Origin of the sequence: Streptomyces sp. NPDC088554, from assembly GCF_044752945.1 — a bacterium.
Lineage (GTDB): Bacteria > Actinomycetota > Actinomycetes > Streptomycetales > Streptomycetaceae > Streptomyces.
Map to the genome: position 1 here is coordinate 1 of NZ_JBIVMF010000036.1, position 53,334 is coordinate 53,334.

Here is a 53,334-nt window from a genome sequence, read left to right on the forward strand (position 1 = left end):
ACCCGGAAGCTAAGCCTCACAGCGCCGATGGTACTGCAGGGGGGACCCTGTGGGAGAGTAGGACGCCGCCGAACAATTATTGTGGGAATGCCCCGCACCAGGTATCTGGTGCGGGGCATTTCTGCGTTCAGGACCCCCCCACCCCCCCTGGCATCCCGTGGTCGGTGCTGAGGGTAAGGTCAGGAGGCATCGTTGGCACGTTCCACACAGGAGGCCCCCGGGTGGAGCTCCAGGAGACTCGCGTTCAGACGGACCGGGTGCTCACTATCCCCAACATCCTCAGCATGGCCCGCCTCGTCGGCGTTCCGCTCTTCCTGTGGTTGATCCTCCGCCCCGAGTTCGGCGGACCCAAGAGCGACGGCTGGGCATTGCTGGTTCTGATGCTGAGCGGTGTCAGTGACTATCTCGACGGCAAGCTGGCCCGTCGCTGGAATCAGATCAGCAGCCTGGGCCGGCTCCTCGATCCCGCGGCCGACCGGCTGTACATCCTCTCCACCCTGGTTGGGCTCACCTGGCGGGAGATCTTGCCACTGTGGCTCACAGCGGCCCTATTGGCCCGCGAGCTGATGCTGCTGGTGATGGTGGGAATCCTTCGCAGGCACGGCTATCCGCCGCCCCAGGTGAACTTTCTCGGGAAGGCGGCTACCTTCAACTTGATGTACGCCTTCCCGCTGCTGCTCCTCAGTGACGGAAGTGGATGGCTTGCGTCACTCGCCGAAGTTTTCGGATGGGCGTTCGCAGGATGGGGTACGAGTCTGTATTGGTGGGCAGGAGTCCTGTATGTGGTCCAGGTCCGTCGGTTGGTGAAGGCGGACACCATGGCCGATTGAGCTCGTCGATGTGGTGCCGCGCAGTGTCGCCCGGCCCGCGCCTGACCATCGAGGCCCGCTGTCCAGCAGGGTGCCCAGACGGGTGAAAGTCGGCGAGTCCGTCTCTTCAAGGAGGACGCTTCCGACATGAAGGCCGTTGTGATGGCCGGTGGCGAAGGAACTCGACTTCGCCCCATGACCTCAAGCATGCCCAAGCCGCTCCTGCCGGTGGTGAACCGGCCGATCATGGAGCATGTGCTGCGGTTGCTCAAGCGTCATGGGCTCAATGAGACCGTCGTGACTGTGCAATTCCTGGCCTCCCTCGTCAAGAACTACTTCGGTGATGGTGAAGAGCTCGGTATGGAGCTCACCTACGCCAACGAGGAGAAGCCGCTCGGCACCGCGGGGAGTGTGAAGAACGCCGAGGAGGCGCTGAAGGACGATGCCTTCCTCGTCATCTCCGGTGACGCGCTCACCGACTTCGATCTGACCGACCTCATCGCATTCCACAAGGAGAAGGGCGCACTGGTGACAGTGTGCCTGACCCGTGTGCCGAATCCTCTTGAGTTCGGTATCACCATTGTGGACGAAGAAGGACGGGTCGAGCGTTTCCTGGAGAAGCCCACCTGGGGTCAGGTCTTCTCGGACACGGTGAATACGGGCATCTATGTGATGGAGCCCGAGGTATTCGACTATGTCGAGGCCGACGTGTCGGTCGACTGGTCCGGCGATGTCTTCCCCCAGCTCATGAAGGAGGGCAAGCCCATCTACGGCTATATCGCCGAGGGCTACTGGGAAGACGTCGGCACACACGAGAGCTATGTCAAGGCGCAGGCCGATGTGCTCGAAGGCAAGGTCGATGTCGACATCGACGGTTTCGAGATCTCTCCCGGTGTCTGGGTGGCCGAGGGCGCCGAGGTCCATCCCGACGCCGTGCTGCGCGGGCCGCTCTACATCGGTGACTACGCCAAGGTCGAAGCCGATGTGGAGATTCGCGAGCACACCGTCGTCGGATCGAACGTGGTCGTCAAGACCGGCGCGTTCCTCCATAAAGCCGTGGTCCACGACAACGTCTACATCGGACAGCACAGCAATCTGCGCGGCTGCGTGATCGGCAAGAACACCGACATCATGCGGGCCGCCCGGATCGAGGACGGCGCGGTCATCGGTGACGAGTGTCTTGTCGGCGAAGAATCCATTATCCAGGGCAATGTGCGGGTCTACCCGTTCAAGACCATCGAGGCCGGCGCGTTCGTCAACACCTCGGTCATCTGGGAGTCCAGAGGCCAGGCGCACCTCTTCGGCGCCCGTGGTGTTTCGGGCATCCTGAACGTCGAGATCACGCCGGAAGTCGTGGTCCGGCTGGCCGGTGCGTACGCGACCACGCTGAAGAAGGGGTCGACCGTCACCACGGCGCGTGACCACTCGCGTGGTGCCCGCGCGCTGAAGCGGGCGGTGATCTCCTCGCTCCAGTCCAGCGCCATCGACGTACGGGACCTGGAGAACGTTCCGCTGCCGGTCGCCCGGCAGCAGACCGGCCGGGGCAGTGCGGGCGGCATCATGATCCGTACCTCGCCGGGGGTGCCCGACTCCGTCGACATCATGTTCTTCGACGAGCGGGGCGCCGATCTGTCGCAGGCGGGCCAGCGGAAGCTGGACCGGGTGTACGCGCGGCAGGAGTACCGCCGGGCGTTCCCGGGAGAGATCGGGGACCTGCACTTCCCGGCCAGCGTGTTCGACTCGTACACCGGCTCGTTGCTCCGCAATGTCGATACGACGGGGATCTCCGAGGCGGGGCTCAAGGTGGTCGTCGACGCGTCCAACGGCAGCGCGGGGCTCGTTCTGCCCAGTCTGCTCGGCCGGCTCGGGGTCGACGCGCTGACGATCAATCCGGGGCTCGATGAGGCCCGGCCCACGGAAACGGCCGAATCCCGCCGTTCCGGACTGGTCAGGCTCGGGGAGATCGTCGCTTCCGCGCGTGCCGCGTTCGGGGTGCGGTTCGACCCGGTCGGCGAGCGGCTGTCGCTGGTCGACGAGCGGGGCAGGATCATCGAGGACGACCGGGCGCTGCTGGTGCTGCTGGACCTGGTCGCCGCCGAGCGGCGCAGCGGGCGGGTGGCGCTGCCGGTGACCACGACCAGGATCGCCGAGCAGGTCGCCGCGTACCACGGGACCCAGGTGGAGTGGACGACGACGTCGCCCGACGATCTGACCCGGGTGGGCCGTGAGGAGACCACCATCTTCGGCGGTGACGGGCGTGGCGCCTTTATCGTGCCGGAGTTCAGCAGTGTCCTCGACGGCACGGCGGCCTTCGTACGGCTGCTCGGGCTGGTGGCGCGTACGCAGCTCACGCTGAGTCAGATCGACGCGCGGATACCGCGAGCCCATGTGCTGCGGCGGGATCTGGCCACTCCGTGGGCGGTCAAGGGGCTGGTGATGCGCAGCGTCGTGGAGGCGGCGGGGGACCGGCAGGTGGACACGACCGACGGTGTACGGGTGGTGGAGACGGACGGCCGTTGGGTGATGGTGCTGCCCGACCCCGCCGAGGCCGTCACCCATCTGTGGGCGGAGGGCCCGGACGACGCGTCCGCCCAGGCGCTGCTCGACGAGTGGTCGTCCGTCGTGGACGGCGCAGGTCACTAGGCCGGTTCACTACGGTGATCCCGGTGTGCCGGGTGGTCCCTCGGGGGGCCGCCCGGCACACCGGTGGGGCCATTCGGCGGTAATGGCTGTGGCGTGCGACGATGTGCGGCATGTCGCAGCACCCCCCTGATCGGAGCACTGTCTCTGCGCCCGCGCGTCCCGACGCGTCGATGTCGTTGCTGAACAATGTGATGGATCACAGCCTCGACGAGGGGTACGCGGAGGCGGCCGCCCGCAGGGACGCCGAGGAGGGCGGGCTGCCGCGCACACTCAAGGCGAAGCTTGGGCTCGCGGCGGGACTGGTGCTGGCCGCCCTGGTGGTCACGGTCGGTGCGGCCCAGGCGCGGATCTCGGCGCCGGTCGTGGCGAAGGAACGCGAAGAGCTGATCGACCGCATCCACAAGGAGACCTCCACGGCGGACACGCTGGAGCGGAACGTCGAGAAGCTCCGGGACGAGGTCGGTGAACGCCAGCGCGAGGCCCTGCGGTCACGCGGGGGAGGCCAGGGCGAGTTGGTCGGTCTGCTCGCCGGTGCGACGCCCGTGCGGGGTCCCGGGGTGAAGCTGGTGATCGACGACGCCAAGGAGGCCTCGTCGGGCAGCGGCGGCGGGCCGCGCGAGAGCAGCGGTTTCTCCGACACCGGGCGGGTGCGCGACCGGGACATGCAACGGGTCGTCAACGGCCTGTGGGAGTCGGGCGCCGAGGCCATCGCCATCAATGATCAACGCTTGACCTCCCTCTCGGCGATCAGGGCCGCGGGCGACGCCATACTGGTCGACAACAGGCCACTGGTGCCGCCGTACGCGGTGCTCGCGGTGGGGGACGGGAAGAAGCTGAGCGCCGCGTTCGAGGGCAGCGCCGATGGCCGGTACCTGGATTCGTTGCGGGAGAACTTCGCCATCCGCACCAGGATCTCCGACCAGGAAGAGGTGCGGCTGCCCGCCGCGCCCAGCCTGATCGTACGTACAGCACAACCGAAGGCCGCCGCCACCGACGCCGGGAAGGGCGACGGGCAGGGCGCGGCCGACACCGAGAAGGGCACATCGTGATCGCCGTACTGGGCCTCGTCGTGGGAGTCGTGGTCGGACTGTTGGTCCGGCCCGAGGTGCCGGCCGTGGTCGAGCCCTATCTGCCCATCGCCGTCGTCGCCGCCCTCGACGCGGTCTTCGGCGGTCTGCGGGCCATGCTCGACGGGATCTTCGTCGACAAGGTGTTCGTGGTCTCCTTCCTGTCGAACGTGGTCGTGGCCGCGCTCATCGTCTTCCTGGGCGACAAGCTGGGTGTGGGCGCGCAGCTCTCCACCGGTGTGGTCGTCGTACTGGGGATCCGGATCTTCTCCAACGCTGCCGCGATCCGCCGGCACATCTTCCGGGCTTGAGGCCGATGAGCGGCGAGGAGACCCCCGGCGGCGAAGAGGCCCCGGGCAAGAAGGAGACATCAGGCGGTGCTCAGGTGCCGGACACGGGGGACCGTACGGGCACCGAGGAGGACCGTACGGGCGGCGCGCCCGTGCCGGAGCCCCAACAGCTCACCGGCCGCCAGCGGTTGGTGGCGGGGCTGTGGCCGCCCCGGGTGACCCGGGCCCAGCTCATCGTGGCCGTCCTGCTGTTCGGGCTCGGTCTCGGGCTGGCCATCCAGGTCAGATCGAACAACGACGACAGCGCGCTGCGGGGCGCCCGCCAGGAGGACCTGGTGCGGATCCTCGACGAGCTGGACAACCGCACCCAGCGGCTGGAGGACGAGAAGCAGCGCCTCGACGACCAGCGGACCGAGCTGGAGACCAGCTCGGACCAGGCCGAGGAGGCGCGTAAGCAGACCAAGGAGAAGGCTCAGCAGCTGGGTGTCCTGGCGGGCACGGTCGCCGTACAGGGGCCCGGGATCACGCTGACCGTCGACGACCCGAGCGGCACGGTCGAGCCCGACATGCTGCTGGACGCCCTCCAGGAGCTGCGGGCGGCGGGCGCGGAGGCCATTCAGGTCAATGATGTCCGGGTGGTCGCCAACACCTACTTCTCCGGTACGGGAGGTGCCGTACGGGTGGACGGCAAGGCCGTCAAGGCGCCGTACAGCTTCAAGGTCATCGGCAAGCCGCAGGATCTGGAGCCCGCCCTCAACATTCCCGGCGGGGTGGTCCAGACACTGGAGAAGGAGCAGGCCACGGCCACGGTGAGACGCGTTGAGAAGATCATCGTCGACGCCTTGCGACCGGCGCAGCGACCTGACTACGCTCGGTCGTCATCGGGGTGAGGCCGGGGTGCATGGCGGCCATCGGGCGCGGGCATGAGGTTGCGGGGGGTCGGCGCACGATCAGCGTGACGAGTGGTGGAAACTGTCGAGTGCGTACGGACGTTGTCAAGATGTCCGGGTCGGCAGGTGTGTTCATTCAGGGTTCGTCCTGCCCCACGGGCGGGTCTGTTTCGGTCAAGGGGAATCGCCCGTGAAGTTGTTTGGGAAGTTGTTCGGCAAGAGCGCACGCGAGGACGCGGGTTCCAACCGCCATCGCGCATCGCGCGAGGAACCGAGCGGTGAGCGTCCGCTCTTCCGCGATCAGGTGGGTGGAGAGGCGACGCAGGTGCACGGCGCGTCGACTGTTGACCCCTCCGGGTCCGGCCGCATAGGTTTCGGGGAATCATCTGCCCCCGGAGGGCAGTCACGGCAGGAGGACCCCTCTATGTCGGCCTTGCCGGTCTGTACGAGGTGTGGGCACCGGAACGCCGAGGCGAGCAGTCGGTTCTGCTCCAACTGTGGCGCGCCGTTGCGTGGCGGGGTCCCTCCGGAGCGTGCCTCCGAGACGACCTCGACGATCTCCATCTCGGGTCTTGAGGCGTACGACTCGGAAGTGACCGGTCAGACGTCGCTCCCGTCGCTCACCCCCGAGGCGCAGGCCGCCGTCGACGCCCTGCCGCTCGGCTCGGCGCTGCTGGTGGTGCGCCGCGGACCGAACTCGGGCAGCCGCTTCCTGCTGGACGGCGAGCTGACCACGGCCGGCCGTCATCCGGAGAGCGACATCTTCCTGGACGACGTGACCGTCTCGCGCCGCCATGTGGATTTCCGCAGGGGCGCCGACGGCCGCTTCACCGTCTCGGACGTGGGCAGCCTGAACGGTACGTACGTCAATCGTGAGCGGATCGATTCGGTCCTGCTGGCGAACGGCGACGAGGTCCAGATCGGTAAGTACCGGCTGGTCTTCTACGCGAGCCAGCGGGGCGTGTGACCCTCAGGGAAGGTCCATGCTGCGAACACCGAAGGGCGGTGCCGGACACGGCACCGCCCCCACGGGTGACCCGCTGATCAGCATCGGCGCGGTGCTGGGGAAGCTGCGGGAGGAGTTTCCCGGGGTATCCATCTCCAAGATCCGTTTCCTGGAGGCGGAGGGGCTGGTGGAGCCGGGCAGAACGCCCTCCGGCTACCGGAAATTCAGTCCGGAGGATGTCGAGCGGCTGGCGTTGGTGCTGCGGATGCAGCGGGACCACTATCTGCCGCTGAAGGTCATCAAGGAGCATCTCGACTCCCCGGGTGCCGACGGGCCCGTACAGCCGTCAGGACCGCGGCGAGGGGCGCTGGAGAGGCATGCCGGGGCGGAGCCAGGGACCCCCACGGCGCCGCGGATCGGCCGGGACGAGCTGCTGGCCGCCGCGGAGGTCGCCGAGTGCCGGCTCGACGAGTGGGAGTCGTACGGGCTGATCACCCCGATGCCGGACGGCGGATACGACGCCGAGTCCGTCATCGTGGCGAGACTTGTCTCGGATCTCGGAAGATTCGGTCTGGAGCCCCGGCATCTGCGCGTGGTGAAAGCGGCCGCGGAACGTGAGGCCGGACTGGTCGATCAGCTGGTGGCACCGCTGCGCAAGCACCGTAATCCGCAGACCAGAGCCCATGCGGAGGCGACGGTGGAGGAGCTGGCGGCCCTCTCCGTGCAGCTGCATTCCGTGCTGTTCCGGACGGCTCTGCGGGGGCGTCCGTACTGATCATGGGGGAGCCCGACTACCCAAACCTGCCGGGCACGTCCTAGGGTTGCTGTGTGAACGAGCTCGACGTTGTGGGTGTCCGGGTGGAAATGCCCTCCAACCAACCGATCGTGCTCCTGCGTGAAGTGGGAGGCGACCGGTACCTCCCCATCTGGATCGGACCGGGGGAGGCTACCGCCATTGCCTTCGCCCAGCAGGGCATGGCCCCGGCCCGGCCGCTGACCCATGACCTCTTCAAGGACGTGCTGGAAGCGGTGGGCCAGGAGCTCACCGAGGTCCGGATCACGGACCTGCGTGAAGGGGTCTTCTACGCGGAGCTGGTCTTCGCGAGCGGGGTCGAGGTGAGCGCGAGGCCGTCGGACGCCATAGCGCTGGCATTGCGCACGGGTACGCCGATCTACGGCAGTGACGGGGTGCTGGACGATGCGGGTATCGCCATCCCGGACGAGCAGGAGGACGAGGTGGAGAAGTTCCGCGAGTTCCTCGACCAGATCTCTCCGGAGGACTTCGGAACCAACAGTCAGTGAGCGGCGTGTGAGCGCCGCGGCCGGGCTCTCTGTCAGCGCATTCGGTCAGCCTTTCCCCGGAAGGGGACACGCGAAACCACTCTCAGGGTGATTATCACTCGGCGTGGCGAGTGTGGCGATCGTTGACGCACCCCGGGTGACTGCCTACCTTCGACAAGGCAGGTCAAGGACGGAGGGTCGGCGTGAGAAGCAGCGGCGACGGTACGGCGGCAGGCGGTCCGTATCCGCTTCACGGCAGTGCGCCAGGACCCGGTGCGGAGACGGTCGGATACCGGGGCCCGACCGCGTGCGCGGCGGCGGGGATCACGTACCGCCAATTGGACTACTGGGCGCGGACGGGGCTGGTCGAGCCGAGTGTGCGGTCGGCCTACGGTTCGGGCACCCAGCGGCTCTACAGCTTCCGGGACGTGGTCGTCCTCAAGATCGTGAAGCGGTTCCTGGACACCGGGGTGGCGCTCCAGAATATCCGGGCGGCGGTCCAGCATCTGCGGGACCGGGGGTTCCGGGACCTGGACCGGATGACGCTGATGAGCGACGGCGCGACCGTGCACGAGTGCTCCTCGCCCGATGAGGTCGTGAGCCTGCTCCAAGGGGGCCAGGGTGTCTTCGGGATCGCCGTCGGGGTGGTGTGGCGGGACGTCGAGGCCGCGCTGTCACAGCTCCACGGGGAGCGCATCGACACGGGCGAGACGCTGATCGGGCACAACCCCACCGACGAGCTGGCGCGCCGGCGGCGTGACCGGGCGGTCTGACCCGCCCCGGGCGGTGTCCCGGGCCGATTGTCAGTGGCGTGAGGCAGCATCGATGGAGTGAGATCCACACCGACGGTCCTCCATCTGGACATGGACGCCTTCTTCGCCGCGGCCGAGCAGGCGGCGAAGCCGAGCCTGCGCGGGAAACCCGTGGTGGTGGGCGGCCTGGGGCCGCGCGGGGTGGTCTCCACGGCCTCGTACGAGGCGCGGCGGTTCGGGGTGCACTCGGCGATGCCGATGGGCCAGGCGAGACGCCTGGCGCCGAACGCGGCGTATCTCGTGCCGCGCTTCGCGCTGTACCGCGCGGTCAGCGAGCAGGTGATGGAGCTGCTGGGCAGGCTGTCGCCGCTGGTGGAGCCGCTGAGCCTGGACGAGGCATTCGTGGACCTGGAGGCGGGCGGCTCGGCCCATGACACGGCCTCGGCGCGGGCGGCGGGCGAGCGGCTGCGCCGGGACATCAGGGCGGTCACCGGACTCAGCGGCTCGGTGGGGCTCGCGGGCTCCAAGATGCTGGCGAAGATCGGCTCGGAGCTGGCCAAGCCCGACGGACTGGTCCTGATAGAGCCGGGCACGGAGCGCCAGCTGCTGGGACCGATGTCCGTGCGGACGCTGCCCGGGGTGGGGCCCGCGACCGGGGAGCATCTGCGCCGGGCCGGGATGACCACGGTCGCCGACCTGGCCGAGGCGGGCGAGGACGAGCTGGTGCGGCTGGTCGGGAGGGCGCACGGCGCCTCGCTGTACCGGATGGCGCGGGGGTACGACGACCGGCCGGTGGTCTCCGAGCGCGAGACGAAGTCGGTGTCGGTGGAGGACACCTTCGACACCGATCTGCACGACCGGGTGCGGGTGCGCGCGGAGGTCGACCGGCTCGCGGACCGGTGTGTGCGGCGGCTGCGGGCCGCCGGGCACTCGGGACGTACCGTCGTCCTCAAGGTGCGGCGGTACGACTTCTCCACGCTGACCCGTTCGGAGACCCTCAGAGGGCCCACCGACGACCCGGGAGTGGTGCGGGAGGCCGTGGGGCGGCTGCTGGAGTCGGTGGACACCACGGGCGGGGTACGGCTGCTGGGGGTCGGCGTGACGGGGCTCGCGGACTACACCCAGGAGGATCTGTTCGCGCAGGCCGCGGCCGAACGGGTTGCCGCCACGGACGCGCAGGAGCCGACGGACGTCGAGGAGGTGCTCGACGGGGCCGCAGAGGAGCCCGCGGACGTGTCCGCGGGGACGCTCGCCGAGCGGCGCTTCCCGGCCGGTCACGATGTGCGCCACAGCGCGTTCGGCGCGGGCTGGGTGCAGGGCAGCGGGCTGCGGAGGGTCACCGTGCGGTTCGAGGAGCCGGGGTCCGCGCCCGGACGGGTGCGGACCTTCTGGACCGACGATCCCGAGCTGGAGCTGTCCGAGCCGCTGCCCCTGGTGCCGGACGGGCCCGGGCGGGCCCTGCCCGGCACCAGGGGGCCTCAGTCCTCCTGGCCGGCCAGCCGCCCGAAGTCGCGGTCGGAGTCCCGCCGGTCCGCGCGGGACGTGGGGGGCTCCGGCGGCCCGGCATCGGGGAGGGCGAGGCCGTAGTGGTGGTAGAGCTGGAGCTCCTGGTCGGGGGAGAGATGGCGGCCGACCCCGAAGTCGGGGGCGTCCCTGATCAGTGCCCGTTCGAAAGGGACCCGCAGGCCGTCGGCGGCCAGGGTGCTGGGGGCGAGGGGGATGAACGCGTCCCGGCTGAACAGACCGGTACGGACGGCCGCCCACTCCGGGACGCCGGTGGCGTCGTCCAGATAGACCTCGTCCACCGTGCCGAGCTTGCGGCCGTCCCGGTCGAACGCCTTGCGCCCTATCAGGCCGCGCGGATCGATATCGGTCTCCACGTTCCCTCCAACTGGTCGCAACTGTTCGTAGGCACTACAAAAAGGCAGATTCTTAGTGGCGTCCACTCGAAAGTTCTCCCCAGAGCCTCGCTGGTAGGCTGGCGAACGGCTGCTGATCCCGTGCGGGAGAGTCCTCCGGTGAGACTGCCGGAGGCGCCGAAGGAGCAAATCCTCCCCGGAATCTCTCAGGCCCCCGTACCGCGCGGACGAGGTCACTCTGGAAAGCAGAGCGGTGCCGACGGCATCGCTCTCACCGACGGTGAAAGCCGGACCGCTCCTGGGCGGCCCGGTGAAACTCTCAGGTCAGATGACAGAGGGGGAGGCCGTCCGGGCACCCGCGTCCTGGTGCCCCTCGCAGGTCATGCTGACCAGGAGGCCTCCGTAATGAACGCCCACCGCACTCCGCTCTCCCAGCTGGAGCGAGGCATCCCCTTCGAGCGGCGCCACATCGGCCCCGACACCGGGGCGCAGGCGAAGATGCTGGCGCAGGTCGGCTACGGCTCGCTCGACGAGCTGACCGCCGCCGCCGTGCCCGATGTGATCAGGAGCGCCGAGGCGCTGCGGCTCCCCGAGGCCCGTACCGAGGCCGAGGTCCTGGCCGAGCTGCGCGCGCTCGCCGACCGCAACCAGGTGCTCGCGCCGATGATCGGGCTCGGGTACCACGGCACCTTCACACCGCCCGTGATCCTGCGCAACGTCATGGAGAACCCCGCCTGGTACACGGCCTACACGCCGTACCAGCCGGAGATCTCGCAGGGCCGGCTGGAGGCCCTGCTGAACTTCCAGACCATGGTGGCCGAGCTGTCCGGCCTGCCCACCTCCGGCGCCTCCCTGCTCGACGAGGGCACGGCGGCGGCCGAGGCGATGGCGCTGTCCCGCCGCGTCGGCAAGGTCAAGGGCGGTGTCTTCCTGATCGACGCGGACACGCTGCCGCAGACCATCGCCGTGATCGAGACCCGCGCCGAGCCGACCGGGGTCGAGGTCGTCGTCGCGGACCTGAGCGGGGGCATCCCGGACGAGGTCGCCGAGCGGGGCGTCTTCGGCGTGCTGCTCCAGTACCCGGGCGCCTCCGGGGCCGTACGGGACATCAGGGCCGTGGTCGAGCGGGCGCACGGCCTCGGTGCCGTCGTCACCGTCGCCGCCGATCTGCTCGCGCTGACGCTGCTCACCTCGCCCGGCGAGCTGGGCGCGGACATCGCGGTCGGCACCACCCAGCGCTTCGGCGTGCCGATGGGCTTCGGCGGACCGCACGCCGGATACATGGCCGTACGCGAGAAGTTCGCGCGCAGCCTGCCCGGCCGGCTGGTCGGGGTCTCCGTGGACGCCGACGGCAACAAGGCGTACCGGCTGGCGCTCCAGACCCGTGAGCAGCACATCCGCCGCGAGAAGGCCACCAGCAACATCTGCACCGCGCAGGTGCTGCTCGCCGTCATGGCCGGGATGTACGCGGTCTACCACGGCCCGCAGGGGCTGCGCTCCATCGCCCGGCGCACGCACCGGTACGCGGCGGTGCTCGCCGGCGGGCTGCGGGCGGGCGGGGTGGAGGTCGTCCACGGCTCGTACTTCGACACGTTGACCCTCCGGGTCCCCGGCAGGGCCGCCGAGGTGGTCGCCGCCGCCAGGGCGGGCGGGGTCAACCTCCGTCAGGTCGACGCCGATCTGGTCTCCCTCGCCTGCGACGAGACGACCGGGCGCGCCCAACTGGCGGCCGTGTGGAGCGCCTTCGGGGTCGAGGGCGATGTCGAGACACTGGACGGGACGACCGAGGACGCCCTGCCGACGGAGCTGCTGCGGACCGACGAGTATCTGACGCATCCGGTCTTCCACCAGCACCGCTCCGAGACGTCGATGCTGCGCTATCTGCGCCGGCTCGCCGACCGTGACTACGCGCTGGACCGGGGCATGATCCCGCTCGGCTCCTGCACCATGAAGCTGAACGCGACCACCGAGATGGAGCCGGTCACCTGGCCCGAGTTCGGCGCGCTGCACCCCTTCGCCCCGGCCGAGCAGGCGGGCGGCTATCTGACGCTGATCCGCGAGCTGGAGGAGCGGCTCGCCGAGGTCACCGGGTACGACGCGGTGTCCCTCCAGCCCAACGCCGGTTCGCAGGGCGAGCTGGCCGGACTGCTCGCCGTACGGGCGTACCACCGGGCCAACGGCGACACCGGGCGTACGGTCTGTCTCATCCCGTCCTCGGCGCACGGCACGAACGCGGCGAGCGCGGTGATGGCCGGGATGAAGGTCGTCGTCGTCAAGACGCGCGAGGACGGCGACGTCGATGTCGAGGACCTGCACGCCAAGATCGAGCAGTACGGCCCCGAGCTGGCCGTCCTGATGGTCACCTACCCGTCCACGCACGGGGTGTTCGAGGAGCACATCGGCGACATCTGCGCGGCCGTGCACGACGCGGGCGGCCAGGTGTACGTGGACGGCGCCAACCTCAACGCGCTGGTGGGGCTGGCCAGGCCGGGCCGGTTCGGCTCGGACGTGTCCCATCTGAACCTGCACAAGACGTTCTGCATCCCGCACGGCGGTGGCGGCCCCGGGGTCGGTCCGGTCGGGGTGCGGGCCCACCTCGCCCCGTACCTCCCCAACCACCCCCTGCAGTCGGCGGCCGGGCCCGCGACGGGGGTGGGGCCGATCTCGGCGGCGCCGTGGGGCTCCGCAGGCATCCTGCCGATCTCCTGGGCGTACGTACGGCTGATGGGCGGCGAGGGGCTCAAGCGGGCGACGCAGGTCGCCGTGCTCGCCGCCAACTACATCGCCAAGCGGCTGGAGCCGCACTACCCGGTGCTCTACACCGGTCCGAACGGGCTGGTCGCGCACGAGTGCATCGTCGATCTGCGCCCGCTGTCCAAGGCCACCGGCGTCAGCGTCGACGACATCGCGAAGCGGCTGATCGACTACGGCTTCCACGCGCCGACGATGTCGTTCCCCGTCGCGGGGACGCTGATGATCGAGCCCACGGAGAGCGAGGACCTGGCCGAGATCGACCGTTTCTGCGAGGCGATGATCGCGATTCGCGCGGAGATCGAGAAGGTCGGCTCGGGCGAGTGGCCCGCGGACGACAACCCGCTCTGTCACGCGCCGCACACGGCGGCCGCGCTGGGCGGCGCGTGGGAGCACGCGTACAGCCGCGCCGAGGCGGTCTTCCCCGCCGGTGTCACGGCCGCGGACAAGTACTGGCCGCCGGTCCGCCGTATCGACGGCGCGTTCGGCGACCGTAATCTGGTCTGCTCCTGCCCGCCGCTGGAGGCGTACGAGCACTGATCAGGGCAGGCCGATCCCGGCCGACGGGCCGGGGACATACGTGGGGGCCGGTGCGGAGGATGTTCTCCGGGCCGGCCCCTTTTTCGCGGGCGGTGTCAGGCCGCCGTCGCCACCTGCTCGGGCCGCAGCGGCCGGTGCGGGGCGATGATCTTTCCGTCGGGCAGCAGTTCGCCGGTGTCCTCGAAGAGGAGAACGCCGTTGCACAGCAGACTCCAGCCCTGCTCCGGGTGGTGCGCCATCAGTCGTGCGGCATCGCGGTCGGCGGAGTCGGCTGTCGGGCAGACTGGCTGGTGCTGGCACATGGGTGGGTTCTTTCGCTGTGTCGTAGTGAGTGTCCCGCGGCTCGATGTGGTCATGGCCGCCCCCCGTATCTCTCTGGTCCGGTCCTAGTGTTGCCCTACGGACGGTAATCCGCAGGTATTTCGCGGCAGAGCTTTCCTTTGCTTAAGGACGTGTCACCCGGCCGGACGGTTCAGCTCAACTTGGCTGTCTTTCCGGGTGGTTAGGGGTGGCCCGACCGGGCTAGTCCGGATGGTCAGAGGAGTGCCCCGCGGCTGTCGGGGCCGCGGGGCACGGAAGGACCGGTCAAGACGGTAGGGCGGGCGGGCGTACGGAGTGGTTCCGGCGGGTGTACGGAGCCGTTCAGGCCGGTGTACGGAGCAGTGGGGGCGGGGCGAGCCGCAGCCCGATCATCGGCAGCAGCTCGGCGACCCGGTGCGGACGGTGTGCGGCGATGCCCGGGGGAGCGGGAGCGAGGGGCACCAGGATGTCGGCGGCGGCGGGGGAGCCCGTGGACGCGTCGGCCCCCGTGTCCCCGTGCAGCCAGAGCGTGAGCATGTACAGCTCGGGCACCGACAGCAGCCGTGGCTGGTACGCCGTCGACAGGCTCTCGGCCTGGCGCAGCGCGCGCTCCGTGGCGGCGAGGTAGGGGCCCTCGAAGAAGCGCGAGAAGGTCCAGCCGTCTGCGGTGAGCATGGTGTCGGCGGCGGCCACGGCACGGTCGCCGCTGTGGATCAGGAAGCGCCAGCCGGCCAGCCGGGTCCGGGGGACGCGGCCGTCGGCCTCGGACGTACCGGCGGCCGGGGCGGCCGGGGCGAGCAGGTCGAGAACATGGACGGGAAGAGGGTTCTCCGGGCTCAGCGGTCCCTGGACGGACTGGAGAGCGGGGGTGCGTGGATCGCGCACGGCGGTAGGGGAACTGAGTGCCGCGAGAACGCTGCGCAGGGCGGGCGCTGGGGCCGGGGGTACATGCAGCGGCATGGTGGGTTGCCTCTCACTCAGGAGACAGGGTGACGCGTGAGGTGGTTCGTGTGCCGGTGACCGGTGCGAACATCGCAGTCGGTGTACGTGGTCAGAGGCGGGCCTCGGGGCGGTATGGCCGGACGCCTGCTCTCTGCCTCGCAGCCGAGTTTATACGACACGTGTTCACGCCATGTTTCTTCTAGCCGTCCCGGATATTGCGGGCAAGGCGGTATTGAGTCCATCTCTCGCGCGTCTTCTCCCGATGAACGGTGAACGCACGGTGCTGGCCTGGTGCGATTGGCCGAGTGGGGACGGCTGAAACTCATCGGCGTTTTCCGTTGCGGGTCGGGCAGTCGTCAGGGAACGCCACGCCATGCCGAAGGAATGTGCCGTACGGCCGTGGGTCGCCGCCCTACCGGGGGGAGTCGGCCAACGGGTCGGCGGAACGTTACGGATCACTCGGTGTGGGCATTATCGATCGTGACGCGAGCGGCCGCTGCCGCGGGCTGCCCACTCGAGGAGGGAAACTTCGATGGGGGAGAAGGTCGAAGCGGACGGTTGCGACCGGTCCGATCGGCAGAAATACCGCAGGAAGCTCCAGCAGTGCCTGACGGTGCTGGAGCGGCTCCTGGCGGACGAGAGGTTCGATCAGCCCAAGAATCTGATGGGCCTGGAGATCGAGTTGAATCTCGCGGGCTCCGACGGGATGCCCCGCATGATGAATGCGGAGGTCCTGAAGCGCATCGCGAGCGGTGATTTCCAGACCGAACTCGGAATGTTCAACATGGAAGTAAATGTGGCGCCGCATCGGCTGGGCGGCCGTGTTCTCGATCAACTCGCGGAGGAACTGCGAACCGGCCTCGGATATGCGCACCGTAAAGCGACCGAGGTCGACGCGGGCATCGTGATGATCGGAATTCTTCCGACGCTCACCCAGCAGGACGCGGTCACCGCCAATATCTCGGACGTCCACCGCTACACACTTCTCAACGAGCAGATGGTCGCGGCCAGGGGCGAGGATTTCACCCTGGACATCGAGGGGGTGGAACGGCTCACCTGTACATCGACGTCGATCACCCCCGAGGCCGCCTGTACCTCCGTACAACTGCACCTCCAGGTCACGCCCGACCGCTTCGCCGATGTGTGGAACGCGGCCCAGTGCGTGGCGTCCGTGCAGGTGGCACTCGGTGCCAATGCGCCGTTCCTGTTCGGCCACGAGCTGTGGCGGGAGTCCCGGCCGCCGCTCTTCGAACAGGCCACCGACACCCGGCCGCCGGAGCTGAAGGCACAGGGGGTGCGCCCCAGGACCTGGTTCGGGGAGCGCTGGATCAGCTCCGCGTACGAGCTGTTCGAGGAGAACCTGCGCTACTTCCCCCCGCTGCTGCCGATCTGCGACGACGAGGACCCGCTGCGGATCCTCGACAGCGGCGGGGTGCCCGACCTCCAGGAGCTGGCGCTGCACAACGGTACGGTCTACCGCTGGAACCGGCCGGTGTACGAGGTGGCGGGCGGCGTCCCGCATCTGCGCGTCGAGAACCGTGTCCTGCCCGCGGGCCCCACGGTCACCGATGTGATCGCCAACGCCGCCTTCTACTACGGGCTGGTACGGGCGCTGGCCGAGGACAGCCGGCCGGTATGGAGCCGGCTGTCCTTCGCCGAGGCCGAGGCGAACTTCGACACAGCCTGCCGCCATGGCATCGACGCCGAGCTGCGCTGGCCGCGCCCGGGGCGGGGCGGCGGGATCACCGCCGTTCCGGTCGTCAAGCTCGTACGTGACGAACTGCTGCCGCTCGCCGCGGCGGGGCTCGACGCGTGGCAGATCGAGCCCACGGACCGGGACTTCTACCTCGGGGTGATCGAGGAGCGGTGCAAGCGCCGGATGAACGGGGCCTCCTGGCAGGTGGAGACCTTCCACCGGGCGCTGGAGGCCGGGCTCGGGCGGGAGGCCGCGCTGGCCGCCACCACCCGCCGGTACTGCGAGCTGATGCACCGGGGCGAGCCGGTGCACACCTGGCCGGTGGGGTTCCCGGGGCGGTCCGACGGGGGCGCGCCATGAGCTGAGGAGGGGGCGGCGGTCAGCGGCTTCGGCTCTCTGGCCTCCGCCGGGTTCTTGGTGCCCAGCTCTCCGCCGGGTTCGTCGGGTCCTTCGCGTCAGCGTACGGACGGCCCGGTGGAGAGTGTGAGCGCGCGCAGGAGTACGGACGGGATGCCGCCGGGTCGGCCGGCGCTCGCAGCCGTGTGCGGTGGGTGACACCGCCCTGCACGGGGTCGCCCGGCCGGGCCGTCCGCTCCAGCCCGCGGCAGTCCTCGGCGCCGTCGAGCCGGGTGCTGAACTCCCACCGGCCGATGGGCGGTGACCCGGATGTCGCGACAGTGGCCGTCCGAGGTCACCCGGGAGAGCCGGGCCCGGCCGGCGATCTCGTCCAGCGTGGGGGCGATGTCCGAGGACGCGACGAGACGTGACTGCCTGGGGCCCTGCTGTACGACGAGGAGAAGGACAGCAGACCGCCGCGCGCGGCGAATGGGACCTGCCCGCGCGCCTCGCCCGTGCGTCGGGCAAGCTGTGACGTCCCATGACAGTGGTGCCCCTCCTTCTTCGTGAAGGGTGGGCAAAAGGCGGTGCGCCGGCACCGGGCTCCCGGCTCCCGGTGCTCTCGCGATCTCCGTACTCGCATGCGAGACCCTGACGGCACGGTGAAAGCCATGAGGCGGGATTGCTCAAGCGGGACGTGTGGGATCGCTCAACGGATGACTCAACTGGAGGCGGGTGTGCAGGCGGAGGCGGGGCGGGTGGACGGTTTCGGTTCACAGGAGGCCATCTCGCGCAGGACCTTGCGGTCCGAGACATTGCTCGTACTGGCGCTCTCGCTGGGCGCGAGCGGTGTGGGGGCGCTGATCAGATTCATCGGTTCGCTCACGGCGCCGCAGGCGCTGAACGAGCAGGCCGCCCGGCTCAACGCGTCGGCGGCGCCCGGCCGGCCGTGGCTCGATCTCGCGCTCCAGCTTTTCTACATCAGTACGGCCCTGGTGCCGGTCGCGCTCGTCGCGCATCTGCTGCTGAGGGAGGGCAGCGGGCTGCGGGACCTCGGCTTCGACCGCCGGTGGCCCGGGCGGGACCTGGGGCGCGGCACGCTGGTGGCGGCCGGTATCGGCAGTGCCGGGCTGGCGTTCTACCTGGTCATGCAGGCGGCGGGGTTCAATCTGACGGTGGAGCCGGAGTCCCTGCCGGACGTGTGGTGGAAGTTCCCGGTGCTGATCCTCTCCGCGGTGCAGAACTCCGTACTGGAAGAGGTCATCGTCGTCGGATATCTGCTGCGCAGGCTGGGGCAGCTGGGGTGGACGCCGATGGCCGCCCTGGTGGGCAGCTCGGTACTGCGTGGCTCGTACCACCTGTACCAGGGGATCGGCGGCTTCATCGGCAACATGGTGATGGGCGTGGTGTTCGTCTTCCTGTACCGGCGCTGGGGGCGGGTCGGTCCGCTGGTGGTGGCGCACGCGCTGCTCGATATCGGGGCGTTCGTCGGGTACGCGCTGCTGGCGGGGAAGGTGGACTGGCTGCCCACGCTGTAGCGGGCCCGCCGCGTCAGGGGGCGCTGAGCAGCTCGCCGTCGATGACCGTGACCGCCCGACCGGTGAGCAGGGTCCGCCCGCCGCGCAGTGCGGTGCGGACCAATCCGGTACGGGCGGAGCCCTGGCGGCCCGTCAGTTCCGTACGGCCGAACCGTGCCGACCAGTACGGGGCGAGCGCGGTGTGGGCGCTGCCGGTGACCGGGTCCTCGTCGATGCCGACCGCGGGGAAGAAACCGCGCGACACGAAGTCGTAGCCGAGAGCCGGGTCCTCGGCGGCGGCGGTGGCGATGACGCCGCGCCGGGAGAGCGCGGTCAGCGCGGGGAGATCGGGGGCAAGCGCGCGTACGGTCCGCTCGTCGGCCAGCTCCACCAGCAGGTCGCCGATGTGCTCCGAGGTGTCGTGCACCGCGGCGGGCTCGGCGCCCAGCGCAGCCGCCAGCCCCTCCGGGACCTCGACCGGCGTCAGGGACGAGGTCGGGAAGTCCAGGGTCAGGGAGGAATCCTCGTGCGCGACGGCGCCCAGGACCCCCGAACGGGTGGCGAAACGTATCGCGCCGGTGGCCTGCCCGGTGGAGTGCAGCACATGCGCGGTGGCCAGAGTGGCATGGCCGCACATGTCCACTTCGGTGGTCGGGGTGAGCCAGCGCAGCGCCCAGTCGGCGTCGCCACCGGGCGGCAGGGGGTGGGCGAAGGCGGTCTCCGAGAGATTCACCTCGGCGGCCACCCGCTGGAGCCAGCCGGTGTCGGGGAAGCTGTCGGTGTCGAGGAGCAGGACTCCGGCGGGGTTGCCGGTGAAGGGGCGGTCGGCGAAGGCGTCGACGATTCGGATGCGCATGGCCCGAGCGTAGGAGCCGGGCCGGCTACCCGGCCAAGGCCAATCGGGGAGCGGTGGCCTGATTGTGGATGGGTTCTGCTGTGGGCGGGGTACCCGCGCCGTCCGGACCTTCGGTGGTACGGGGTGGGGCGGCTCAGGAGCCGGTGGTGTGCGGCTCCTGAGCCGGTGCCCGGCAGGTGGCGGCTCCTCGGCCGCTACTTCCGCTGTTCGGATCCGGTCACACGCATCAGTGTCTGCTGGCCCGCTGCGACGAGCGTCCTCAAGTCGCCCTGGACGCCGAACACTTCCAGCCTGCACACGGTCAGGGTCCGGCCGGATTTCAGGACGGTCCCGATGGCCTCGATGTGATCGCCCACGGCGGGCGCCAGCAGATTCATCTTGTACTCCACGGTGAGCACCGCGGTGTTCTCGGGGAACAGTGTGAACGCCGCGTAGCCGCCCGCGCTGTCCGCGATGGCACTGGTCGCTCCCGCGTGGAAGTAGCCGTTCTGCTGGGTCACTTCGGGCCGGTGGGGGAGCGCGATGTGTACGCATCCGGGTGCGATGTGTGTCAGGCGGGCGCCGAGATGCTCCATCAGCCCCTGCCGTTCGAAACTGGTCCGGATACGCTCCCGTACCTCGGGACTCGCCTGTTCCTGTGGTGTCGGGTCTTCCATGTCTCTCTTCGTCTCTCCTTCGGGCGTCATCCGGCCAGGCGCTCGATGAGAAGAAACCCGCCGATGGCGATCATCATGGCGCCGCTGGCGCGGGTGACGGCACGTGCCGCCGCGGGCCTGGCCCGCAACACGGTACGGGCCAGCAGGCCCACGGTGAGATAGACGACGGCGCAGCTCGCCATGTGGAGGACGCCGAGCAGGCCGGTCTGGGCGGCGACGGGCCAGCCTGCCGTGGGGTCGATGAACTGGGGGAACAGGGAGAAGTACAGCAGCAGCGCCTTGGGGTTCAGGCCGCTGATCCCGGCGCCCTTCAGCATGACCCGCCAGCCGGAGGCGGCCATGGTCTCCGCGGCGGCGGTGGGGACGGCCGGACGCGCCAGTACGCCCCGGCCGAGCCACATCAGATAGCAGGCGCCGAGGACGGTCAGCGCGGTGAGCAGGTTCGGCGAACTCGCGACGACCACCACCAGACCGGCCACGGCGAGCAGGGTGTATCCGGCGTACCCGGCGACCAGTCCGGTGACCGCGGGGAGCACCGACCGGCTCCGCAGTCCTGCCGAGATGGCGTAGGCCCAGTCCGCGCCGGGTGTGAACACCAGCAGGAGGTCCACCGCCAGGAAAGCCGCCAGTGTGCTCATGTCCATGCTGGATTTATCCCTCTCACGTTCTCTGTCACAGAGGGAGATTAGATGCTTTTATGGCGAAAGTGTTTCTTTCTTTTTCTCGGATTCTGTGTTTTCCGGGGATAATCATCTCCATGGATGAGCTGGATCGAAAGATTCTTACCGAGGTACAGCAGGACGGTCGGCTGACGGTCACCGAGCTGGCCGCCCGGGTGAGCCTGAGCGTCTCGCCGTGTCACCGACGCCTGCGTGACCTGGAACGTACCGGCGCGATCCGTGGCTACCGCGCCGTCGTGGACCCTGTCGCCGTCGGTCTGGGCTTCGAGGCCCTGGTGTTCGTCACCCTGCGCTGGGAGGACCGTGACACCGTCGCCTCCTTCGAGCGGGCCGTGGCCGAGCTCCCGCATGTGGTACAGGCTCAGCGCCTGTTCGGCGAACCCGACTACCTGTTGCGTGTCGTGGCCGCCGATCTGGGGGGTTTCCAGCGGCTGTACGACCAGGAGCTGACCACTCTGCCGGGTGTCCAACGGCTGACCTCGACCATTGTCATGAAACATGTCGTCAGTGACCGTCCGCTGCCCGCGTAGCCGCGTCCAGGGTGTGGCCATGACGGGTCGCCCTTCGCGCGTCGCCGCCCTGACCGATGCCGCCGAAGCGATCCCGCCCGGAGCGATGCGCTGGCGCGGGACGCGCTGACGGCCATGCGGGCGGAGATACCCGACGCGTACGGGCTTGCGCTCCGCCGCGGCGCTCCTGGGCCGCGCCGTCGGCGAACCGGCCCGGCTGCTGACGGCCAGGGGCAACCGGCAGCTGTCCCGGGTGGAGCAGATCAAGCGGTTCAAGGTGATACCCGCGTACGGGGAGGGCGACGGCGACGAACTCACCGCCCCGCTGGAACCCGGACGGCGGAGGATCGCGGAGAAGTGCGCCACCGACATCGCCGCCCTGCCCGCCGACCCGCCCGCCGATGGCATCCGGCGGCCGGCCGCTTGACCTGTGACAGCGAACCTTGAGCGATTGCCAACGAAGATTGAGCGACGCTAGTTTGTGCCACTGAACTTTGAGTCGTCGGGCCTCGGTCATGGTTGGTGGCGGGTGGGAGAGTTAGCTCAGGCGCACGATTTGCGAGCGCTCTCGGCCTTTGAACTGGCCTTTCTTGATGGTGGCCGCCGTCGGCGTGAGTCGTTGAGGTCGAGTTGGGACGTGCGGTTCGAGGAGATCGAGCCGGTCCGCGAGTTCAGCTGGCGCAAGGAGGCCCGAGGGTTCGCGGGCTGGTACTACTCGACGACGCTTCGGGACCATGTCGGCTACGAGTCCTGGCTCGAGCGTGACCGGCTGGTGCTGCTGGACCGCGATCCGCAGGTCATCGGCATTGCCTCACAGCCGTTCTGGCTCCACTGGAGCGATCAGTCCGGTGGTCGTCGGCACGCTCCGGACTACTTCGTCCGTCTGGCCGATGGCCGGGCCCGCGTCGTCGACGTCCGCGCTGAGGACGACATGGACGACGTGACGAAGGATGCCTTCGCCGCGACTGAGGAAGCATGCAGGACGGTGGGATGGGAGTTCGACTGGGTGGGCCGGCCGGAGCCGGTGTTCATGGCCAACGTCCGCTGGCTGGCCCGTTTCCGGCGGGCTCGATGCGGTCATCCCGCCTGGATCGCGGAAGGGCTGCGAGAGGTGTTCCGCGAGCCGAAGCCGCTCTGGGACGGTGCGAAGGCGGTGGGTGACCGGTTGCAGGTCCTGCCGGTGCTGTTCCACCTGCTGTGGTCGGGCGTTCTGGTGACGGACCTGGTCACTGAGGTGATGGAGACTCACAGTCTTGTCTGGACGGAGGCGGTCACATGAGTGGACTGACTCGACCGCCGGGTCTCGCGGTGGGTCAGCGGATCCGGTTCGACGGCCAGGTCAGGGGGGTCCTCGAGATCACGGCCCAAGTGGTGATGCTGGAGGACGAGGAGTCCTCCCACCGGGTGGTCGCGCTGATCGACTTGTTCGAGGCAGCCGACTTCGAGGTCCTGTTCCAGTCCGAGCGTCGGCCTCTGCCCGCCGTGGGGCTGCTGGACGGGTTTCCCCCGGAGGCTGTGACGCTGGCCCTTTGGTGGGAGGGCCACATCCTGGAGGTGCTGCACGGGCTGGCGCCGGACGCGGAGCCCGGGGCCGAGCCGCGGCCCGGTTACGGGCCAGGGTCGTCGGTGACGTCTCGGGAGAAGGTGAAAGCGGCCGAGCTGACCGCGCTCGGGCACCAGGTCAGGCCCAGTACGGTCGCTTGGCGACGACGCCGCTACGTCGCGGACGGCCTGGTAGGGCTGGCCGATCACCGGCCGGTCCGCAAGCGCAAGGAGTTCGGGGAGGCGCCCGAGGAACTCGTGACCGCGATGCGGCAGGCCATCTCGGAAGGCGTCGACGCATCGACCCGCAACGGGGCCTACCTGATCTGGCGGACTTTGGAGATCCTGCGGAACACCGCAGATCAGGCGGCTGAAGAGGAGGTCGCGCTGCCGTCGCGGCGATCGCTCTACCGGCTGCTGGAGAAGCTCACGAAGGGCACCCACGCGACCGGTTCGGCCCGCACCCGCCGTTCGGTGGCACATGGGGCCAACGCTCCGTTCGGCCAGCTGACGGTGTCGGCGCCAGGCGAGGTCATGCAGATCGACTCCAGCCCGCTGGACGTGATGGTCCGCCTGGACAACGGGGTCGTCGGCAAGGTCGAGATCACAGGGATGATCGACGTCGCGACCAGGACGTTGTCGGCGGCGGTGCTGCGGCCGACGACGAAGTCGGTCGACGCGAGCATCCTGCTGGCCCGCACGGTCACCCCGGAATTGATGCGGCCTGGCTGGGTCGACGCACTGAAGATGTCCCGCTCGGTGCTGCCCCACCGCAGGCTGCTGGCCCTGGACGAACGGCTGGAGCACGCGGCTGCGAAGCCAGTGATCGTCCCAGAGAGCATCGTCTGCGACCACGGGAAGGTGTTCATCTCCCGCAACTTCCGCTCCTCCTGCCGCTTCCTGGAGATCGACTTCCAGCCCACCTTGAAGGGGGCGCCCTTCCAGAAGGGCCACATCGAGAAGATGCTGGACACCGTTTCCCTCCAGTTCGCCCAGTTCCTGCCGGGCTTCACCGGCCGTAACACCGACCGTCGCGGCCGCCGCCCCGAGGAAGAGAACCTGTGGTCCCTGCCCGAGCTGCAGGAACTGCTGGACGAGTGGATCGTCGCGCACTGGCAGAACCGTCCGCACGACGGCTTGCGTGACCCCGACCACCCCGGCCGGCTGTTCACGCCGAATCAGAAGTACGCCGCCCTAGTCGAAGCCAGCGGCTACGTTCCGGTCGCGCTCAGCGGCGACGACTATGTGGAGCTCCTGCCCGCGGCCTGGCGGGCTGTCAACTCCTACGGCATCAAGGTCAACAACCGCACCTACGACAGCCCCGAGCTCGGGCCGATGCGACGACGTGATTCCGGTGTCACGGCCAAGCGCGGGCTCTGGGAGGTTCACCGCGACCCCTACGACGCCTCCTACGTCTGGGTCCGCGACCACCGCGCGGGCGGCGGCTGGGTGAAGGCAACCTGGAAGCACTTGAACCGGGCCCCGGTCCCGTTCGGGGACCTGGCCTGGGACCACGTGAGCCATCAACTGCCCAAGGCCACCGAGGAAGAGCTCGCCCAGGCCGTCGCTGACCTGCTCGCCCGCGCACACGCCGGCCCCGCCCGGCCGCCTGAGAAGAAGCCCCGCAAGGCCAAAGCCGACAAGGCCGACCGCCGCGTCGCCGCCCGCACCAAGGCCGCAACCGCGGCAACGCCAGCGCCTCTCTTGGAGCCGCAGCACGAAGCCGCCCCGGAGGAGCCGGAAGAGGACGAGGACACGCTGGCCGAAGTGATCCCGCTCGGGCTCTTCGACCCGCTCGAGGACCCCTGGAAGCGCTTGTGACCACGATGACAGCCAACGCCGACAGCCCCGAGGACGACGGCTCCGGGGCCGACTTCGCCCAGCAGTTGACGCTGTTACCCGGGTGGCGCGCTTTCGTCGCGTCCTCGAAGAACGAACCTATGCCCCGGCTCACTCGGGACGAGTACGACACCTTGTCGAAGGAGGAACAGTACGACTACGACGAGGACCGGCTCGACCACCACGCCCGCCTCCAGGTCGTCGCGACCTCCACCGTCCGCAAGACGGTCACCTGCGGACAACGACTGACGATCCTGAACCGCGGGGCGATCAGCGCCCGCCGGGGCCTGATCGTCACCGGGCCGGCCAACACCGGCAAAACCATCGCGCTGACCCAGCTCGGTCTCACCCACGAACTCAAGGACCGTCGCCGACACCCCGGACAGGACGGACGGATCCCGGTCATCTACATCACCGTCCCACCCAAGGCGACACACCGGATGCTCGCGGCGGAACTCGCCCGCTTCCTCGGCCTGCCCGTCATGCGGAGCTCGAACGCCACTGACCTCACCGAGGCAGTGGTCGGCGTCTGCACCAAGGCCCGAAGCAGCCTGATCCTGGTCGACGAGATCCACAACATTTCGGGGCTGACCAGCAACGGCGCCGAGGTGTCAGACACACTAAAGTACTTCTCCGAGCGCATCCCCGCGACGTTCGCCTACGCGGGCATCGACGTCGAGAACTGCGGCCTGCTGGCCGGACTGCGGGGCGATCAGATCGCCGCCCGCTTCACCTCGGTCGACACCCACGCCTTCCCCTACAACCAGGAATGGAAGGCCCTGGTCGCACAGATGGAGGCCAACCTGCTGCTCCACCAGCACAAGCCTCGAACCCTCACCCGGCTCGACAGCTTCCTGCACACCCGCACCGGCGGCATGATCGGCACCCTCTCCCACCAGATCCGCGGAGCCGCCATCGACGCGATCCTTACCAGCAGCGAGAAGATCACCAGGGCTGGTCTGCTAGCCGTCGACCTGGACATCGCCTCCCGCCGCAAGCGGCCCGGCACCGACGGATGACGCCGCTGGCCTCGGACATCGGCGTCGCCCGTCTTCCGTTCAAGGTCCGCCCGCAACGCGGCGAAGGAGCCGCCTCGTTCATCACCCGCCTTGCCCAGGCGAACCATCTTCCTCCCGCCTACCTGCGGAAGTACCTCGCCGAACCGCCCCTGCACCAAGGCAGCCCTACTTGGCCCCGCCTCGCCGCGGCCGCCGGCCGAGATCCGGCCGAGCTTCAGCTGATCCTGAACACGGTCGAGTGCAAGGAATGCGGGGCCCCGATCCAGCGCAAGGCGAGCTTCGGCGCCAGGCCCCTTACCTGCTCACATGCCTGTCGGCAGAAGAGATACCGCAAGCGCTACCCCGCCAGCGAATGGCGCCGAGAACCCTGCCGGATCTGCGGAAAACTCATGAAGATGCAGATCGGACAGCGCCGCCCGCTCTGCTCATCGGCCTGCCGACGGACTGCCTACCTCGAACGACAGCAACGCAACCAGCAGACTGCCGAGGCGGCGCCTTCGAACCCGGAGGGTGACCCACCGACAGTCTGCCCGATCTGCGAGGGCCCTCTGGCACCAAGCACCACGAAACACCGCAGGCGCACGTGCTCGCAGCGCTGCCGCCAGCAGGCCTACCGCTGGAGAGTAAGACCACGTCGCCCACCCCACCAACCGACGCCGACGGCAAACCTTCCGGCTGCCTTCCCGTCCCCGGCATCAGTGCCCACGAGGTTCTGCGCGGAGTGCGGGCAACCTTTACCTCCCGGGCACGGACAGTCTCAGCGGCGCACCTGCTCTCAGCGCTGTCGCCAACGGCTCTATCGAAGGCGTGCAAGCCCGCCTCCCGAGCCACCATCGGCACCTGCGGCCGCACGCCCCACGGCTGGGGCGAGGGCTTACGCCCTCGCCCCAGCCCAAGGCCCGGACACGGCCCTGGACGCGAACTCGTACGTCACCCTGCCGCTTCAACTTTTCCCGACCACACGAACTTGCTCAGTCTGCGCAGGTCCACTACCCGCTGGACCGAACCAGGCTCAACGTCGCACCTGTTCACAGCGCTGCCGCCAGAAGGCCTACCGCAGGCGGACGACACAAATACTGATAGCGGGGCAAAGCCGCCAGTGATCACCCTCCACTGACACAACTTCGCACGCGGTCGTCCCTAACTGGCACAGAAGTGAGGCGATCACTCTTCGCCGGCAACCGCTCAACGTTCCCCGCCCCAGGCCACCGGATGACCTGGGGAGATCAATCTTCAGTGGCACAAACGGGTAAGCGCTCAATCTTCGCTGGCATAAACCAGCTCCCATCACTCTTCGCTGGCAATCACTCAACGTTCGCTGTCACGGATCACCGCTGACCGCGCCCGGCTCTTGCTCAACGAAACGTTCCGATATATCGTTGAGGCATCGCGACAGGTCAATGATGAAAGGAGCGTTGCGATGCGTCCACATGGATATGAGCAGGGGCCGGGGCCCGGCCATTGCGGGCCCGGTCAGCGTGGCCGGGGTGATTTCGAGGAGCGGCGAGGGGCCTTTGGGCCGTTCGGGCCGCCGTTTGGGGGGCCCTTCGGGGGGCGGGGCGGGGGGCGCGGTCGGGCGCGGCGTGGTGATGTGCGCGCGTCGATCCTCGCGCTGCTGAAGGACCGGCCCATGCACGGGTACGAGATGATCCAGGAGATCGGCGAGCGCAGCGGCGGGGCCTGGCGGCCCAGCCCCGGGTCGGTCTACCCGACGCTCCAGCTGCTGGAGGACGAGGGGCTGATCGCCAGTCGGAGCGAGGGCGGCAAGAAGCTGTTCACGCTCACCGAGGCCGGCGCCACCGAGGCCGAGTCGGGGCCGGAGGCCCCCTGGGAGGAGGCCGGACGGGGTGTCGACTGGGAGTCGATGAACGAGATACGGCAGGCCGGATTCGGGCTGATGGAGGCGTTCGGGCAGGTCTGGAAGACCGGTACGCCCGAGCAGCGCGCGAAGGCTCTCGCAGTGATCAACGACTCGCGCAAGAAGCTGTATCTGATCCTCGCCGACGAGGGGTGACCCGGTTCCGCCCCTCCGTCTCCTCCGTAAGGAGAGGCGGAACCCGGAAATACCACCTTCCGTCGGACCCGAAGACGCTCCGTACCGTGGATGCCCCGGACAGAGGGGGTGATGGGGCGGAGGGTGCGAACCCCCCGCCCCGGGTGCCCGGCAGCCCGTACCGAACAGTGTCGATGCCGTGCGGGCGCGTGCCGATGTGGAGGCGCGGCTCACCGCGGAGCCGGCCTCGGTCGTCGCGGGCGCCCGGAGAAGGGCGCACCGCGACGGGGACGCCCAGATCGCACGGCGGGTCTGCCGCACTCGCTGCTGGAGGCGGCCCCCGGGGTGGCGGACGCGTTCGAGGACGGTCGCCAGGTGGCCCGGGTGCTGGGCCATCTCGTGCAACGGAGCATTGGTCACGGGCTGCGCCGGCAGGGGAACGCGGATTCCGGAGCGGCGCCCATGGTGCGGGAGCCGGCCGTGACCGACTGGTCGCCTCCCGCCGTCACCGCGATGGCGGGCGCGCTGGACCGGGCGGTGCGGTGAGCCCCGGGCGGGCGGGCTCGGTCTGCCGGCCGCGCTCGCCTCCGACCGGGAGTGCCGGGCCGTCGAGGTGCTCGAACGGGCCGGTGTGGACACCCGGTCGCTGGCTGTACGGCTGTCCCGCGCCCAGGGGACGGGAGCGTGCCGTGAGCCCTCCGGGCCCGGCGGATACCGGTCGGTCTGATCGTCCCTCCGCCCACCCTCGATCCCCTTCGCCGTCTCGACAGGTGTCACCGGGATGGCGCTCCTGACGGCAGCTGTCATCATGGCGCCATGCACGCGTCTCGGGAGAAGAGTGTCGGTCTGGGCCTGGCCCTGTTGTCGGCGCTCGCGTTCGGTGGTTCGGGAGTGGCGGCCAAACCGCTGATCGAGGCGGGGCTCGATCCGCTCCAAGTGGTCTGGCTGCGGGTCGCGGGCGCGGCCGTGATCATGCTGCCGGTGGCCTGGCGCCACCGGACGCTGCTGTTGCGCAGGCCCGCGCTGCTCGCGGGGTTCGGTCTGTTCGCGGTGGCCGGTGTCCAGGCGTTCTACTTCGCCGCGATATCCCGAATACCCGTCGGGGTCGCGCTGCTCATCGAATATCTCGGTCCCGCGCTCGTCCTGCTGTGGGTGCGCTTCGTCCAGCGGCGGCATGTCACCCGCGCGGCCTGGGTCGGGGTCGTCCTGGCAGTGGGCGGGCTGGCCTGTGTGGTCGAGGTGTGGGCCGGGCTGAGCTTCGACCCCATCGGGGTGCTGCTCGGACTGGCCGCCGCAGGCTGCCAGGCGTGCTACTTCATCCTGGCCGACCAGGGCAGCGGGGGTAAGGACGCGGCCGATCCGCTGGGTGTGATCGCGTACGGACTGCTCGTCGGGGCCGCCGTACTGACGGTCGTCGCCCGTCCCTGGGGCATGGACTGGGCGCTGCTCGGCGGGAACGTCGGGATGGGCGGCTCGTCGGTGGCGGCCTGGCTGCTGCTGGGCTGGATCGTACTGATCGCGACCGTCCTCGCCTATACGACCGGGGTGATCTCCGTACGCAAGCTGTCCCCGCAGGTGGCGGGCGTGGTCGCCTGTCTGGAGGCGGTGGTGGCCACCGTACTGGCGTGGGTGCTGCTGCGGGAACACCTCTCGGCGCCGCAGATCACCGGGGGCGCGATGGTGCTCGTCGGCGCGTTCATCGCGCAGTCGTCGAAGCCGAAGGCGCCTTCCGGGCCGGTGGCGGGCAGTGCCACGGCCGTGGGTACGGGAGCGGGCGACCCGGCCCGGTTGCCCGTGGCGAACACCGCGCCGTAGCGCGCCGAGCACGCGGACCGTACTGCCGCCTCCCGCCGCCGGGCCGGGATCAGCAGGGTGGTGCGGGTGTCGCCGGGGCGATGACGATCGCGCCGTCGGACAGGAAGCGGACCGGTGCGTGGATGCCGTGGGCGGCCGCCTCGTCCGGACGGATCTCCTCCCCGGTCCGCCAGCGCGCCCCCAGGGCTCCGGGTCCACGGCGAACGTGCCCGGTTCCATGAGCGCCGGGAGCTGGATCCCGTTCCCGTACTTCTGATGGACGTGGGCCGACAGGGCGACCTGGGACAGCGGGGGCGGTCGGCTCGGTGCCGTACCCCGTACACGCGAAACGGATACATCTCCTCCGCCTGGGGAACAGAGGCATCGGCGCAGCCCGGCGGCTGTCGGCCCAGCGGTTTTCGGCGGGGCGTGGAGGGGCGGCGGGTGCTCGTCCTGGGACCTGGCCGGGCTCTGTACGGCGGGGTGGCCCGGGCGCGGGCGATCCTCCACCCGGGCCGCCGGGCCTACTCGCCGGGTGCCAGGACGCGGGCCAGGACGCGGGCCGTGTCGGCGATCAGCGCCTCGTCCACCGGTGCGTCCTGGGTGGCTTTCGTGGAGAGCACGGCCAGGACGACGGGTGTCTTCCGGGTCGTCCAGGCGACGCCGATGTCGTTGGCGGTGGCGTAGTCGCCGGTCCCCGTCTTGTCGCCGAGAACCCAACCACGCGGCAGTCCCGCTCCGAATCGCCCGGTGCTCGTGGTGTTCCCCTTCAGCCAGGTCAGGTACTGCTCGCGGGCGGTGTCGTCCAGGGCGCGGCCCAGCGTCAGCCGCTCGAAGCTCCGGCCGATGGCCTCGGGGGTCGTGGTGTCGCGCGGGTCGCCGGGGACGGCGGTGTTGAGGTCGGTCTCCCAGCGGTCGAGCCGGCTCACCCGGTCGCCGAGCGACCGGAAGAACCGGGTGAGGCCGGCCGGGCCGCCGAGCTGGCGCAACAGGAGGTTGCCCGCCGTGTTGTCGCTGTACTGGATCGTGGCCGCGCACAGGTCGCCCACCGACATGCCGGTGGCGAGGTGGTCCTGGGACTTCTGTGAGTTCGGCAGGATGTCGTGCGGAGGGTAGTGGATCACCTTGTCCAGCGGTGCGCAGTCGCCGTGGTCCCGCAGCACGGCCGCGGCGGCGAACGCCTTGAACGTCGAGCACATGGCGAACCGTTCCTCCGCGCGGTACGTCACGGTGAGGCCGGTCCGCGGATTGTGGCCGTACACACCGAGTCGCGCGCCGTACCGCTGCTCCAGGTCGCTCAACTCGGCCCCCATGTCCGCCCGCGTATCGGCCTGCGGATCCGCTGTTACGGCACCGGGCACCGCCGACGCGGCCGGTGCGCCTGTGGCGGCGGTGGCCACGGTGGCGATGGCGAGACCGGCCCGGATCAGGTGGCGGCGCGGCAGCGGGTTGGCACGGGTCATGTGCGGAGTTCTCCCAGGTCGTCCGTCGGCTTGCTCGATCTTCGACGGGACCAGCGAAGCAGGAGGGCTTCCCCCATGTCCAGGAGTGGAGCGGACATACGCACGTCTGTGACCGGCCGAAGGGAGAACGGGGGCGCCCCGCACGGTCTCCGGCAGTGCTGACGAGGGTCGACGCACACCCGGAGGCGTGCCCCGGACAGCCGTGCCCCGGACAGCCGTGGTGCGGGTCTGGCTGGCTACGGGGCACTGCCCGGGGCCGGGGTCAGAACGCGGGGTGGTCGTTCAGTTCGACGATCCGCAGGTCGCCGAGGCGGACGGTGTACCAGACCTCCTGGCTGCCGCTACCGGCCCAGAACTCGGTCAGCCGGACGGAGGCGTAGCCGTTCTCCGTCTTGACCTGCTGGGCCGACCAGCGCACCGGGACGTTCTGCGCGCGGAACACCGGGTCGGCGTCGTGCTCCTCGGCCCACCCGTCCAGCCGGAAGTTCAGATGCGGGGAGAGGAAACGGACGCGGACGGCCCGGGGGGTCTCGTCGCTCTGCCCGAGCACGGCGCGGCGGTACTCGTCGAGGAAGGTGGTCACCTGCCGGGTGGCCGGGGTGGCCGCCTCCTCCTCCGCCTGGGAGAGCGCGGGTGCGGCGACGGGCCCGGTGACGGCTTGGGCGGGGAGTGCGGACAGACCGCCCATCGCCAGCAGGACGACGGCTGCGGACAGGGCGGTGCGCAGGGCACGAGTACGAATCATGCAGGAATTGGATCATTTGTCACGGTGCAGGGGCTATCCACGAAATGGGTGTCTTTTCGTGGTCGGCGTCCGTGCTGCGCGGGCGCGTGGCACGGACGCCGCGCGCCCGCGGCCTCAGCCCGTGGTCGGTTCTCGGAGCGCGGCGAGACAGCCGGACAGGGGACGGACGGGTCGAGGTCGTCGGCCGGGACGGGGACGCCGTAGTGGTGGGTGACGGGTATGACGCCTGTCCAGTAGGGGAGTCCGAGGTCCTCGGGCTCGTCGTTCGGCCCGCCCGTACGGACCTTGGCGGAGACCTCGTCGAGGTCGAGGCGGATCACGGCGGTCGCCGCCGGCTCGCGGGCGTTGGCGGGGCGCGCGTCGTGGGAGCGGCCGGGGACGACCTGGTCGACGAGCGCGTCGAGGGCGGTACGCCGCTCGTCGGTGTCGGTCACCTGGCGGGCCACGCCGTGGACCACGACGGAGCGGTAGTTGATCGAGTGGTGGAAGGCGGAGCGCGCCGGCACCAGGGCGTCGACATGGGTCACCGTCACACAGACGGCCGGTCCGGGGTCGGTGGTGCCCGCCTCGCGCAGCGGGCGCGATCCGGTGGAACCGTGGAGGTAGAGGCGGTGGCCGACCCGGGCGCGACGGGGCGTCGTGGCGCACGGCCGCAGCGGGATGAATGTCTGGGTGCCGGTGTCGGACGAGACCAGCGTGGTGACCCGGCTGCTGCACGCGGGCCGGGCGGTCGCACCGGGGGCGCGGTTCCGGCCGGCCGCGCCCCAGGGCGTACGGCTGACGGTGTCGGAGCTGACGGACGACGACATCGGGCCGCTCGCCGACGCGATGGCCTCGGCGGCGGGCCCGGCGCGCGCGGGCGGCTACGGCTGAGCGGCCGTGGGCTTCTTCGCGCGGCTCTGGGTGAGGGCGGCCCCGGCGAGGATGATCAGCGCGCCGACCGGTGTGTTCCAGCTCAGCCGCTCGCCCAGCAGGGTGACTCCGGCCGCCGTGGCGATGACCGGGATGAAGTACGTGACCATCTGGCCGATCGTCGGGCCGACCTCGGCGACCACCCCGTACGGGAGCAGGACCGCCAGCCCGGTGCCGAGCACGATCACGGCCAGCAGCGGACCCACCGGGACCGAGGCCGGCAGTGTGGTGAACAGCGGTGTCACCAGGGCGAGTTGGAGCGTGCCGAGGAAGAGCTGGGCGCCGGTCGGCGAGAGCCGGGGACACGCTGTCGCCCGCCAGGTGCGGCGGATGTAGATCCAGCCGACCGGGTAGCTCAGCGAGGCCGGCAGGGCCAGCGCCGTACCGGTGAGATCCAGCCCGGAGAAGCCCTGCCAGGCGCCCAGCACGGTCAGTACCCCGAGGAAACCGACACCGAGCCCGGCGACGCGGCGGCGGGTGGGCCGCGGCTCGGGGTCTGAAGCCCGGGGCCGGACTCAGGCGAGGGTGATCGAGTCGTTCGCGACCTTGATCGAGGCGGCGGGCAGCGGTGTGGTCGCCGGGCCGGCCTTCACACTGCCGTCCGTCACACTGAACTGGCTGTTGTGACAGGGGCAGTGGATGACCCCGTCGGAGACCTTGTTCACGGCGCAGCCGCTGTGTGTGCACTTCGACGAGAACGCCTTGAACTCACCGGCCGCGGGCTGCGTGACCACGACGCCCTGGTCGGCGAAGACCTTGCCGCCGCCCTCCGGGATGTCGGAGGTCTTCGCGAGCACATCGCCCGTGGGGGCGGCGCCGTCCGCCGCGGAGGCCCCGGCCGCGGACGGTGTCGCGGCCGGGGCCTCCGCGGAATCGTCCGAGCCGCCGCATGCCACGAGCGTCGCTCCCAGACCGGCGGCGCCCGCCGCGGCCATCAGGGTCCGGCGGTTCACGATGCGCGCGGTCCCGTAGGTCTCCGTCATACCAAGCTCCCGTTCCACGGCCGGCTGTCGATCGGCCGGTTCGTAAAGAAGTACGAACAAGGCCGTCGAATCGTTCACGCGTCCGGGAAATTCCTGCCCCGGTCCCGCAGCCGCACCGGTACTGACCTGTGAGGCCGGGGGCGCGGCAGACGGCCGGCCCAGTGGCCCTTGAGCTGGTCGATGCGGACGGGGCCGCCGGTGGTGACGCCGCCGACCGCGACCCTGACGGACGCCATGGCGACGTCGGTGACCGTGCCGGGCAGCTGGTCGCGGAGGGACGGGCTCATGACGGAACGCCTCACGGGGAGAGCGCTGATGTGGCGCGCTATCGGTCCCGCCGCGGCCCACGGTGGTCGGGGTGGGCGGGATCGGCCGCCGCTCCCTCGCAGCCGCGACGGAGCGGGCGGGCGATGGCTCGCGGACCGTGAACGCGGCGTGGTCACGGAGCGTTCTCAGACGGGGTAGGCGTGGGTCTGCGCGGCCTTGACCGTCGCCCAGACGGCCGCGCCCGGGTGCAGATCGAGTTCGGCGGCGGCGACCGTGGTCAGATCCGCGGCGAGCGGCAGCTCTCCGGTGAGGTCCGCGCGGATCAGGTCGCCGTGGGTCTCCAGGCCGACGACCTCGCAGCGCCACAGATTGCGGGCGCTGGAGCCGGTCGGGCGGTCCCGGTGGAGGGTGACCGCGCTCGGCGGGAACGCCACGAAGACCGGGCCGGACAGGGCCTCCGTGGTGGTGACGGGCGCCCCGGCGGCGAGGCGCACGGCGTGGCCGTCGGCCTCGCCCCGGTAGAGGTTCAGGCCCACCAGCTGCGCGATGTAGTCCGTACGGGGATGGCGGGCGATGTCGGACGGGGCGCCCTCCTGGACGACCCGGCCGTCCTCGACGACGACCAGACGGTCGGCCAGCACCATCGCGTCCAGCGGATCATGGGTGACCAGGACGGCGACGGCCTCGAACTCGGCCAGATGGCGGCGGAGCTGGGCGCGGACCTCCAGGCGGGTGCGGGCGTCCAGCGCCGCCAGCGGCTCGTCGAGCAGCAGCAGGCGCGGGCGGGTGGCCAGCGCGCGGGCCAGGGCGACACGCTGGGCCTGGCCACCGGAGAGGCGGCGGGGCTTGGCGCCGGCGTGGTCCGCGAGGCCCAGGCGGTCGAGCCACTCGGCGGCCCGCGCGCGGGCCGCCGCCCTGCCGAAGCCGTGGCAGCGGGGGCCGAAGGCCACGTTGTCCAGGGCGGTCAGGTGCGGGAAGAGCAGATAGTCCTGGAAGACGACGCCGACCGGGCGGGACTCCGGTGGCGTACGTTCCAACGCCACGCCGTCCAGCCGCAGATGGCCGCCGGTGAGCGGGGTCAGACCGGCGAGGGCGCGCAGGGCGGTGGTCTTGCCGGCGCCGTTCGGGCCGAGCAGGGCGACCACCTCGCCCGGCGCTACGCGCAGCGCCACGTCGAGAAGGAAGGCGCCGCGGTCCACGACCAAGCGGGCGTCGAGCCCCTCCTCGGAGGCGGCGGCGCGGGCATCGGGGGCGGCGCGGAGGCCGGAAGCGTCGGCGCGGGCATCGCGGGCGGCAGGGGCGGTCTCGGGGGGCTCGGTCATCCCGCCGCCATCCAACGGTCGCGCAGGCCGGCCAGCACCGCGATGGACACGGCCAGCAGGACCAGACTGAGCGCTATGGCGGCCTCCGGGTCGCTCTGCAGGGCGAGGTACACGGCCAGCGGCATGGTCTGGGTGCGGCCGGGGAAGTTGCCCGCGAAGGTGATCGTCGCCCCGAACTCGCCCAGCGCCCGCGCCCACGCCAGTACGGCGCCCGCCGCGATGCCCGGCGCGATCAGCGGCAGCGTGACCCGGCGGAACGCGGTGAAGCGGGAGGCGCCCAGCGTGGCGGCGGCCTCCTCGAAACGCGGGTCGGCGGCGCGCAGGGTGCCCTCCACACTGATGACGAGGAACGGCATCGCCACGAACGCCTCGGCGATCACGACCCCGGCCGTGGTGAACGGCAGGGTGACCCCGAACCAGGAGTCCAGCCACTTCCCGACGATGCCGTTGCGGCCGAGCGCCATCAGCAGGGCCACACCGCCGACGACCGGCGGCAGGACGAGCGGCAGGGTGACGAGGGCCCGTACGACACCGCGTCCGGGGAACTCGACGCGCGCCAGCAGCCAGGCCAGCGGAACGCCGATCACCAGGCTCACGACGGTGGCCGCGGTGGCGCAGAGCAGCGACAGCCGGAGCGCCTGCCACACCTCGGCGCCGGTCAGCAACTCGGGCAGGCTGCGCCACGGAGCCCGTACGAGCAGGGCGAGCAGGGGGACGAGCAGGAACGCCAGCCCGATCAGCGCGGGCACCAGCAGCGGCAGCGGCACACCCCGGCCATGACCCGTCCGGACACGCCGGCGCCGCGGCCCACCCCGGAGGCCACCGGGGTGGGCCGCGGCGCCGGCCTTGCCGGGCGGGGTCACGGCTTGAGGAACCCGGCGGCGGTCAGGACCTGCTGGCCCTCGGCGGACCGCACCAGCGAGATGAACGCCGTGGCGGCATCGGTGTTCTTCGAGTCCTTGAGCCGGACGATCGGGTAGTCGTTGACGGCGTCGGCGGACTCGGGGAACTCCACGCCCTCCACCTTGTCACCCGCCGCGCGTACATCCGTCCGGTAGACGACGGCGGCGTCGGCCTCCTTGAGCTCGACCTTGGTCAGGGCGGCCTTGACGTCCTGTTCGTAGGAGACGGGGGTGAGCTTCAGCCTGCCGGTGTCGAGGGCCTTCTGGACGGCGGCGCCGCAGGGCACCTCCTTGTCGCAGAGCACGACCTTCAGCCCCGACCTGGTGAGGTCCTTCAAGGAGGAGATCTTGTCGGGGTTGCCCGGCAGGGTCACGATCTCCAGCTGGTTGCGGACGAAGGTGGCGGGCGTCCCGGAGGCGTCCCCCGCGTCCGTGACGATCTTCATCGTCTTGGGGCTGGCCGAGGCGAACACGTCCGCCGGGGCGCCGCCGGTGATGCTCGCGGCGAGGGAGTCGCTGCCGCCGAAGCTGAAGGTGACCTTCGTACCCGGGTGGGCCTGCTCGAACTCCTTGCCCAGCGTCGTGAAGCTCTCCTTCAGGGAGGCCGCGGCGAACACGGTCACCGTGCCGGACAGCTTGTCCGACGCGGCGGCGGACGCGGAGGGGTCCGCCTTCACCGGCGAGGAGCTGTCGGACGACGAACAGCCGCTCAGGGCCAGCAGGGCGGCGGCGCCCGCACCGGCCACTCCCAGGGTCCGACGGGTCCGGCGCGCGGTACGGGTCATCACGGGTCCACTCCCTCTGGTCCTGACGGACCATGTACGGTCTTTCGGCGACCACGTTGGTCGACTTGATCACGGCAATCGCCGGAACACCGGGTTCCGGCCTCAGTTTCTCGGCCGGCTCCCAATCGACCGGTGGCCACCGCCCGGAACGGTCCGGTCTGGATCTCCCTCCGCGCCGACATGTCTCCCAGGAGTACGTCGGCGACGATGGCGGAGAGCCGGTCGCGGGCCGAGGGGCCCGTGGACCTCGCTCCGCTCGGCGCATCTGCCGGGCGGAGGCCGCGGGGGCCGCCCCGGGGATGATCCGGCGGCCCGGCCCGGCCCGGCGCGTTCGGCGGTGCGTTTCCCGCCGTCGACCGCGCGCCTCACGGTGTCGGCGCTGACACCGAGCGGGGCGGCGGCATCCCCGATCCGGTAGGTGCGCACGCGCTGATGATAATGCCGCAGATGCGAGGAAAAAGTCTCCTGTTGCCTCGTACGAGCCGCAATGGTGATCTGCGGTGCCGGCATGTGCGTTTGTACGGGATGCGGAGCGCCGTCGAGAGCGCGGCGGCTGCTACGGAGAGCCACTCACCCCGGGCCGGTCCCTGACGCCGCGTCGCGCAGGGCGAGCCACACCCGGTCGCGGGTGAGGGAGCTCGGTGAAGCGGACGCCGCTCTCGTCCCGCAGGGTGTGGGCGAGGCGGGGGCGACCGGGTTGAAGGGGCTCTCATTCATCGACTTGGAGCCAAGGGGGCGGATCGTGGTGTCCGGACTCACGCCGCGCCGCCTGGCCGATGGAGGACTGCATACGCGCCAAGATAGGCGATCGGCGCCGAACCGCCCCGCACGCGTCCTGGCTCACCGCCGGTTCGGCCACCGGGAGGACCGGACACATGGCGTGGTGTGTTGACCGCCGGTGACGGCCGTGGTGTGTCCGATGGTGTGGTGGACGTGGAGTCCTCGGCTGTCGCCGCTCGGGAGGAGCATGTGCCTGTCCGCATCAGGTCGAGGCGATGGGCCGTCGCCTCGGCTGTACTCCTGGTCGCCTCGGCCGTGCTGCCGCACACCGCCGGTGCGGCTCCGCCCGGTCACCGCCCGGCCGGTGACGGTCTGTCCGCTGTCATCCGGTACACCGAGTACGGAATCCCGCACATCGTCGCCGAGGACTACGCGAGTCTCGGGTTCGGCAACGGCTGGGCGCAGGCCGAAGACGTGGTGTGCGCTCTCGCCGAGGCGTTCGTCACCGTACGGGGCGAGCGCTCCCGCCACTTCGGCGCGCGGGCCGCGCCCAACCCGTACGCCTCCACGGCCACCACCAACCTCGCCAGCGACCTCTACTACCGGGGGGTACGGGACGCCGGCACCGTCGAACGGCTCATGAAGGTCCCCGCACCCGCCGGACCGAGCCGGGAGGCGGCCGAACTCGGACGTGGCTGGGCCGCCGGGTACAACGCCTGGCTGCGCCAGCGACGGATCACCGATCCCGCGTGCGCGAACACCGACTGGGTGGGGCCGGTGACCGCCGTGGACGTCGCGGCTCTCGACTTCTCCTTCTCGGTGCTCGGCGGGCAGGGGCTCGGTATCGACGGCATCACGGCCGCCCGGCCGCCGCGTACCGGTGCTCCCTCCGCCGTGGCCGAGCCGGCTGTCGCCCCCGCCACGGCGGGCGGGGCAGGGGAGAGGGGTTCCAACGCCGTGGCCTTCAGCGGCTCCACTACGGAGAGCGGACGCGGACTGTTCCTCGGCAATCCGCACTTCCCCTGGCAGGGTGAGCAGCGTTTCTGGCAGTCCCAGCAGACCATTCCGGGCGAGCTGAACGTGGCGGGCGGCTCGCTGCTCGGCTCCACGACGGTATCCATCGGATACAACGCCCACATCGCCTGGAGTCACACCGTCGCCACCGGCGTCGCCAGGAACCTGTACCAGCTGGCCCTGGATCCGGCCGACCCGACCGCCTACTTCGTGGACGGCCGGCGGGAACGGATGACCCGGCGCACCGTCACCGTGCCGGTCAAGGACGGCTCCCCGGTGACCCGTGCACAGTGGTGGACCCGGTACGGACCGGTCCTCACCTCGCTCGGCGGCGAGTATGACACTGCCCTGGACCGGCACCACGGCGTACGCGCTCAACGACCCCAACGCGGTCAACCTCCGGGGCTCCGACACGGCGCTGGGTCTGTCCAGAGCCCGCAGCACGCACGAGATCCTGACCGCCCTGCACCGGACACAGGGACTCCCGTGGGCCAACACCATCGCGGCTGATTCGGGTGGTCACACGCTCTTCACCCAGTCCCAAGTACTGCCCCGGATCACCGACGACCTGGTACGGCGCTGCTCGACACCGCTCGGCAGGACCACCTATCCCGCGTCGGGACTGGCCGTCCTGGACGGCGCCCGAAGCACCTGCACACCCGGCACGGACGCGGACGCCGTACAGCCGGGGATCTTCGGCCCCGCCGCCCTGCCGGTGCTCAAGGACACCCCGTACGTGGAAAACTCCAACGACAGCGCCTGGCTCACCCACGCCGACCGCCCGATCACCGGCTACCCGCGGATCTTCGGCACGGTCGGCACACCGCGTTCGCTGCGCACCCGCGGGGCCATCGACGACATCTCCGCGATGGCCCGCAGAGGCGCACTGACGGTCGCGGACCTCCAGCGGCAGCAGTTCGCCAACCGCGTACCCGCAGGTGATCTCGCCGCCGCCGAAACGGCCCGCGCCTGCGCGGCACTGCCGGGCGGCAGCGCGGTGAGCAGTACGGGCAGGACGGTCGATGTCACCGGGGCCTGCCGGGTCCTGGCCCGCTGGGACCGCACCATGAAGACCCACAGCCGCGGGGCGCTGCTCTTCGACCGTTTCTGGCGCCGACTCCTCGCGACGGTTCCGGAGGCGGACTTGTGGACGGTGCCCTTCTCCCCCAGCGACCCGGTGCACACCCCGAACACACTGAACACCACCACACCCGGCTTCGCCCGTGCGCTGGCCGACGCCGTCGCCGAGCTGCGCGCCGCCGGGATCGCGCTGGACTCGGAACTGGGCGAGCACCAGTTCGTCACCCGGAACGGGCAGCGCATCCCCGTACCGGGGGGCACGCATCCCCTGGGAGTCTGGAACACCATCGAGGCGGACTGGCACCCGATGGCCGGCGGCTATACGGAGGTGCCGTTCGGCTCCAGCCATATCCAGGCGGTGGGCTGGGACGGCAGCGGCTGCCCCGTGGCCCGCACACTGCTGACCTACTCCCAGTCCCCCAATCCACGCTCCCCGCACTTCAGCGACCAGACCACGCTCTTCTCCACCGGACACTGGGTGACCTCGCGGTTCTGCGAGCGCGACATCCTCGACTCACCGGGCCTGCGGACGCTGTCGGTGCGTGAAAAACCGAACAGCGAGCGAAATGCCCATTAGGCCGATCCCCTTCTCCTTGTCCTCGCTCTCGGGCGCGGGTATTCCATGGAATTCACAAGCTCGCCAACAGGAGCGGCTATGTCACCGCTCATTACGTTCACATCGATGTCGCCGAGCTGAAGAACCTGCCGGACTGCCCTTGAACATCGCAGGGGCAATGTGAAGCGGTGACTTCCGGGAAATGAGAAGGGGAGCACCGCTCTGTTTTCTGCATGGTGTGGGGGTGCGGTCGCCGGATCGCCCCCCGCCGACGCGCCCTCCTGGAGCACGACCTCGGCCACCTCGTCGACAGCCACCCCGACCTGCGCGACCGTGCCCGCTTCACACTCCCGTACATCACCCATGTCCACCGCGCGCGCCGCGCCCGCTGACGCAGGACCGCGTGGTGTCGGTGGCGACCGGGGGAGATTGACGGGCCGGAGAAACGGGCCGTACGTTCGGCCCGTAGTGAGGGCAAGGAAGCTGGTGGGATTCCAGCACGGTCGCGCCACTGTGAGCCCGCCCCCCCGGCAAGGTGGCAGGCAAGTCGGACACTGAACGCTCACTCCGCCCGTACACGCAAGGGACGCACGATCCCGAAGGAGGGCTCACCTTGAGCAGCGTTTCCGTAACCCGTCCGGTGTCCACGCCGGTCGCCCTGCCGGTTTCGGCGTCCTCGCAGGGCCCGGTTCCGGCATGACCGGTCCGTTCACGGCGGGTGCGGTGACCGAGGAGATCGCCGCGCTCGGCCCGTTCTTCGCCGTCCAGGCGCACCCGTCCGGCACGGAGCCGTCCCCGCCCTGGCAACCGATGTCCCGGCCGCTGCTCGAAGCCCGGGTGGCGGACGTACGGGACTGGCTGGCCGTGGCCGGCGGGCGGTCCCCCGACGCGGTCGAACTCCGGGTCGCGGCGTCCGTCGCCCATCTGGGGCTGGCCGCCCGCCTGGTCTCGCCCGCCCTGGCCGCCGCCGTACTGCACGGCCTGGTCCTCGCCCCCGCCCTCGCGGATGCCCGCTGGCAGCCCGCGACCGGCGGCCCGGCGCCCCTGTCGCTGCCCGACGGCGCCTTCGCCGGAGAATCCGCGCTCTCGCCGACCCGGCTGGCGGACGAGCTGAGCAGCCGTCTGCTGGACGGCCCGCTGCGCGAACTCGCTGACGCCGTGGCGGAGTTCTCGGTCTCCCGGCACATCCTGTGGGGCAACACCGCGTCGGCCGTCAACGGAGCCGCGACCATGATCACGGCAGCCCGCCCGGATCTCACCGCACGGACCCGCACACTGATCCCGCTCCTCCTGGAGCGGCCCCCGCTGCGCGACACCAGTGTCACGACGCCCGACGGGGCGTTCCGGCGCCGCAGCTGCTGCCTGATCTACCGCGCGGCACCCGGCGGCGAGGGGGCCCTGTGCGGGGACTGCGCGCTGTCCCGCTGAGCGGGCCGCCTCCCGCACGGCCGGAGCACCTCACCGGCGATCACCCCCGGTTACTATGCCCCTCCGGCAGTGGTCGTGGACTGCGCGGTTGAAGAGACGGGTGACCTGGGGAAATGCTCAGAGAAGTGATCGCGACCCGCTATGTCACGCCCTTGCGTGAGGGCGGCTCGCTCCCCGGGATCGTCGAGGCCGACGATCTCGGTACGTACGTCATGAAGTTCACCGGCGCCGGACAGGGGCGCAAGACGCTGGTCGCCGAGGTGATCTGCGGGGAGCTGGCGCGGCGGCTGGGGCTGCGGGTGCCCGAGCTGGTGCGGATGGAGCTGGATCCGGTGATCGGGCTGTCCGAGCCGGACCAGGAGGTGCAGGAGCTGCTGAAGGCGAGCGGCGGGCTGAACCTCGGGATGGACTATCTGCCGGGGTCGATCGGCTTCGACCCGCTGGCGTACGAGGTGGGGCCGCTGGAGGCCGGGCGGATCGTCTGGTTCGACGCGGTGATCAACAACGTGGACCGCTCGTGGCGCAACCCCAACATGCTGGTCTGGCACGGCGATCTGTGGCTGATCGACCATGGCGCCACCATGATCTGGCACCACAACTGGCCGGGCGCCCAGGCGTCCGCCGCGAAGCCGTACAACGCCTCCGACCATGTGCTCGCCTCCTTCGGTCCCGATGTGGCCGCCGCCGCGGCGGAGTTGGCGCCGCTGGTCACCGAGGAGCTGCTGGCCGAGGTCGCCGCCGACGTACCGGACGAGTGGCTGGTGGACGAGCCGGGCTTCGCGTCGACCGACGCGCTGCGCCGGGCGTATGTGGAGCCGCTGCTGACGCGCGCCGCGACCATCCATACGCGTGTCACCCTCGACGCGCCGGCCAGGAACACGCCCTCGCGGCCCCCGGGCTGGCTGGCCGACCGGCTGGCGCCCCGGGCACACCGTACGACGGACGACACGAAGGACGGCGGCCGATGAGCGGGCGGGACGTGTACGAGTACGCGCTGCTGCGGGTCGTCCCACGGGTCGAGCGCGGCGAGTGTTTCAACGCGGGCGTGCTGGTCTACTGCCGGGCCCGGTCCTATGTCGTGGCCAGGACCCTGCTGGACGAGGGGAAGCTGCGGGCCCTCGACCCGAAGGCCGATGTGCCGGGGGTACGGGCCGCCCTGCGCGCCGTCGAGAGCGTCTGCCGCGGCGGCGGGGAGGCCGGGCAGGCGGGCGGCGACGACGCGGGACGGCGCTTCCGGTGGCTGATCGCGCCGCGTTCGACCGTGGTGCAACCCGGCCCCGTACACACCGGGCTGACGGCCGATCCGGCGGTCGAGGCCGAGCGGCTGCTCGATCTGCTGGTCCGCTGACGGACGGAGTACGGGCGCGCCGCCCGTGGTCCGATCCCGCCACGGGCGTCGCTGGGCGTTGACACCGGGTGCTGGGGCTTCTAGCGTCTCGTCTGCGGTACCTACTAAGCGGTTGCTCAGTCTCTGTCTGTGGTGACCGCAGGAGCCTAGGGCGAGGAGAACCAGGGATGTCCACCACCGAGCAGCGCGTAGCCGTTGTGACCGGAGCGGCGCGGGGTATTGGCGCCGCCACCGCGGTACGGCTGGCGGCGGAGGGTCGCGCCGTCGCCGTACTCGATCTCGACGAGGCGGCCTGCAAGGGCACGGTCGACACGATCACCGAGGCCGGCGGGACCGCGCTCGCCGTCGGCTGTGACGTCACGGACCGCGCGCAGGTGGAGGCCGCCGTCGCGCGGATCGCCGACGAGCTGGGCGCGCCGACGGTCCTCGTCAACAACGCGGGGGTGCTCCGCGACAACCTGCTCTTCAAGATGAGCGAGTCCGACTGGGACACCGTGATTGACGTGCACCTCAAGGGCGCGTTCCTGATGGCCAAGGCATGCCAGAAGCACATGGTGGACGCCGGGTTCGGCCGGATCGTCTCGCTCTCCTCCAGCTCCGCGCTGGGCAACCGGGGCCAGGCCAACTACGCCACCGTCAAGGCCGGTCTCCAGGGCTTCACCAAGACCCTCGCCAAGGAGCTGGGCAAGTTCGGCATCACCGCCAACGCGGTGGCGCCCGGCTTCATCGTCACCGAGATGACCGCGCAGACCGCGGCCCGCATCGGGATGGGCTTCGAGGAGTTCCAGACCGCGGCCGCCGCCCAGATCCCGGTCCACCGCGTCGGGCGCCCGGAGGACGTCGCCAACGCCATCGCCTTCTTCACGGGCGACGACGCCGGATTCGTCTCGGGGCAGGTCATGTACGTCGCCGGCGGACCGCTCAACTAAGGCCGGGGGAGAGGGACATGACGCAGCAGACACAGCGGGTGCCGGACAGCGGCAGGGCCGCGCTCATCACGGGCGCCAGCCGGGGCATCGGGTACGGCGTCGCCGAGGCGTTCGTCGCCCGTGGCGACCGGGTGTGCATCACCGGACGCGACGAGGACGCGCTCAAGGAGGCCGTGGAGAGGCTCGGTTCCGACCGGGTGATCGGGGTCGCGGGCAAGGCCCACGACGAGGCGCACCAGGCCGTCGCCGTCGAACGCGCCATGGAGGCGTTCGGCCGGGTCGACTTCCTGGTCAACAACGCGGGGACGAACCCGGTGTTCGCCCCGATGGCCGATCTGGACCTCGCCGTGGTCCGCAAGGTGTACGAGACCAATGTGATCTCGGCGCTCGGCTTCGCCCAGCGGACCTGGCACGCCTGGCAGCGGGAGAACGGCGGCGCGATCGTCAACATCGCGTCGGTCGCCGGGCTCTCGGCGTCGCCCTTCATCGGCGGGTACGGCATGAGCAAGGCCGCGATGGTCAATCTGACGCTCCAGCTGGCGCACGAGTTCGCGCCGGTCGTCCGGGTCAACGCCATCGCCCCGGCCGTGGTCAAGACCAAGTTCGCGCAGGCGCTGTACGAGGGCCGGGAGGCCGAGGCCGCCGCCGCGTACCCGATGGGACGGCTGGGGGTGCCCGAGGACATCGGCGGCGCCGCCGCGTTCCTCACCTCCGACCAGTCGGGCTGGATCACCGGTCAGACGCTGGTGCTGGACGGGGGGCTGGCCCTGAACGCGGGAGTGGCTTGATCCGATCCCTCGCTCAACGGCGTGGACCGGGGCGGGAAAGCGGCACGTCCGCGACCGTGCGACGGCCGAGTGCCCACCGGATTTCCGTAGGGAGCCGGTGGGCACTGCGGTATGGTCTGCCCGATCCATGGCTGAGCAAGGAGCGTTCACGTGTTCAACCGGACCGGATGGCAGGCTGTTGCCGCCGTCGCTACCATGTCACTGCTGGCGGGATGCGGTCTGTTCGCGGGCGACGACGACGATGCCGACCGGCGGATAACCGTCGGTACGACGAGCGAGCCCAGCACGCTCGACCCGGCGGCCTCCTGGGACAACTCCTGGGAGCTGTTCCGCAATGTGTTCCAGACCCTGCTGAGCTTCCCCACCGGCAGTTCGTATCCGCAGCCCGACGCCGCGAAGTCCTGTGAGTTCACGGACAAGTCCCACCAGGTCTTCCAGTGCGAACTGCGCGAGGGCCTGACGTTCTCGGACGGCGACAAGCTCGACGCGGCCGCGGTGAAGCACTCCATCGACCGCATCAGGAAGATCAACGTCCAGGGTGGGCCCGCCGGTCTGCTGGCCTCCCTCCGGAAGGTCGAGACGAGCGGGGAGCGCACGGTCGTCTTCCGGCTGAACAAGCCCGACACGACCTTCCCGTTCATCCTCGCGACGCCCGCGATGTCCCTGGTCGATCCGGACGACTATCCGATGGACGCGCTGCGGAAGGGCAGCGGGGTCACCGGCTCCGGGCCCTACGTACTCGCGTCGTACACCGGCGGCGACAAGGCGGAGCTGACCCGGAACGAGAGCTACCACGGGTTCGCGAACCGCAAGAACGAGGCCGTCACGATCCGGTACTTCACGACCTCGGACGAGGTGTTCGGCGCCTTCGAGAAGAAGGAGGTCGACGCCGTCTACCGGGGGCTGACCTCGGAGCAGATCGTCGAACTCGAGGAGAAGAAGCCGGAGAACGAGCACCTCCAGCTGATCGAGACCGTGGGCGCGGACATCCGCTATCTCGTGTTCAACCCCGAGGACCCGGCAGCCGGGAAGCCGGCGGTACGGCGGGCGGTGGCGCAGCTCGTCGACCGGGACGCGCTGGTCGCCAAGGTCTACCGGGGCACGGCCGAGCCGCTGTACTCGATGGTGCCCAAGGGCATCGCGACCCACGCCACCAGCTTCTTCGATGTGTTCGGCCAGCCGGACGTGGCCAAGGCGAAAGGTTTCCTCACGGACGCGGGCATCACGCTGCCGGTGCCGCTCACGTTCTGGTACACCACCGACCGCTACGGATCGGGGACGGCGGGGGAGTTCAACGAGCTGAAGCGCCAGCTCGACGCGTCGGGGCTGTTCACGGTCACCCTGCGGAGCAAGCCGTGGAAGGAGTTCCAGACGGGCTACCAGAAGGGGGAGTACCCCGTCTTCGGCCGTGGCTGGTTCCCCGACTTCCCGGACCCGGACAACTTCGTCGCCCCCTTCGTGGGCAAGGACAACGCGCTGTCCACGCCGTACGAGAGCCCGGAGATCACCGGACAGCTGCTGCCCCAGTCACGCAGGGTCGGCGACCGCGCGGCGGTCGGCAAGCAGTTCCAGCGGGCGCAGCAGATCTTCGTCGAGGACGTTCGGCTCCTCCCGCTCTGGCAGGGCAAGCTGTACATCGCCTCGGCCGACCACATCGGCGGCGGCGAGCGCGCGCTCGACCCGCAGACCGTGATGCAGATGTGGGAGCTGAAGCGGATCGGCAGCTGGTAGGCCCGTTGTCAGTGGTGCCCGGTAGGTTCAAGTGGTCCCGCAAGTGATTGCTTACCGGAGGTTGTTCACGTGACCGACACCGACATGCTGCCCGAGTCCTGGCGCGGCGTCCTCGGCGAGGAACTGGAGAAGCCCTACTTCAAGGAGCTGACCGACTTCGTCGAGGAGGAGCGGGCCAAGGGGCCGGTCTATCCGCCCCGCGACGAGGTCTTCGCGGCGCTCGCCGCCACGCCGTACGAGAAGGTGAAGGTCCTGATCCTCGGCCAGGACCCGTACCACGGCGCGGGACAGGGCCACGGGCTGTGCTTCTCCGTGCGGCCCGGTGTCAGGACTCCGCCCTCCCTGCGGAACATCTACAAGGAGATGAAGGAGGAGCTGGGCCACCCGGTGCCGGACAACGGCTATCTGATGCCGTGGGCCGAGCAGGGCGTCCTGCTGCTCAACGCGGTGCTGACGGTCCGCGAGGGCGAGGCCAACTCCCACAAGGGCAAGGGCTGGGAGAAGGTGACCGACGCGGTGATCCGCGCGGTGGCCGAGCGGCCCGACCCGGCGGTCTTCGTGCTGTGGGGCGCGTACGCGCAGAAGAAGCTGCCGCTGATCGACGAGGAGCGGCATGTGGTGGTGAAGGGCGCGCACCCGTCGCCGCTGTCGGCGAAGAAGTTCTTCGGGTCGCGTCCCTTCACCCAGATCAACGAGGCGGTGGCCGCGCAGGGGCACACGCCGATCGACTGGCGGATCCCGGACCTCGCCGCGCGGGCATGATCCCGTCGGACCGGCTCGGGGGTCGTGTCCGACCGGCTCGGGGTCCCGTTGTACCGGCTCGGGGTCGTGTCCGACCGGCTCGGGGTCCCGTTGTACCGGCTCGGGCCGGGCGCCCGAGCCTGAGGGGGATTGCCCGCTCCGGAGGCTAGCGTCTTGTTTGTCGGATTTACGGGGACGGGCAAGCGGAGGCAGCGGCGATGGAGCAGCGGCGGGTGGCGGAGGATGCCGTCCTGACCAGGATCGGGCAGGCGGTCATGCTGCTCCACGGCGGGGACCGCGAGGAGGCCCGCAACCGCTTCGGCGCGCTCTGGGCGGAGCTGGGCGAGGAGGGCGACGCGCTCCACCGCTGCACGCTCGCGCACTACATGGCGGACACGCAGGACGACCCCGGCGACGAACTGGCCTGGGACCTGCGGGCGCTGACGGCGGCGGACGGACTGGGCGAGGGGGAGGCGGCCGGTCCGGCCGAGGAGGGCACGGCCGGGGGAACGGTCCGGGGTGGCGAGGGGGAGCGGCGGGCCGGGGGCGGGGTCCCCCTGGCCGTACGCGCCTTCTACCCCTCGCTCCACCTCAACCTTGCCGCGGACTATCTGAAGCTCCAGCGCCCGGAATCGGCGCGGCTCCATCTGGACCGCGCGCGGGACGCGGCCGAGGCGATGGGCGACGCGGGGTACGGAAACGGGGTCGGGGCCGGGATCGAGCGGTTGGAACGGCGGCTGGGGGGCCACTGAGCCGCCCGCGCTATTCGCTGTACGCCTCGCGGCAGACCTGGGCCTGGGGGCTGTCCTTCGACCAGCCCCCGTAGGTCTCGGCGAGCGCGCAGAGCCCGGCGACCGTCGATACGGAGGGGAGCGCCGCGGGCGGCCGCTCCACCGGCCGTTCGTCGGAGCGCTGCCACGGCGCCGGGGCCGGTGGGCCGGTCGGCGCGGGCAGGCCGGCGGCCGGGGCGGGCGCCGGGGCGGCGCGGCGGGCCTCGGCGGCGCCGCTCGGCGTCGGCTCCGGCGCGGGTACGGGAGGGACCGCCTCCAGCGCCTCCCGGCCCGGGGCCTGCGCGATCCGCGACGCGGTGCCGACGGGGGCCGGGGTGGCGTCGGCTGCCTCGGGCCGGGTCACGGGCCCCGGCGCGGGGCGCGGCTCGACGGACACACAACCGGAGACGGCCGTGACCGCCACCCCCACCAGGGCCATTGCCGCGCTTCTTGTTCGGTGCACCCGTGCCACTCTGCTGGGTGCGGGCCCGGACAGGGGTGCGGACGGCTCCGGATTGGCTCGGACGGGTGACGCCGGTCAGCGGTGGTTGCCGTGCGCGGCCGTCTCCGGTGGAGTCGGAGGTCGGTCGCCCGCTGCCGTGGTCGGTCGCCGCCGGCGTCAGAAGCCTGTCCCTGGCGTCAGTAACCTGCCCCTGGCGTCAGAAGCCTGTCCCCGGCGTCAGTAACCTGCCCCTGGCGTCGGATGCCTGCCTTGGCGTCAGTAACCTGCCCCTGGCGTCAGAAGCCTGTCCCCGGCGTCAGAAGCCTGCCTTGGCGTCAGCAGCCCGTCACGCCGTCGATCCGCTCGCGGAGCAGATCCGCGTGGCCGTTGTGGCGGGCGTACTCCTCGATCATGTGGGTGTAGATCCACCGGAGGTTGTACCGCTCGCCGGTGGTCCGTTCCCGGCGCGGCCCCGCCCCCAGATCGTCGAGGGAGCGCGTGGCCGCCAGTTCGCGTGCGTACGCGATCTGGGCCTGCCAGGTGGCGTACGCCTCGGCCCAGGTGTCGTCGTCGCCGAGATGGAATTCGCCGTCCGGGTCGGCGTCGCTGAAGTAGAGGGGCGGGACCTTCTCGTCGTACAGCACATTGCGGAACCAACTGGCCTCCACTTCGGCCATGTGCCGGACCAGACCGATCAGGCTCAGCTCCGAAGGCGGTACGGACGCCTCCTTGAGCTGTTTCTCGTCCAACCCGGCGCATTTCATGGCCAGGGTCTCGCGGTGGTGTTCGAGCCAGCCCTCCAGCATCACGCGCTCGTCGGCGACGGTGGAGGGCTGGGTGCGGTCGGGGGCGGTCTCCGATGTGGTCATGGCGGCCATCCTGACCCACCTCTCACCGCCTTGGCTACGCCTTATGACGCAGGGTCGCCCGGTCCGCCACCGTCCCGGCCCAGCATGCCGCGCAGCAGCTCCGCGAATCCGGTGCGCAGCTCCTCCAGGGACGGCACGGAGCTGTGGTACGAACCGGCCGCGCAGGAGAACAGCAGGCCGTCGCACCAGGCCACCAGCGACAGCGCGTGCCGCTCGGGCTCGGCGCCGCCGCGCTCCCCGCCTACACCGCGGACCGGCTGCCCCGTACCGGCACGGTCGTCCGCCGGGCCGCCGCGGCGGCCCGGATGGCGACGGTCTCCGCGCCGGTGGGCGTCGCCGTACGCGACACGCTGATCGCCGCCGCCTCCCGGTTCGGCCCCGGGCTCGTCCTGCGTGGGATGGAAGGGATCGCCGACTGGCATCCGCCGGGGCGCACGTATGCTTCCCGGACACCGCGACCGTAACGCGAGCCGTGCCGCCGGGAAGACGCCGACAGTGCCGGCAGCGCCGACAGTGCCGAGAGCGCTGACGGCGTTGACGGTGTGGAACGCGCCGACGGCGTCCGGCTCAGGACAGGCCAGGGAGGCACTCGTGAAGGTCGGCTGTATCGGGCTCGGGGACATCGCGCGGAAGGCGTATCTGCCCGTCCTCACCACACTGCCCGGCATCGAGCTGCATCTGTTGACCCGCAGCCCCGCCACCCTGGCCTCGGTGGCCGGGACCTACCGCATTCCGGCCGAGCGCTGCCACCCCGATCTCGACTCGCTCCTCACCGAGGTCGACCTCGACGCCGCGTTCGTGCACACGCCGACCGAGACGCACGCCGATATCGTCAACCAACTGGTGGGCGCGGGCGTGCCGACCTATGTCGACAAGCCGATCGCCTACGAGTACGCCGACGCGGAGCGCGTGGTGCGCCTCGCGGAGGAACGGGGCACCCCCCTCGCCATCGGCTTCAACCGCCGCTTCGCGCCCGGCTACGCGCAGTGCCTGGAGCACCCGCGCGAGCTGATCCTGCTCCAGAAGAACCGGGTGGGGCTGCCCGAGGACCCGCGCACCTTCGTCATGGACGATTTCATCCATGTCGTCGACACCCTGCGCTTCCTGGTCCCCGGGCCCATCGAACACACCGATGTACGGGCGCGGATCAGGGACGGGCTGCTGCACCACGTCGTCCTTCAGCTCTCCGGCGACGGCTTCACCGCCATCGGCATGATGAACCGGATGAACGGCTCCACCGAGGAGATCCTCGAAGTCTCGGGCCAGGACACCAAGCGGGCCGTCCACAATCTCGCGACGATCATCGACCACAAGGGACAGCCGAGCGTACGGCGGCGCGGCGACTGGGTCCCGGTCGCCCGCCAGCGCGGTATCGAGCAGTGTGTGCTGGCCTTCCTCGACTCCGTACGGGCCGGAAAGCCGCTCAGCGCCCGGGATGCCCTGCGGACGCACGAGCTGTGCGAGCGGGTGGTACGGGCGGCGCAGGACCAGGCCGCCGTCTGAGAGCCCGGCGGAGCAGCCGTACGCCGCGCGCGGTGAGAAGCGCCGCCAGTACGGCGAGGGCGCAGCCCACCGCCCGGTCGCCGAACCTGACGTACGGGATGGTGCCCCCGGCCGGCGGGACGTCGAGGACGGCGGCGGCCGAGCGGCCCGTGCCGATCGGGCCGCCCACCCGCTCCCCGGCGGGCCCGAACACCGTGCTGACGCCCGTCAGCGCGGCGTGCACCATCGGGCGGCCGGTCTCCGCCGCCCGCGGCGCCGCCAGCGAGGCATGCCGCTCCGGGGCCCAACTGCCCTGGAACGACGAGGTCGAGGACTGTGCCACCAGCAGCCGCGCCCCGTCCCGCACCACTGCCGGCTCATATCGGGGAACGCGGTCTCGCGAGCACGAACCCCGGACAGTCCAGCGCCGGGCGCCGCCCGGTCGGCGCGGTCCGTATCAGCAGCAGCCACGGGACCAGCGAGACATACGCGAACCACCACAGGGACGGCGCGGGAAAGGCCAGGGCGGACAGCGCGCCCGCCGCCACCGCCGCCACGCCCACCACCACGGCGACGCGAGCCGCCCTCCCCACCGCTCCCGGCCGGCCTGGATCCGCATACCGCGCCTCCTTGTCCCACCCCGTCCAGCGGTGTCCTCCACCGGGGAGCGCGACCAAGCGGCCCGCGTGCCGGACGGACGGCCCGCGGGTCCGTCAGGCGTGCCGCCACTTCTCCGTGACGGTGACGGTACGCAGCAGCCACCCCGGCTCCGCGCGCACCAGCCCGAAGGTGAGCCGGCCGCCACTCATGAGGCCGGGACCGGACAGCTCGCCCAGCGAACGCAGATAATCGGCCCGCAACTCTGCCAGATCACCGGGATAGCCCCCGAGATCCTGGATGCGCGCCCGCCGGTTGACGATCAGATGCTGACGTACGGGACAGGGTCGCAGCGTCCCGGCCAGCCAGTCGCCCACTTCGCCGGCGGGGCCCTCGATACCGCCCGCCCCGGTGTAGTCGGCACGTCCGTCCGGGGCGAACAGGGCCCGGAAGCCGGGCCAGTCGTCGTCGTCCACGGCCACCGCGTATCCGGTGACCACCTCGTCGATGGCCAGACGGTCCAGCACGGTCGAGAGATCCACACGCTGTGTCATCGACTCAGTCTCCGTCAGCGGGGCCCCAGGGCCAAGAGCCACGCGGAACAGTGGCCGGTACCCGGGGATACCGAGGGGCCCGCGATCCCGACCGTATCGACCACGGACCGGGACGGCTCGTGCGCCAACCCTGCCTCTGAGGGTCAGGTGGCCTTGAGCGGGGTGCCGTCGCAGGTCCATCGGGACCGACTTCGCGGCGAGCGGTTTCGGCACGGGCGCCGAACCGATGGGGAAGCCGACCCCGGACGCCGTGCTCGCCCTGTGGCTCTGCCGGCATCGCCGGCGCGTTGTTCTCCATCGGATTCACCCTGCGGGTCTGGGGGGGTTGGGTTCAGCAGAAGCAGGGCATGGGGTTTCCGGCTATCGAACTTTCCGTCGGCGCTCCTCCTTGTGGGAGGCGGCGACCCGAGTTTCCGGGAATCGGGCTCGACCTTCCGCCGGCCTTACGGACAAGACACGGACACGACGCGGACAAGAGGCGATCGAGGCGGTCGAGGCGGTCGGCGAGGCGGTGCGGATCGCGGCGGCACTGCGGGCCCACGTGGCCGGACAGGAGGCTTCGGCCGACGGGAAGGAAGACCTCCACAGCCCAGTCGGCGGCTGTGACGAAGAGGGGGAGACCTGGCTCACCCAGATGGCAACTGCCTTTCACGCTCCCCTCATCGTCCCGGCCGTTGCGGGAGGCTGCCCGTCGTCTGGTAGCCAAACCCGTCCTCCGTGCCGGCTTTCAACGCGGGCACAGCCGCTCTCGAACGAGGGCGCTGCGGTTGAAGAGCTTGGGTATCCCCGGCGGGAGCACTGTCAATGAGGGTTCTCATTCGGGACGGGTGGGGGAGGCGCCGCTCTGCGACGTTGATGGTGTCGCGCAGACCTGCGACCACTCCTTGGGAGTGGCGATCGGCACCCAGGTCGCTTGACGTACTCGACGATGTCGATCAGGTCTTCGGGGGTGAAGGCGGCGAGGTCGTCGTGGAGGGTTGAAGGTGGCGTGGCCCCTGCGGGTTTCTACGGGGACCCCGAAGTCGTCCCGTACCGAGGCAGGCGCGGACACGCGGTATCGGCTCCAGCGGCTCGGTTCCTCGCGGCACCGGGCACTTTCTCCTGGGCTCCGGAGCGTGGTCGCGCCGCTGACCTGGTGATATGGTCCGCGGTCGACGCGCGGCATACTGATCGCCATGCGTATCGACTATGACCCGCAGGCCGTGGGTACAGCCGCGTTCTACCAGCTGTTGACGTCGGTTGTCGTCCCGCGCCCCATCGCGTGGGTTTCGACCGTTTCGCCGGAGGGCTTTGTGGCGAACCTCGACTCTGGTGCGCAATTCCTGAGGCGGGCCGGTTGGTTGCGGCATGATCGTGGGTGCGGTCGCTTCCCTGTCGTGCGGCCGTGGGAGTGATGCGC

At 70.5% G+C, this 53,334-nt stretch carries 48 protein-coding genes, 9 pseudogenes and 2 riboswitches; of the genes and pseudogenes, 35 read left to right on the forward strand and 22 right to left on the reverse strand.

Going from position 1 to position 53,334, the window contains the following annotated elements; translation table 11 throughout:
* Positions 1 to 221: 221 nt before the first annotated feature.
* The 10 genes from ACIP8W_RS28895 (at position 222) to ACIP8W_RS28940 (ending at position 10,265) form a co-directional block, all read left to right on the forward strand.
* Positions 222 to 830: a CDP-alcohol phosphatidyltransferase family protein gene (locus tag ACIP8W_RS28895; RefSeq protein WP_401958174.1), complete on the forward strand. Its 609-nt coding sequence runs from the start codon at positions 222 to 224 to the stop codon at positions 828 to 830.
* Positions 831 to 956: 126 nt separating this feature from the next.
* A complete protein-coding gene (locus ACIP8W_RS28900; RefSeq protein WP_401958175.1) occupies positions 957 to 3,452 on the forward strand; it encodes a sugar phosphate nucleotidyltransferase in 2,496 nt (831 codons plus the stop codon).
* Between the two features lie 110 nt (positions 3,453 to 3,562).
* A complete protein-coding gene (locus ACIP8W_RS28905; RefSeq protein ID WP_402149497.1) occupies positions 3,563 to 4,501 on the forward strand; it encodes a DUF881 domain-containing protein in 939 nt (312 codons plus the stop codon).
* Positions 4,498 to 4,830, forward strand: coding sequence for a small basic family protein (locus ACIP8W_RS28910; RefSeq protein WP_040019805.1), 333 nt, complete (start codon positions 4,498 to 4,500; stop codon positions 4,828 to 4,830). The genes ACIP8W_RS28905 and ACIP8W_RS28910 overlap by 4 nt, the downstream gene beginning before the upstream one ends.
* Before the next feature lie 5 nt (positions 4,831 to 4,835).
* Positions 4,836 to 5,699: a DUF881 domain-containing protein gene (locus tag ACIP8W_RS28915; RefSeq protein ID WP_401958221.1), complete on the forward strand. Its 864-nt coding sequence runs from the start codon at positions 4,836 to 4,838 to the stop codon at positions 5,697 to 5,699.
* 82 nt (positions 5,700 to 5,781) lie between these two features.
* Positions 5,782 to 6,666, forward strand: coding sequence for an FHA domain-containing protein (locus ACIP8W_RS28920; RefSeq protein ID WP_401958222.1), 885 nt, complete (start codon positions 5,782 to 5,784; stop codon positions 6,664 to 6,666).
* Positions 6,667 to 6,682: 16 nt separating this feature from the next.
* Positions 6,683 to 7,420 (forward strand): MerR family transcriptional regulator, encoded by a 738-nt coding sequence (locus ACIP8W_RS28925; protein WP_401958177.1) that lies wholly within the window; start codon positions 6,683 to 6,685, stop codon positions 7,418 to 7,420.
* A 53-nt stretch (positions 7,421 to 7,473) separates the two neighbouring features.
* Positions 7,474 to 7,947 carry a bifunctional nuclease family protein gene (locus tag ACIP8W_RS28930; protein ID WP_006123076.1) on the forward strand — a complete coding sequence of 158 codons (474 nt, stop codon included), beginning with the start codon at positions 7,474 to 7,476 and terminating at the stop codon, positions 7,945 to 7,947.
* A gap of 182 nt (positions 7,948 to 8,129) precedes the next feature.
* Positions 8,130 to 8,699, forward strand: coding sequence for a MerR family transcriptional regulator (locus tag ACIP8W_RS28935; RefSeq protein WP_401958179.1), 570 nt, complete (start codon positions 8,130 to 8,132; stop codon positions 8,697 to 8,699).
* 57 nt (positions 8,700 to 8,756) lie between these two features.
* Positions 8,757 to 10,265 (forward strand): DNA polymerase IV, encoded by a 1,509-nt coding sequence (locus tag ACIP8W_RS28940; protein WP_401958180.1) that lies wholly within the window; start codon positions 8,757 to 8,759, stop codon positions 10,263 to 10,265.
* On the opposite strand, the gene ACIP8W_RS28945 is transcribed toward ACIP8W_RS28940, so the two are convergent.
* The gene (locus tag ACIP8W_RS28945) at positions 10,157 to 10,558 is read right to left on the reverse strand and encodes a PRC-barrel domain-containing protein (RefSeq protein ID WP_401958181.1); all 402 of its coding nucleotides are present in this window, start codon (positions 10,556 to 10,558) and stop codon (positions 10,157 to 10,159) included. The two genes, ACIP8W_RS28940 and ACIP8W_RS28945, sit on opposite strands and share 109 nt — an antisense overlap.
* A gap of 113 nt (positions 10,559 to 10,671) precedes the next feature.
* A riboswitch (glycine riboswitch) is annotated at positions 10,672 to 10,769 on the forward strand.
* A gap of 173 nt (positions 10,770 to 10,942) precedes the next feature.
* On the opposite strand from ACIP8W_RS28945, the gene gcvP reads away from it, so the two are divergent.
* On the forward strand, positions 10,943 to 13,828 hold the full coding sequence (gene gcvP, locus ACIP8W_RS28950; RefSeq protein ID WP_401958183.1) for an aminomethyl-transferring glycine dehydrogenase: 2,886 nt from the start codon (positions 10,943 to 10,945) through the stop codon (positions 13,826 to 13,828).
* Positions 13,829 to 13,923: 95 nt separating this feature from the next.
* Here gcvP and ACIP8W_RS28955 read toward each other — a convergent pair whose 3' ends face one another.
* Positions 13,924 to 14,130, reverse strand: a complete 207-nt coding sequence (locus ACIP8W_RS28955) for a DUF5999 family protein (RefSeq protein ID WP_401958185.1) — start codon at positions 14,128 to 14,130, stop codon at positions 13,924 to 13,926.
* 340 nt (positions 14,131 to 14,470) lie between these two features.
* A complete protein-coding gene (locus ACIP8W_RS28960; protein WP_401958188.1) occupies positions 14,471 to 15,088 on the reverse strand; it encodes a hypothetical protein in 618 nt (205 codons plus the stop codon).
* Positions 15,089 to 15,602: 514 nt separating this feature from the next.
* Here ACIP8W_RS28960 and ACIP8W_RS28965 point away from each other — a divergent pair.
* Positions 15,603 to 17,126 (forward strand): glutamate--cysteine ligase, encoded by a 1,524-nt coding sequence (locus tag ACIP8W_RS28965; protein ID WP_402205333.1) that lies wholly within the window; start codon positions 15,603 to 15,605, stop codon positions 17,124 to 17,126.
* Between the two features lie 692 nt (positions 17,127 to 17,818).
* Positions 17,819 to 18,640: a CPBP family intramembrane glutamic endopeptidase gene (locus tag ACIP8W_RS28970; RefSeq protein ID WP_401958192.1), complete on the forward strand. Its 822-nt coding sequence runs from the start codon at positions 17,819 to 17,821 to the stop codon at positions 18,638 to 18,640.
* 13 nt (positions 18,641 to 18,653) lie between these two features.
* Here ACIP8W_RS28970 and ACIP8W_RS28975 read toward each other — a convergent pair whose 3' ends face one another.
* The 3 genes from ACIP8W_RS28975 to ACIP8W_RS28985 all read right to left on the reverse strand — a co-directional run bounded on the left by ACIP8W_RS28975 (position 18,654) and on the right by ACIP8W_RS28985 (position 20,775).
* Complete coding sequence (locus ACIP8W_RS28975; protein ID WP_402205335.1) at positions 18,654 to 19,475, reverse strand: PhzF family phenazine biosynthesis protein; 822 nt, start codon at positions 19,473 to 19,475, stop codon at positions 18,654 to 18,656.
* A 194-nt stretch (positions 19,476 to 19,669) separates the two neighbouring features.
* Positions 19,670 to 20,131, reverse strand: coding sequence for a PaaI family thioesterase (locus ACIP8W_RS28980; protein WP_401958197.1), 462 nt, complete (start codon positions 20,129 to 20,131; stop codon positions 19,670 to 19,672).
* Between the two features lie 26 nt (positions 20,132 to 20,157).
* On the reverse strand, positions 20,158 to 20,775 hold the full coding sequence (locus tag ACIP8W_RS28985) for a LysE family translocator (RefSeq protein ID WP_401958199.1): 618 nt from the start codon (positions 20,773 to 20,775) through the stop codon (positions 20,158 to 20,160).
* 113 nt (positions 20,776 to 20,888) lie between these two features.
* Between ACIP8W_RS28985 and ACIP8W_RS28990 the strand changes: the two genes are divergently transcribed.
* The 8 genes and pseudogenes from ACIP8W_RS28990 (at position 20,889) to ACIP8W_RS29025 (ending at position 29,528) form a co-directional block, all read left to right on the forward strand.
* A complete protein-coding gene (locus tag ACIP8W_RS28990; RefSeq protein WP_401958201.1) occupies positions 20,889 to 21,341 on the forward strand; it encodes an Lrp/AsnC family transcriptional regulator in 453 nt (150 codons plus the stop codon).
* 145 nt (positions 21,342 to 21,486) lie between these two features.
* Positions 21,487 to 21,747 carry a hypothetical protein gene (locus ACIP8W_RS28995; RefSeq protein ID WP_402205338.1) on the forward strand — a complete coding sequence of 87 codons (261 nt, stop codon included), beginning with the start codon at positions 21,487 to 21,489 and terminating at the stop codon, positions 21,745 to 21,747.
* Between the two features lie 102 nt (positions 21,748 to 21,849).
* Positions 21,850 to 22,599, forward strand: a complete 750-nt coding sequence (locus tag ACIP8W_RS29000; RefSeq protein WP_402205340.1) for a TnsA-like heteromeric transposase endonuclease subunit — start codon at positions 21,850 to 21,852, stop codon at positions 22,597 to 22,599.
* On the forward strand, positions 22,596 to 24,683 hold the full coding sequence (locus tag ACIP8W_RS29005; protein ID WP_402205342.1) for a Mu transposase C-terminal domain-containing protein: 2,088 nt from the start codon (positions 22,596 to 22,598) through the stop codon (positions 24,681 to 24,683). Before ACIP8W_RS29000 ends, ACIP8W_RS29005 begins: the two co-directional genes overlap by 4 nt.
* A 5-nt stretch (positions 24,684 to 24,688) precedes the next feature.
* Positions 24,689 to 25,720 (forward strand): TniB family NTP-binding protein, encoded by a 1,032-nt coding sequence (locus ACIP8W_RS29010; RefSeq protein WP_402205351.1) that lies wholly within the window; start codon positions 24,689 to 24,691, stop codon positions 25,718 to 25,720.
* Positions 25,721 to 27,140: 1,420 nt separating this feature from the next.
* Positions 27,141 to 27,734 (forward strand): PadR family transcriptional regulator, encoded by a 594-nt coding sequence (locus ACIP8W_RS29015; RefSeq protein WP_402205344.1) that lies wholly within the window; start codon positions 27,141 to 27,143, stop codon positions 27,732 to 27,734.
* 143 nt (positions 27,735 to 27,877) lie between these two features.
* Positions 27,878 to 28,440, forward strand: a pseudogene (locus ACIP8W_RS29020) (peptidase).
* Between the two features lie 89 nt (positions 28,441 to 28,529).
* Complete coding sequence (locus tag ACIP8W_RS29025) at positions 28,530 to 29,528, forward strand: EamA family transporter (RefSeq protein WP_401958207.1); 999 nt, start codon at positions 28,530 to 28,532, stop codon at positions 29,526 to 29,528.
* A 503-nt stretch (positions 29,529 to 30,031) separates the two neighbouring features.
* Here the strand turns inward: ACIP8W_RS29025 and bla are convergent.
* The 3 genes and pseudogenes from bla to ACIP8W_RS29040 form a co-directional block, all read right to left on the reverse strand.
* Positions 30,032 to 30,970: a class A beta-lactamase gene (bla, locus tag ACIP8W_RS29030; RefSeq protein ID WP_401958210.1), complete on the reverse strand. Its 939-nt coding sequence runs from the start codon at positions 30,968 to 30,970 to the stop codon at positions 30,032 to 30,034.
* 262 nt (positions 30,971 to 31,232) lie between these two features.
* On the reverse strand, positions 31,233 to 31,715 hold the full coding sequence (locus ACIP8W_RS29035) for a hypothetical protein (protein WP_401958213.1): 483 nt from the start codon (positions 31,713 to 31,715) through the stop codon (positions 31,233 to 31,235).
* Positions 31,716 to 31,867: 152 nt separating this feature from the next.
* Positions 31,868 to 32,338, reverse strand: a pseudogene (locus tag ACIP8W_RS29040) (pyridoxamine 5'-phosphate oxidase family protein); the annotation flags it as partial.
* Position 32,339: 1 nt separating this feature from the next.
* Here ACIP8W_RS29040 and ACIP8W_RS29045 point away from each other — a divergent pair.
* A pseudogene (locus tag ACIP8W_RS29045) lies at positions 32,340 to 32,588 on the forward strand (GntR family transcriptional regulator); the annotation flags it as partial.
* Here ACIP8W_RS29045 and ACIP8W_RS29050 read toward each other — a convergent pair.
* The 7 genes and pseudogenes from ACIP8W_RS29050 to ACIP8W_RS29080 all read right to left on the reverse strand — a co-directional run.
* A pseudogene (locus ACIP8W_RS29050) lies at positions 32,579 to 33,118 on the reverse strand (DMT family transporter); the annotation flags it as partial. The pseudogenes ACIP8W_RS29045 and ACIP8W_RS29050 overlap by 10 nt on opposite strands.
* 24 nt (positions 33,119 to 33,142) lie before the next feature.
* Positions 33,143 to 33,610, reverse strand: a complete 468-nt coding sequence (locus tag ACIP8W_RS29055) for a Rieske (2Fe-2S) protein (protein ID WP_401958215.1) — start codon at positions 33,608 to 33,610, stop codon at positions 33,143 to 33,145.
* A 74-nt stretch (positions 33,611 to 33,684) separates the two neighbouring features.
* Positions 33,685 to 33,897: a hypothetical protein gene (locus ACIP8W_RS29060; protein WP_402205346.1), complete on the reverse strand. Its 213-nt coding sequence runs from the start codon at positions 33,895 to 33,897 to the stop codon at positions 33,685 to 33,687.
* A gap of 165 nt (positions 33,898 to 34,062) precedes the next feature.
* The gene (locus ACIP8W_RS29065; RefSeq protein WP_402205348.1) at positions 34,063 to 35,199 is read right to left on the reverse strand and encodes an ABC transporter ATP-binding protein; all 1,137 of its coding nucleotides are present in this window, start codon (positions 35,197 to 35,199) and stop codon (positions 34,063 to 34,065) included.
* Complete coding sequence (gene modB, locus ACIP8W_RS29070) at positions 35,196 to 36,062, reverse strand: molybdate ABC transporter permease subunit (protein WP_402149488.1); 867 nt, start codon at positions 36,060 to 36,062, stop codon at positions 35,196 to 35,198. Before modB ends, ACIP8W_RS29065 begins: the two co-directional genes overlap by 4 nt.
* Entirely contained in the window at positions 36,059 to 36,886 is an 828-nt protein-coding gene (gene modA / locus ACIP8W_RS29075; protein WP_401947460.1) for a molybdate ABC transporter substrate-binding protein, read from the reverse strand. The genes modB and modA overlap by 4 nt, the downstream gene beginning before the upstream one ends.
* Before the next feature lie 570 nt (positions 36,887 to 37,456).
* Positions 37,457 to 37,627, reverse strand: a pseudogene (locus ACIP8W_RS29080) (hypoxanthine oxidase); the annotation flags it as partial.
* A gap of 228 nt (positions 37,628 to 37,855) precedes the next feature.
* Between ACIP8W_RS29080 and ACIP8W_RS29085 the strand changes: the two are divergent.
* The 10 genes and pseudogenes from ACIP8W_RS29085 to ACIP8W_RS29130 all read left to right on the forward strand — a co-directional run bounded on the left by ACIP8W_RS29085 (position 37,856) and on the right by ACIP8W_RS29130 (position 47,973).
* Positions 37,856 to 40,277: pseudogene (locus ACIP8W_RS29085) on the forward strand (penicillin acylase family protein).
* A 212-nt stretch (positions 40,278 to 40,489) separates the two neighbouring features.
* Positions 40,490 to 40,648: a hypothetical protein gene (locus tag ACIP8W_RS29090; protein ID WP_401947465.1), complete on the forward strand. Its 159-nt coding sequence runs from the start codon at positions 40,490 to 40,492 to the stop codon at positions 40,646 to 40,648.
* A gap of 47 nt (positions 40,649 to 40,695) precedes the next feature.
* A riboswitch (cobalamin riboswitch) is annotated at positions 40,696 to 40,833 on the forward strand.
* A gap of 119 nt (positions 40,834 to 40,952) precedes the next feature.
* The gene (locus tag ACIP8W_RS29095; RefSeq protein ID WP_402205349.1) at positions 40,953 to 41,684 is read left to right on the forward strand and encodes a (2Fe-2S)-binding protein; all 732 of its coding nucleotides are present in this window, start codon (positions 40,953 to 40,955) and stop codon (positions 41,682 to 41,684) included.
* Between the two features lie 113 nt (positions 41,685 to 41,797).
* Positions 41,798 to 42,652, forward strand: coding sequence for a HipA family kinase (locus ACIP8W_RS29100; RefSeq protein WP_401947470.1), 855 nt, complete (start codon positions 41,798 to 41,800; stop codon positions 42,650 to 42,652).
* Positions 42,649 to 43,032: a DUF3037 domain-containing protein gene (locus ACIP8W_RS29105; protein ID WP_401947473.1), complete on the forward strand. Its 384-nt coding sequence runs from the start codon at positions 42,649 to 42,651 to the stop codon at positions 43,030 to 43,032. Before ACIP8W_RS29100 ends, ACIP8W_RS29105 begins: the two co-directional genes overlap by 4 nt.
* Positions 43,033 to 43,199: 167 nt before the next feature.
* Positions 43,200 to 43,961 (forward strand): 3-oxoacyl-ACP reductase FabG, encoded by a 762-nt coding sequence (gene fabG, locus ACIP8W_RS29110; RefSeq protein ID WP_401947475.1) that lies wholly within the window; start codon positions 43,200 to 43,202, stop codon positions 43,959 to 43,961.
* A gap of 17 nt (positions 43,962 to 43,978) precedes the next feature.
* On the forward strand, positions 43,979 to 44,749 hold the full coding sequence (locus ACIP8W_RS29115) for an SDR family oxidoreductase (protein WP_401947477.1): 771 nt from the start codon (positions 43,979 to 43,981) through the stop codon (positions 44,747 to 44,749).
* Between the two features lie 150 nt (positions 44,750 to 44,899).
* The gene (locus tag ACIP8W_RS29120) at positions 44,900 to 46,480 is read left to right on the forward strand and encodes an ABC transporter substrate-binding protein (protein ID WP_401947480.1); all 1,581 of its coding nucleotides are present in this window, start codon (positions 44,900 to 44,902) and stop codon (positions 46,478 to 46,480) included.
* Between the two features lie 69 nt (positions 46,481 to 46,549).
* Positions 46,550 to 47,242, forward strand: a complete 693-nt coding sequence (locus tag ACIP8W_RS29125) for a uracil-DNA glycosylase (protein WP_402150197.1) — start codon at positions 46,550 to 46,552, stop codon at positions 47,240 to 47,242.
* A gap of 197 nt (positions 47,243 to 47,439) precedes the next feature.
* Positions 47,440 to 47,973, forward strand: coding sequence for a hypothetical protein (locus ACIP8W_RS29130; protein ID WP_402150198.1), 534 nt, complete (start codon positions 47,440 to 47,442; stop codon positions 47,971 to 47,973).
* A gap of 10 nt (positions 47,974 to 47,983) precedes the next feature.
* Here the strand turns inward: ACIP8W_RS29130 and ACIP8W_RS29135 are convergent, their stop codons facing one another.
* From ACIP8W_RS29135 to ACIP8W_RS29145, 3 genes and pseudogenes are all read right to left on the reverse strand, one after another.
* Positions 47,984 to 48,430 carry a hypothetical protein gene (locus ACIP8W_RS29135; RefSeq protein ID WP_402150200.1) on the reverse strand — a complete coding sequence of 149 codons (447 nt, stop codon included), beginning with the start codon at positions 48,428 to 48,430 and terminating at the stop codon, positions 47,984 to 47,986.
* 338 nt (positions 48,431 to 48,768) lie between these two features.
* Positions 48,769 to 49,302: a DinB family protein gene (locus ACIP8W_RS29140; RefSeq protein WP_401947490.1), complete on the reverse strand. Its 534-nt coding sequence runs from the start codon at positions 49,300 to 49,302 to the stop codon at positions 48,769 to 48,771.
* A gap of 41 nt (positions 49,303 to 49,343) precedes the next feature.
* Positions 49,344 to 49,532, reverse strand: a pseudogene (locus ACIP8W_RS29145) (TetR/AcrR family transcriptional regulator); the annotation flags it as partial.
* Here ACIP8W_RS29145 and ACIP8W_RS29150 point away from each other — a divergent pair.
* A complete protein-coding gene (locus ACIP8W_RS29150; protein WP_401948494.1) occupies positions 49,509 to 49,766 on the forward strand; it encodes a hypothetical protein in 258 nt (85 codons plus the stop codon). The pseudogene ACIP8W_RS29145 and the gene ACIP8W_RS29150 overlap by 24 nt on opposite strands.
* A 127-nt stretch (positions 49,767 to 49,893) precedes the next feature.
* Entirely contained in the window at positions 49,894 to 50,805 is a 912-nt protein-coding gene (locus tag ACIP8W_RS29155) for a Gfo/Idh/MocA family protein (protein WP_401947493.1), read from the forward strand.
* Here ACIP8W_RS29155 and ACIP8W_RS29160 read toward each other — a convergent pair.
* The 3 genes and pseudogenes from ACIP8W_RS29160 to ACIP8W_RS29170 all read right to left on the reverse strand — a co-directional run.
* A pseudogene (locus tag ACIP8W_RS29160) lies at positions 50,726 to 51,183 on the reverse strand (nitrilase-related carbon-nitrogen hydrolase); the annotation flags it as partial. The gene ACIP8W_RS29155 and the pseudogene ACIP8W_RS29160 overlap by 80 nt on opposite strands.
* On the reverse strand, positions 51,162 to 51,377 hold the full coding sequence (locus ACIP8W_RS29165; RefSeq protein WP_402205354.1) for a hypothetical protein: 216 nt from the start codon (positions 51,375 to 51,377) through the stop codon (positions 51,162 to 51,164). The pseudogene ACIP8W_RS29160 and the gene ACIP8W_RS29165, both read right to left, overlap by 22 nt.
* Before the next feature lie 120 nt (positions 51,378 to 51,497).
* Entirely contained in the window at positions 51,498 to 51,935 is a 438-nt protein-coding gene (locus ACIP8W_RS29170; protein ID WP_401947500.1) for a nuclear transport factor 2 family protein, read from the reverse strand.
* Between the two features lie 1,175 nt (positions 51,936 to 53,110).
* Here ACIP8W_RS29170 and ACIP8W_RS29175 point away from each other — a divergent pair.
* Positions 53,111 to 53,239 (forward strand): annotated as a pseudogene (locus tag ACIP8W_RS29175) (flavin reductase family protein); the annotation flags it as partial.
* Between the last annotated feature and the right edge of the window lie 95 nt (positions 53,240 to 53,334).

Coding starts and splice junctions, on each gene's coding strand:
- ACIP8W_RS29035 (WP_401958213.1), bottom strand. CDS start 31,715: ATGATTCGTACTCGTGCCCTGCGCACCGCCCTGTCCGCAGCCGTCGTC.
- ACIP8W_RS28900 (WP_401958175.1), top strand. CDS start 957: ATGAAGGCCGTTGTGATGGCCGGTGGCGAAGGAACTCGACTTCGCCCC.
- ACIP8W_RS29100 (WP_401947470.1), top strand. CDS start 41,798: ATGCTCAGAGAAGTGATCGCGACCCGCTATGTCACGCCCTTGCGTGAG.
- ACIP8W_RS28990 (WP_401958201.1), top strand. CDS start 20,889: ATGGATGAGCTGGATCGAAAGATTCTTACCGAGGTACAGCAGGACGGT.
- modA (WP_401947460.1), bottom strand. CDS start 36,886: ATGACCCGTACCGCGCGCCGGACCCGTCGGACCCTGGGAGTGGCCGGT.
- ACIP8W_RS29060 (WP_402205346.1), bottom strand. CDS start 33,897: ATGAGCCCGTCCCTCCGCGACCAGCTGCCCGGCACGGTCACCGACGTC.
- ACIP8W_RS29095 (WP_402205349.1), top strand. CDS start 40,953: ATGACCGGTCCGTTCACGGCGGGTGCGGTGACCGAGGAGATCGCCGCG.
- ACIP8W_RS29025 (WP_401958207.1), top strand. CDS start 28,530: ATGCACGCGTCTCGGGAGAAGAGTGTCGGTCTGGGCCTGGCCCTGTTG.
- ACIP8W_RS28955 (WP_401958185.1), bottom strand. CDS start 14,130: ATGTGCCAGCACCAGCCAGTCTGCCCGACAGCCGACTCCGCCGACCGC.
- ACIP8W_RS29015 (WP_402205344.1), top strand. CDS start 27,141: ATGCGTCCACATGGATATGAGCAGGGGCCGGGGCCCGGCCATTGCGGG.
- ACIP8W_RS28915 (WP_401958221.1), top strand. CDS start 4,836: ATGAGCGGCGAGGAGACCCCCGGCGGCGAAGAGGCCCCGGGCAAGAAG.
- ACIP8W_RS28925 (WP_401958177.1), top strand. CDS start 6,683: ATGCTGCGAACACCGAAGGGCGGTGCCGGACACGGCACCGCCCCCACG.
- ACIP8W_RS29170 (WP_401947500.1), bottom strand. CDS start 51,935: ATGACACAGCGTGTGGATCTCTCGACCGTGCTGGACCGTCTGGCCATC.
- bla (WP_401958210.1), bottom strand. CDS start 30,970: ATGACCCGTGCCAACCCGCTGCCGCGCCGCCACCTGATCCGGGCCGGT.
- ACIP8W_RS29130 (WP_402150198.1), top strand. CDS start 47,440: ATGGAGCAGCGGCGGGTGGCGGAGGATGCCGTCCTGACCAGGATCGGG.
- ACIP8W_RS28980 (WP_401958197.1), bottom strand. CDS start 20,131: ATGGAAGACCCGACACCACAGGAACAGGCGAGTCCCGAGGTACGGGAG.
- ACIP8W_RS29010 (WP_402205351.1), top strand. CDS start 24,689: ATGACAGCCAACGCCGACAGCCCCGAGGACGACGGCTCCGGGGCCGAC.
- ACIP8W_RS29090 (WP_401947465.1), top strand. CDS start 40,490: ATGGTGTGGGGGTGCGGTCGCCGGATCGCCCCCCGCCGACGCGCCCTC.
- ACIP8W_RS29005 (WP_402205342.1), top strand. CDS start 22,596: ATGAGTGGACTGACTCGACCGCCGGGTCTCGCGGTGGGTCAGCGGATC.
- ACIP8W_RS29140 (WP_401947490.1), bottom strand. CDS start 49,302: ATGACCACATCGGAGACCGCCCCCGACCGCACCCAGCCCTCCACCGTC.
- fabG (WP_401947475.1), top strand. CDS start 43,200: ATGTCCACCACCGAGCAGCGCGTAGCCGTTGTGACCGGAGCGGCGCGG.
- ACIP8W_RS29105 (WP_401947473.1), top strand. CDS start 42,649: ATGAGCGGGCGGGACGTGTACGAGTACGCGCTGCTGCGGGTCGTCCCA.
- ACIP8W_RS29055 (WP_401958215.1), bottom strand. CDS start 33,610: ATGACGGAGACCTACGGGACCGCGCGCATCGTGAACCGCCGGACCCTG.
- ACIP8W_RS29135 (WP_402150200.1), bottom strand. CDS start 48,430: ATGGCCCTGGTGGGGGTGGCGGTCACGGCCGTCTCCGGTTGTGTGTCC.
- ACIP8W_RS28960 (WP_401958188.1), bottom strand. CDS start 15,088: ATGCCGCTGCATGTACCCCCGGCCCCAGCGCCCGCCCTGCGCAGCGTT.
- ACIP8W_RS28970 (WP_401958192.1), top strand. CDS start 17,819: ATGACTCAACTGGAGGCGGGTGTGCAGGCGGAGGCGGGGCGGGTGGAC.
- ACIP8W_RS29065 (WP_402205348.1), bottom strand. CDS start 35,199: ATGACCGAGCCCCCCGAGACCGCCCCTGCCGCCCGCGATGCCCGCGCC.
- ACIP8W_RS28905 (WP_402149497.1), top strand. CDS start 3,563: ATGTCGCAGCACCCCCCTGATCGGAGCACTGTCTCTGCGCCCGCGCGT.
- gcvP (WP_401958183.1), top strand. CDS start 10,943: ATGAACGCCCACCGCACTCCGCTCTCCCAGCTGGAGCGAGGCATCCCC.
- ACIP8W_RS29115 (WP_401947477.1), top strand. CDS start 43,979: ATGACGCAGCAGACACAGCGGGTGCCGGACAGCGGCAGGGCCGCGCTC.
- ACIP8W_RS28985 (WP_401958199.1), bottom strand. CDS start 20,775: ATGGACATGAGCACACTGGCGGCTTTCCTGGCGGTGGACCTCCTGCTG.
- ACIP8W_RS28975 (WP_402205335.1), bottom strand. CDS start 19,475: ATGCGCATCCGAATCGTCGACGCCTTCGCCGACCGCCCCTTCACCGGC.
- ACIP8W_RS28965 (WP_402205333.1), top strand. CDS start 15,603: ATGGGGGAGAAGGTCGAAGCGGACGGTTGCGACCGGTCCGATCGGCAG.